The organism is Halorubrum trueperi (assembly GCF_042662525.1).
Taxonomy (GTDB): domain Archaea; phylum Halobacteriota; class Halobacteria; order Halobacteriales; family Haloferacaceae; genus Halorubrum; species Halorubrum trueperi.
Genome location: NZ_JBHSXI010000026.1, coordinates 1 through 55805, shown reverse-complemented (window position 1 = coordinate 55805; position 55805 = coordinate 1). Strand labels below are relative to the sequence as shown.

General features: G+C 57.4%; 60 protein-coding genes and 1 pseudogene (1 of these 61 running past the window's edge). 22 read left to right on the top strand and 39 right to left on the bottom strand.

The features are described 5' to 3' along the window. The 12 genes from ACFQEY_RS17870 to ACFQEY_RS17815 form a co-directional block, all read right to left on the bottom strand. Window positions 1-2279, bottom strand: partial view of a primase-like DNA-binding domain-containing protein gene (locus tag ACFQEY_RS17870; RefSeq protein WP_379771271.1) — the 5' portion only. 2059 nt of this gene lie to the left of the window's left edge; the window shows 2279 of its 4338 coding nt (coding positions 1-2279); it begins with the start codon at window positions 2277-2279; its stop codon lies beyond the left edge, outside the window. Continuing rightward, window positions 2245-4461 (bottom strand): VirB4 family type IV secretion system protein, encoded by a 2217-nt coding sequence (locus ACFQEY_RS17865; RefSeq protein ID WP_379771269.1) that lies wholly within the window; start codon window positions 4459-4461, stop codon window positions 2245-2247. Before ACFQEY_RS17865 ends, ACFQEY_RS17870 begins: the two co-directional genes overlap by 35 nt. After that, complete coding sequence (locus ACFQEY_RS17860; RefSeq protein WP_379771267.1) at window positions 4445-5566, bottom strand: hypothetical protein; 1122 nt, start codon at window positions 5564-5566, stop codon at window positions 4445-4447. The genes ACFQEY_RS17865 and ACFQEY_RS17860 overlap by 17 nt, the downstream gene beginning before the upstream one ends. Window positions 5567-5568: 2 nt before the next feature. Continuing rightward, window positions 5569-6684 carry a hypothetical protein gene (locus tag ACFQEY_RS17855; protein ID WP_379771265.1) on the bottom strand — a complete coding sequence of 372 codons (1116 nt, stop codon included), beginning with the start codon at window positions 6682-6684 and terminating at the stop codon, window positions 5569-5571. A gap of 2 nt (window positions 6685-6686) precedes the next feature. Further along, window positions 6687-7547 (bottom strand): hypothetical protein, encoded by an 861-nt coding sequence (locus tag ACFQEY_RS17850; RefSeq protein WP_379771262.1) that lies wholly within the window; start codon window positions 7545-7547, stop codon window positions 6687-6689. Then, the gene (locus tag ACFQEY_RS17845) at window positions 7544-9277 is read right to left on the bottom strand and encodes a DUF8186 domain-containing protein (RefSeq protein ID WP_379771260.1); all 1734 of its coding nucleotides are present in this window, start codon (window positions 9275-9277) and stop codon (window positions 7544-7546) included. The genes ACFQEY_RS17850 and ACFQEY_RS17845 overlap by 4 nt, the downstream gene beginning before the upstream one ends. Before the next feature lie 28 nt (window positions 9278-9305). Then, window positions 9306-9725 (bottom strand): hypothetical protein, encoded by a 420-nt coding sequence (locus ACFQEY_RS17840; protein WP_379771258.1) that lies wholly within the window; start codon window positions 9723-9725, stop codon window positions 9306-9308. Window positions 9726-9731: 6 nt separating this feature from the next. Then, a complete protein-coding gene (locus ACFQEY_RS17835; protein WP_379771255.1) occupies window positions 9732-10010 on the bottom strand; it encodes a hypothetical protein in 279 nt (92 codons plus the stop codon). A 208-nt stretch (window positions 10011-10218) separates the two neighbouring features. Further along, window positions 10219-10401, bottom strand: a complete 183-nt coding sequence (gene xseB, locus ACFQEY_RS17830) for an exodeoxyribonuclease VII small subunit (RefSeq protein WP_285254089.1) — start codon at window positions 10399-10401, stop codon at window positions 10219-10221. Window positions 10402-10403: 2 nt separating this feature from the next. Beyond that, window positions 10404-11447 carry an exodeoxyribonuclease VII large subunit gene (gene xseA, locus ACFQEY_RS17825; RefSeq protein WP_379771253.1) on the bottom strand — a complete coding sequence of 348 codons (1044 nt, stop codon included), beginning with the start codon at window positions 11445-11447 and terminating at the stop codon, window positions 10404-10406. Window positions 11448-11532: 85 nt separating this feature from the next. Then, window positions 11533-12093, bottom strand: a complete 561-nt coding sequence (locus ACFQEY_RS17820) for a TATA-box-binding protein (RefSeq protein ID WP_379771251.1) — start codon at window positions 12091-12093, stop codon at window positions 11533-11535. Window positions 12094-12164: 71 nt separating this feature from the next. Next, a complete protein-coding gene (locus ACFQEY_RS17815; RefSeq protein ID WP_004048632.1) occupies window positions 12165-12332 on the bottom strand; it encodes a DNA-binding protein in 168 nt (55 codons plus the stop codon). Window positions 12333-12466: 134 nt separating this feature from the next. On the opposite strand from ACFQEY_RS17815, the gene ACFQEY_RS17810 reads away from it, so the two are divergent. Further along, the gene (locus ACFQEY_RS17810) at window positions 12467-12763 is read left to right on the top strand and encodes a PadR family transcriptional regulator (protein ID WP_379771249.1); all 297 of its coding nucleotides are present in this window, start codon (window positions 12467-12469) and stop codon (window positions 12761-12763) included. A gap of 68 nt (window positions 12764-12831) precedes the next feature. Further along, window positions 12832-13719 carry a DUF8172 family protein gene (locus tag ACFQEY_RS17805; RefSeq protein ID WP_379771247.1) on the top strand — a complete coding sequence of 296 codons (888 nt, stop codon included), beginning with the start codon at window positions 12832-12834 and terminating at the stop codon, window positions 13717-13719. 320 nt (window positions 13720-14039) lie between these two features. Here ACFQEY_RS17805 and ACFQEY_RS17800 read toward each other — a convergent pair whose 3' ends face one another. The 5 genes from ACFQEY_RS17800 to ACFQEY_RS17780 all read right to left on the bottom strand — a co-directional run bounded on the left by ACFQEY_RS17800 (window position 14040) and on the right by ACFQEY_RS17780 (window position 17961). Beyond that, window positions 14040-16322 carry a copper-translocating P-type ATPase gene (locus ACFQEY_RS17800; protein ID WP_188980796.1) on the bottom strand — a complete coding sequence of 761 codons (2283 nt, stop codon included), beginning with the start codon at window positions 16320-16322 and terminating at the stop codon, window positions 14040-14042. 132 nt (window positions 16323-16454) lie between these two features. After that, complete coding sequence (locus tag ACFQEY_RS17795) at window positions 16455-16652, bottom strand: heavy-metal-associated domain-containing protein (protein ID WP_379771245.1); 198 nt, start codon at window positions 16650-16652, stop codon at window positions 16455-16457. A 146-nt stretch (window positions 16653-16798) separates the two neighbouring features. Continuing rightward, entirely contained in the window at window positions 16799-17194 is a 396-nt protein-coding gene (locus ACFQEY_RS17790; protein ID WP_092664124.1) for a hypothetical protein, read from the bottom strand. Between the two features lie 137 nt (window positions 17195-17331). Further along, on the bottom strand, window positions 17332-17607 hold the full coding sequence (locus ACFQEY_RS17785) for a DUF7521 family protein (protein ID WP_004515576.1): 276 nt from the start codon (window positions 17605-17607) through the stop codon (window positions 17332-17334). Between the two features lie 3 nt (window positions 17608-17610). Next, window positions 17611-17961 (bottom strand): ArsR/SmtB family transcription factor, encoded by a 351-nt coding sequence (locus ACFQEY_RS17780; RefSeq protein ID WP_188980764.1) that lies wholly within the window; start codon window positions 17959-17961, stop codon window positions 17611-17613. 114 nt (window positions 17962-18075) lie between these two features. Between ACFQEY_RS17780 and ACFQEY_RS17775 the strand changes: the two genes are divergently transcribed. Further along, the gene (locus tag ACFQEY_RS17775; protein ID WP_379771243.1) at window positions 18076-18636 is read left to right on the top strand and encodes a DoxX family protein; all 561 of its coding nucleotides are present in this window, start codon (window positions 18076-18078) and stop codon (window positions 18634-18636) included. A 30-nt stretch (window positions 18637-18666) separates the two neighbouring features. Beyond that, window positions 18667-19065 carry an SHOCT domain-containing protein gene (locus ACFQEY_RS17770; RefSeq protein WP_049986209.1) on the top strand — a complete coding sequence of 133 codons (399 nt, stop codon included), beginning with the start codon at window positions 18667-18669 and terminating at the stop codon, window positions 19063-19065. 11 nt (window positions 19066-19076) lie between these two features. Here the strand turns inward: ACFQEY_RS17770 and ACFQEY_RS17765 are convergent, their stop codons facing one another. Then, window positions 19077-19526: a universal stress protein gene (locus ACFQEY_RS17765; RefSeq protein ID WP_092817280.1), complete on the bottom strand. Its 450-nt coding sequence runs from the start codon at window positions 19524-19526 to the stop codon at window positions 19077-19079. Window positions 19527-19710: 184 nt separating this feature from the next. Between ACFQEY_RS17765 and ACFQEY_RS17760 the strand changes: the two genes are divergently transcribed. Then, window positions 19711-20211: a CBS domain-containing protein gene (locus ACFQEY_RS17760; RefSeq protein ID WP_379771240.1), complete on the top strand. Its 501-nt coding sequence runs from the start codon at window positions 19711-19713 to the stop codon at window positions 20209-20211. A 68-nt stretch (window positions 20212-20279) separates the two neighbouring features. Here ACFQEY_RS17760 and acnA read toward each other — a convergent pair whose 3' ends face one another. The 4 genes from acnA to ACFQEY_RS17745 all read right to left on the bottom strand — a co-directional run bounded on the left by acnA (window position 20280) and on the right by ACFQEY_RS17745 (window position 24084). Further along, on the bottom strand, window positions 20280-23063 hold the full coding sequence (acnA, locus tag ACFQEY_RS17755; protein ID WP_379771238.1) for an aconitate hydratase AcnA: 2784 nt from the start codon (window positions 23061-23063) through the stop codon (window positions 20280-20282). Between the two features lie 96 nt (window positions 23064-23159). After that, the gene (locus ACFQEY_RS18830) at window positions 23160-23435 is read right to left on the bottom strand and encodes a DUF7521 family protein (protein ID WP_434523278.1); all 276 of its coding nucleotides are present in this window, start codon (window positions 23433-23435) and stop codon (window positions 23160-23162) included. Beyond that, window positions 23432-23731, bottom strand: coding sequence for a DUF7521 family protein (locus tag ACFQEY_RS17750; protein WP_379771236.1), 300 nt, complete (start codon window positions 23729-23731; stop codon window positions 23432-23434). The genes ACFQEY_RS18830 and ACFQEY_RS17750 overlap by 4 nt, the downstream gene beginning before the upstream one ends. Window positions 23732-23733: 2 nt before the next feature. Continuing rightward, entirely contained in the window at window positions 23734-24084 is a 351-nt protein-coding gene (locus ACFQEY_RS17745) for an ArsR/SmtB family transcription factor (protein WP_379771234.1), read from the bottom strand. 130 nt (window positions 24085-24214) lie between these two features. On the opposite strand from ACFQEY_RS17745, the gene ACFQEY_RS17740 reads away from it, so the two are divergent. Then, window positions 24215-24883, top strand: a complete 669-nt coding sequence (locus ACFQEY_RS17740; RefSeq protein ID WP_379771233.1) for a cupredoxin domain-containing protein — start codon at window positions 24215-24217, stop codon at window positions 24881-24883. A 56-nt stretch (window positions 24884-24939) separates the two neighbouring features. Here the strand turns inward: ACFQEY_RS17740 and ACFQEY_RS17735 are convergent, their stop codons facing one another. Further along, entirely contained in the window at window positions 24940-25473 is a 534-nt protein-coding gene (locus ACFQEY_RS17735; protein WP_379771231.1) for a hypothetical protein, read from the bottom strand. 399 nt (window positions 25474-25872) lie between these two features. Between ACFQEY_RS17735 and ACFQEY_RS17730 the strand changes: the two genes are divergently transcribed. Beyond that, window positions 25873-26382 (top strand): S16 family serine protease, encoded by a 510-nt coding sequence (locus ACFQEY_RS17730; RefSeq protein WP_379771229.1) that lies wholly within the window; start codon window positions 25873-25875, stop codon window positions 26380-26382. A gap of 60 nt (window positions 26383-26442) precedes the next feature. Here ACFQEY_RS17730 and ACFQEY_RS17725 read toward each other — a convergent pair whose 3' ends face one another. Then, window positions 26443-26640, bottom strand: a complete 198-nt coding sequence (locus tag ACFQEY_RS17725) for a heavy-metal-associated domain-containing protein (RefSeq protein WP_080505595.1) — start codon at window positions 26638-26640, stop codon at window positions 26443-26445. Between the two features lie 134 nt (window positions 26641-26774). On the opposite strand from ACFQEY_RS17725, the gene ACFQEY_RS17720 reads away from it, so the two are divergent. From ACFQEY_RS17720 to ACFQEY_RS17695, 6 genes are all read left to right on the top strand, one after another. After that, entirely contained in the window at window positions 26775-27365 is a 591-nt protein-coding gene (locus ACFQEY_RS17720; protein WP_271904109.1) for an AsnC family transcriptional regulator, read from the top strand. Window positions 27366-27459: 94 nt separating this feature from the next. Continuing rightward, entirely contained in the window at window positions 27460-30066 is a 2607-nt protein-coding gene (locus ACFQEY_RS17715) for a heavy metal translocating P-type ATPase (RefSeq protein ID WP_379771226.1), read from the top strand. Between the two features lie 17 nt (window positions 30067-30083). Continuing rightward, a complete protein-coding gene (locus ACFQEY_RS17710; protein WP_128904675.1) occupies window positions 30084-30308 on the top strand; it encodes a DUF7123 family protein in 225 nt (74 codons plus the stop codon). Further along, window positions 30305-31306, top strand: a complete 1002-nt coding sequence (locus ACFQEY_RS17705; protein ID WP_379771224.1) for a DUF63 family protein — start codon at window positions 30305-30307, stop codon at window positions 31304-31306. The genes ACFQEY_RS17710 and ACFQEY_RS17705 overlap by 4 nt, the downstream gene beginning before the upstream one ends. Before the next feature lie 374 nt (window positions 31307-31680). Next, a complete protein-coding gene (locus ACFQEY_RS17700; protein ID WP_239638655.1) occupies window positions 31681-32052 on the top strand; it encodes a DUF411 domain-containing protein in 372 nt (123 codons plus the stop codon). Between the two features lie 807 nt (window positions 32053-32859). Beyond that, complete coding sequence (locus tag ACFQEY_RS17695; RefSeq protein WP_379771222.1) at window positions 32860-33816, top strand: hypothetical protein; 957 nt, start codon at window positions 32860-32862, stop codon at window positions 33814-33816. A gap of 209 nt (window positions 33817-34025) precedes the next feature. Here ACFQEY_RS17695 and ACFQEY_RS17690 read toward each other — a convergent pair whose 3' ends face one another. Then, window positions 34026-34847 (bottom strand): IS5 family transposase, encoded by an 822-nt coding sequence (locus tag ACFQEY_RS17690; RefSeq protein ID WP_379771219.1) that lies wholly within the window; start codon window positions 34845-34847, stop codon window positions 34026-34028. 378 nt (window positions 34848-35225) lie between these two features. On the opposite strand from ACFQEY_RS17690, the gene ACFQEY_RS17685 reads away from it, so the two are divergent. Genes ACFQEY_RS17685 through ACFQEY_RS17675 form a run of 3 tightly spaced genes read left to right on the top strand, consistent with a single transcriptional unit; the run spans window position 35226 to window position 37436 of the window. Continuing rightward, window positions 35226-35957: an ATP-binding cassette domain-containing protein gene (locus ACFQEY_RS17685; protein WP_379771217.1), complete on the top strand. Its 732-nt coding sequence runs from the start codon at window positions 35226-35228 to the stop codon at window positions 35955-35957. After that, a complete protein-coding gene (locus ACFQEY_RS17680; RefSeq protein ID WP_094529644.1) occupies window positions 35950-36687 on the top strand; it encodes an ABC transporter permease in 738 nt (245 codons plus the stop codon). The genes ACFQEY_RS17685 and ACFQEY_RS17680 overlap by 8 nt, the downstream gene beginning before the upstream one ends. After that, a complete protein-coding gene (locus tag ACFQEY_RS17675) occupies window positions 36684-37436 on the top strand; it encodes an ABC transporter permease (protein ID WP_049909288.1) in 753 nt (250 codons plus the stop codon). The genes ACFQEY_RS17680 and ACFQEY_RS17675 overlap by 4 nt, the downstream gene beginning before the upstream one ends. Window positions 37437-37571: 135 nt before the next feature. Here ACFQEY_RS17675 and ACFQEY_RS17670 read toward each other — a convergent pair whose 3' ends face one another. The 7 genes from ACFQEY_RS17670 to ACFQEY_RS17640 all read right to left on the bottom strand — a co-directional run bounded on the left by ACFQEY_RS17670 (window position 37572) and on the right by ACFQEY_RS17640 (window position 41757). After that, the gene (locus ACFQEY_RS17670; RefSeq protein ID WP_227262414.1) at window positions 37572-38420 is read right to left on the bottom strand and encodes a plastocyanin/azurin family copper-binding protein; all 849 of its coding nucleotides are present in this window, start codon (window positions 38418-38420) and stop codon (window positions 37572-37574) included. A 134-nt stretch (window positions 38421-38554) separates the two neighbouring features. Then, entirely contained in the window at window positions 38555-38908 is a 354-nt protein-coding gene (locus ACFQEY_RS17665; protein ID WP_049983674.1) for an SHOCT domain-containing protein, read from the bottom strand. A 6-nt stretch (window positions 38909-38914) separates the two neighbouring features. Beyond that, entirely contained in the window at window positions 38915-39331 is a 417-nt protein-coding gene (locus ACFQEY_RS17660) for a DUF302 domain-containing protein (RefSeq protein WP_004048654.1), read from the bottom strand. Between the two features lie 105 nt (window positions 39332-39436). Beyond that, window positions 39437-39784, bottom strand: a complete 348-nt coding sequence (locus tag ACFQEY_RS17655; RefSeq protein WP_049986201.1) for an SHOCT domain-containing protein — start codon at window positions 39782-39784, stop codon at window positions 39437-39439. Between the two features lie 63 nt (window positions 39785-39847). Next, a complete protein-coding gene (locus ACFQEY_RS17650) occupies window positions 39848-40165 on the bottom strand; it encodes a hypothetical protein (RefSeq protein WP_004048656.1) in 318 nt (105 codons plus the stop codon). A gap of 272 nt (window positions 40166-40437) precedes the next feature. Further along, the gene (locus tag ACFQEY_RS17645) at window positions 40438-41142 is read right to left on the bottom strand and encodes a DUF7546 family protein (RefSeq protein ID WP_123624180.1); all 705 of its coding nucleotides are present in this window, start codon (window positions 41140-41142) and stop codon (window positions 40438-40440) included. A 33-nt stretch (window positions 41143-41175) separates the two neighbouring features. Beyond that, complete coding sequence (locus ACFQEY_RS17640; RefSeq protein ID WP_004048657.1) at window positions 41176-41757, bottom strand: helix-turn-helix transcriptional regulator; 582 nt, start codon at window positions 41755-41757, stop codon at window positions 41176-41178. Window positions 41758-41964: 207 nt separating this feature from the next. Here ACFQEY_RS17640 and ACFQEY_RS17635 point away from each other — a divergent pair, with 207 nt between their 5' ends. Continuing rightward, the gene (locus ACFQEY_RS17635; RefSeq protein ID WP_379771213.1) at window positions 41965-43254 is read left to right on the top strand and encodes an IS701 family transposase; all 1290 of its coding nucleotides are present in this window, start codon (window positions 41965-41967) and stop codon (window positions 43252-43254) included. On the opposite strand, the gene ACFQEY_RS17630 is transcribed toward ACFQEY_RS17635, so the two are convergent. Beyond that, window positions 43255-44628: a permease gene (locus tag ACFQEY_RS17630; RefSeq protein WP_379771211.1), complete on the bottom strand. Its 1374-nt coding sequence runs from the start codon at window positions 44626-44628 to the stop codon at window positions 43255-43257. A 328-nt stretch (window positions 44629-44956) separates the two neighbouring features. On the opposite strand from ACFQEY_RS17630, the gene ACFQEY_RS17625 reads away from it, so the two are divergent. Then, entirely contained in the window at window positions 44957-46423 is a 1467-nt protein-coding gene (locus ACFQEY_RS17625) for an amidohydrolase family protein (protein WP_004594621.1), read from the top strand. A 29-nt stretch (window positions 46424-46452) separates the two neighbouring features. Here ACFQEY_RS17625 and ACFQEY_RS17620 read toward each other — a convergent pair whose 3' ends face one another. Next, window positions 46453-46977 (bottom strand): ArsR/SmtB family transcription factor, encoded by a 525-nt coding sequence (locus ACFQEY_RS17620; protein WP_004048660.1) that lies wholly within the window; start codon window positions 46975-46977, stop codon window positions 46453-46455. 201 nt (window positions 46978-47178) lie between these two features. Here ACFQEY_RS17620 and ACFQEY_RS17615 point away from each other — a divergent pair, with 201 nt between their 5' ends. From ACFQEY_RS17615 to ACFQEY_RS17605, 3 genes are read left to right on the top strand one after another with little or no spacing between them, the layout of a single operon-like run. After that, window positions 47179-47394, top strand: a complete 216-nt coding sequence (locus tag ACFQEY_RS17615; protein WP_004048661.1) for a heavy-metal-associated domain-containing protein — start codon at window positions 47179-47181, stop codon at window positions 47392-47394. A gap of 4 nt (window positions 47395-47398) precedes the next feature. Next, window positions 47399-49318, top strand: a complete 1920-nt coding sequence (locus ACFQEY_RS17610; protein WP_006186939.1) for a heavy metal translocating P-type ATPase — start codon at window positions 47399-47401, stop codon at window positions 49316-49318. Window positions 49319-49346: 28 nt separating this feature from the next. Further along, a complete protein-coding gene (locus ACFQEY_RS17605) occupies window positions 49347-50000 on the top strand; it encodes a hypothetical protein (protein ID WP_006186940.1) in 654 nt (217 codons plus the stop codon). A 35-nt stretch (window positions 50001-50035) separates the two neighbouring features. On the opposite strand, the pseudogene ACFQEY_RS17600 reads toward ACFQEY_RS17605, so the two are convergent. From ACFQEY_RS17600 to ACFQEY_RS17590, 3 genes and pseudogenes are all read right to left on the bottom strand, one after another. Beyond that, a pseudogene (locus tag ACFQEY_RS17600) lies at window positions 50036-50313 on the bottom strand (site-specific integrase); the annotation flags it as partial. 277 nt (window positions 50314-50590) lie between these two features. Continuing rightward, window positions 50591-51067, bottom strand: coding sequence for a DUF7970 domain-containing protein (locus ACFQEY_RS17595; protein WP_379771208.1), 477 nt, complete (start codon window positions 51065-51067; stop codon window positions 50591-50593). Further along, window positions 51060-51932, bottom strand: coding sequence for a ParA family protein (locus tag ACFQEY_RS17590; protein WP_004594451.1), 873 nt, complete (start codon window positions 51930-51932; stop codon window positions 51060-51062). The genes ACFQEY_RS17595 and ACFQEY_RS17590 overlap by 8 nt, the downstream gene beginning before the upstream one ends. Before the next feature lie 492 nt (window positions 51933-52424). Here ACFQEY_RS17590 and ACFQEY_RS17585 point away from each other — a divergent pair, with 492 nt between their 5' ends. Further along, the gene (locus ACFQEY_RS17585; RefSeq protein ID WP_379771206.1) at window positions 52425-53099 is read left to right on the top strand and encodes an RNA polymerase subunit sigma-70; all 675 of its coding nucleotides are present in this window, start codon (window positions 52425-52427) and stop codon (window positions 53097-53099) included. A 132-nt stretch (window positions 53100-53231) separates the two neighbouring features. On the opposite strand, the gene ACFQEY_RS17580 is transcribed toward ACFQEY_RS17585, so the two are convergent. Both ACFQEY_RS17580 and ACFQEY_RS17575 read right to left on the bottom strand, forming a co-directional pair. Continuing rightward, entirely contained in the window at window positions 53232-54347 is a 1116-nt protein-coding gene (locus ACFQEY_RS17580; protein ID WP_379771204.1) for a hypothetical protein, read from the bottom strand. Between the two features lie 3 nt (window positions 54348-54350). Then, window positions 54351-55448, bottom strand: coding sequence for a hypothetical protein (locus ACFQEY_RS17575; protein WP_379771202.1), 1098 nt, complete (start codon window positions 55446-55448; stop codon window positions 54351-54353). Window positions 55449-55805: the final 357 nt, after the last annotated feature.

The window sequence follows — 55805 nt, the reverse complement described above, 5'->3', positions numbered from 1 at the left end:
GCGGCGTCGTCGCGGAGGTCGCCGAGGTCGAAGAGGATGACCGTATCCTCGTCGAGGACATCCCGAAAGTCGAACTGGTTCTCGGTATTGTTGAAGATCTGCCGCAGGTGCGTATCCTGTGAGATGTAGGCGAGACGGTTTCCGACACCGCCCATCACGTTCGCGAAGGTGTTCGAATCTAACTGGAGTTGCCGTCGAATCGTCCGGGTGACTTCCTCGTCGCTCGACCGTGGGGCGTCGCCGATGTTCTCGTTCGGTGGCCCGGCCTCCCAGATCTGGTCGACGACGTGTTCGAGCTGTCGGTGGGCGAAGTAGTCCGTCGACGCTCGGTATAGCCCGTTCTCACGGCCGTATTCCTCGTCGAACAGTGCCTTGATGAGTGTCTTGATGAGAGTCGGGGCCACAGTCGCCCGCTCGTAGCGGTCGGTTCCCATCACGAGCTTCAAAATCTCTTCGTAGTGGTCGGCCTTCCGTTGGACGGCGTCTTCGCGGCGCCGTCCGCTCTCCATCGACGGTTCGAGATCGAAAAACGAGAACCCGGGGAGCACGTCCGGGATTGGGAAGTGGACGACGTTCTCTTCGAGGTCGGTCATTCCGAACCGACGTGCGTGAGCCCGCATGTAATTCTGGGCCATATCGTCGTTCTTCGGGATGATGAGGATCGTCGGACCCTCGGTGTTGTCGTACAGCGACAGCATATCGTTGATGAGGGCTTTCGATTTCCCAGAGCCGGTTGTTCCGAACCGGCCGTAATGAGTGGGCAGCAGTCCGGGTGGAATGTGTGTCGGCACGTCTTCGGCCTCGCCGGTGTCGTCGAGGGCATACCCGATTGCCATCCCGTCTCGGAACTCACTCATGAGGTCCTGATGCGGACGGGGCAACGGATTCCGACTCTGCTGTTCCGCACGCGTCCCACGTGCTCCCTCGACAGTAAGCTGTTCCGAGGAGGGGACGAGTACGAAGTGCGCGAGTTCTCGGCCGCTCAGGACGAATTCCGGTCGGGTCTTTCCACGGCCAGTCGTGATCTCACGATCCAAGAGCCGCTGCAGCGCCGCTCGTGCGTTCCGGTCTTTCGTGGCTGCCCGAAAGCCGCTGTCGCGTACCCGTTCGGCCGCAACCTCGTAGTACGGTCCGTCAAGCGGGTCGAATACCGGGACCAGTGATTGCATCCGCTCATCGAGATCATCGTGACCGTCACTACCGGATGGAATCCCGATGGCTCGAATGTTCGCGGTGAACGACCGCTTCGGATTTTTCGCCTCGATTGCCGCGACACGTTTTGCAACGGCGTCGCTCAGCTGGTTTCTGTCCCGGCTCTCCGACTGATCGTCGAGTTCGAAAAGGGAGCCAATAATTTCCTGAGCGAGTGTGTCTCGACCGTCGATGACGTCTTCTTTGCGAAGATCGGCATCGGACTGCCAGCTCTCGCGTCGTTGGAAGACGACTTGGAACGCTACTGGTGCTGTCGCCTCCATCAGATGGTCGACGAGCGACGCGAGCGCACCCCCTGGCTGATCGACGGCTGGGAGTTCTGCTTCGTCGTCGGCAGTAAATGGCGAGAGTGAAGTCATCCAGTCTTGCTTCCGAGTCGCAGACCCCTGCCACCGCACGCCGAGTGGGGAGACGGATTCGGTCGCTGGCCGGGCGAGTATCGTCCCCTCCGACGTTACCGTTGGTTTGGCAAGCGTCGTGAGTGGCTCATCCTCGGGAATCGCATCTGGTGGGGCGAGTTCGAGGGCAGTATCGCCGATCTCGATGATGTGGTCGGAAGACTGGTCACCGACCGTTCCTCCATCCGCGACTGATTCGGCGTCCCCTGGCCCCGATTGTTTGTTGTCGTCAGTGCCACGTTCGTATTGCTCGTCAGGGTCGAATTCGTACTGGAGGTCGCCCGCCTCATAGTGCTCGACGAATGTCTCGCGGTCGAATTCGACAGGCTGTACGAGTCGGGATGCGATGTCGACCTCAGTACGCTCGATGTCGAACGTCTCGGGATAGATCGACCGGAGCCGTTTCTCCAGGGTATCCAGATGGTCGTCGGCACCGTAGTAGAATTCGACGGGGTCATCTGCCCCCTCGCTGAGCGCGAGGAATTCGAAGCGTAGTGGTGTGTCGCTATGTAGCGGATTGAGTTTGTCAGCTAGCCCTGTCGAGTCCGTTGAGGTCAGTTTGTGGAGGCTCTCCAGTGCCTGCGGCAGACGCTCCGGATTGAGCCGTTCGGAGGTTGGCGTCACGCGAAGGTACTCACGCATCGTCGTCACCTCCCGTTTCGCCGCCATCAGTCTCTGTTGGCGTCCGCTCAGGTGTGTGTTGTCCGTTGTCGCTCGCTCGACTTTCAATATCGTCTTGGAACGCCTGCACGTCCGCGTCTACAGCATTCTCACCAGTCCCGGGGAGTGAGTCTCGCCGTTGCTCGGTTGGCTCGAAGTCGATGACCTGCTTCTCCTTGGGCATCGCTTTGACCTGGATCCCACGCCACTCGCCGTCGACGCCCACTAGGGCCTCGGAGAAGCCGGCGTCCTCGTTGCCAGGAACGGCGTCCTGAACGAACCGCATCTGCGCGTAGTTCAGCCCGAACTCGTCGGCCCACTCCTTGTCCATCCCATCGAGGCGGTGGAACTGTTTGACTGCACACTGGTCCAAGATCGCCTCGGATTCGGCGTGCTCGAAGAACTCGTCGACGGTCTGCGTGACCAGCCGAATCGAGAGGTCGTGGTGACGGTGGTGGCGGAACACCGTCTCGAGGAACGCCAGGCTCGCGGCGTCCTGCATGATGTAGCGCGCCTCGTCGATGTAGAACACGACCTCCTTCTCCGAGACTTTCGCCCGCTCGTACACCAGCGAGATCAGCAACTGCATCGTCAGCGCCGTGCTGCTGTCGACGCTGCCCTCCTGCTGGGCGAGGTCGAGGTAGATGACCTTCTCGTCCCGAATGTCGAAGTCGGACTCCTGACCGAGGTTGGCGTGGCGACCGTCGTCCTCGAAGGGGCGGAGCTGATCGAGCAGCCACGTCGCGTCCTCCTTGATCTTCCCTGCCTCTTCGTCGGATCGAACGACGAACTCCTCGGGGTCGTCGACCATGTCCTCGAAGACGTCCATCATGTCGCGGATGGTCGGGCTCGGATTGCTGTGCGTCGAGATGTCGTCGGTGATGCCGTTGCGCTGGTAGGCACGTTTGAGGGCGAGTTCGAGCGTGGTGCGCCGGTCTCCCAGTGAGATGCCCCGGAGCGCGAAGAAGTTCGTGAGGAAGCTCATCGCGTCGTCGAGCTTCTCGTTGAACGGGCTCGCGTCCTCGCCCATCGCCCGCTGGACGTGTTCGGGCGTCTCGCGGATCTCCAAGGGGTTCAGCCCGAGCGTCCCGCCGACGGTGATTCGCTTGGCGTCGAGCGCCTCTGAGACCCCCGCCCAGTTGTTCAACGGCTCGAGGATGATGCCGATACGGTCCTTGCTCTGCTCGATGGAGCGGATGAAGTTCTGCTTGGAACTGAACGACTTCCCGGAGCCGGTGTCGCCGACGGTGAACATCGCGTAGCCGTTGTCCCGCGCGAACGGGTCGATGACGACCGGGCTCTGGTTGTCCTTGTGAATCCCGAATTCGACGCCGCCTTCCTCGAGGATCGTCGCGTTGTGCGGCGAGGAGAGTAACGCGCCAACGGCGCCGCCGAGCGCGATCGACGTCCGCCCAAACTCGTTGTCACCGATGGGTGCGGCGGACTGGAGGGCAAGATCCTGCCGACAGATCGCCGTCTTCGGTGTGAGGTTCGCCGGGTCGTCACGGAGCGCGCTCTTGACCTTCTGGACGGCGTCGCGGAGGTCCTCCTTCTCGTCGGCCCGAACCGTGATGAACATCCCCTGGTCGAAGACGTTCGCACCGTTCTCGACGGCCTTGTACGTCGCTGCGGCCTCGTTGGCGCGTTCCTGTAGGTAGGCACTCCGGACGCTCTGTTCGAGGTCTGCATCCACCTGGAGGTCGTCAGCGATATCCTGCAGTTCGTTCCGGGCCCGCTCCTGGTTCTTCGGCGTGATGTGGGCCGTCAGGTCGAACTGCACGTCCGTCATCTCGAAGAGCTCGGAGAGGTAGCCGTCGTTGGGGTAGTCCGGATAGTCAGCGATGTACAGCGTCGTCGTCCACTGCTCGCCGACCCGTGCCGCGCGCGTCTCCCACTCGATCGCCGCCGGCGCCGTCACCGTCTTGTGTGACTCGGCGATGTCGTCGAGAAGTTGGCGTTCGGCCGCGCCCTGTTCGATGGTCTCCTCGTCGAGCAGGTCCGAGAACTCGACCTCTTCCTCGTCGTCTTCGGTGTACCAGTCCCAAAGGAGTTTCCCGCCGATACCGACCAGTACCCCGAGCAGGATGTAGAGGGCCGCCCCTTCAGCTGAGGTCGGATTCGTGAGCCACTCTGTGAGCTGGCCGACGGCTCCGCTGCCCGTCTGGAGGACGAGGTTACGCATCGTAGTCATCCTCCCGGCGCGAGTGGCCGATGATGGGTTGTTCGCGAACGACGCTCTCTGCGTCGTCGTACTCGTGTTCGCGGCCGTTCCAGAAGTCCATATTCAACACAAAGAGTTCGACCGTGCTGAGCCGCCGTGCGGACCAGCCCGACGCCTGCTGGATGAACTCCGACCGCACGTCGTTGACTCGGCTGTCCAGCTTCTCGAACATCTGGGCGCGGCGCTCGACGTCGGTGAGGTCCTCGCGGCGGGTCACGAACGGGTTGAACAGGAACCCGATGACGGGGAACTGCGTCAGCTTCTCGGCCGGTGTGCCCTCATCCCGGAAGCGGTCGTAGACCTCCAGCGGGGTGACCTCGACGCCGATGTAGTACCGCATCTGCTGGATGCCCCGTTCGCGCATCTCCTTCGGCCGCGTCTCCCGATACTCCTCGAGGAGTTCCCGGAAGATCGGGTTCTCTGTGACGTCCTCGTCGTTCAGGCGGTCTTCGATGTTCTCGGTGATCTGTTCGACCGGGAACGAGCGGGTCGTGGCGTGGAGTTTGAGCTTCGAGTCCAGTTCCTTGTTGGCGAACTCCTCGCCGGCGTCTTGGAGCTGTGCCCAGTCGTCGGACATCGCGAAGTCCATGTTGCCGGGGTCGACCTCGATGAACGCCTCCATCGTGCCGTCGGCGCGTTGGATTGCGCCAGCCCCCGGCCACGCCCGTTCGATGTTCGTGAGGTCCTGCGTCCGCTCGTCGGGCTTGAACGGTGTGTAGTTCGCGAGCCCGCCCTCGTTGCGCTCTGTCTCGTTGGTGCTACTGTCGGCCTCCTCCGGGGCACTGAATGTGATCTGGGGGCGCTTGATGTAGCGGTAGACGTCTTTCGTCCACGTCCACGCGTTGAGGTGGTCGGGCGAGACGTAGACAACCGCGACGCCAAACCCGAAGCCACCCGCGACGAACGGCAGGGCGAGTGATTCAACACCGGTGACCCCAGCGATGAACAGGCCGACGATCGGGAAGGCGATGAGGACGCCCACGTCACCCTCCTCGATGTTGAGGTAAGGGATGCGGCTCTCCTCACCGAGCTGGTCCATGATACGCCGTGCGGCTGCGTCTTTATCGATAGACATTGTTAGTGGATACCTCGGTCAAAGTCCATTCCACGGTCGTCACCCGCTGTCTCCGCTGTGGATCCACCGGGATCGTTTTCGGTCCGCCGGTACGATGGAGTACTACCTCCACCCTCTCCATGACCGCCCCGAGCAGCAGCTTTGTGTGCAACGGCATGGCCGGCGGCGGCTTTCGGCCCCCACCGAGCGGCGGTCGTCGCGACGCCGGCGCCGCCGACGTACGCACCGGCAGCCACGCCGCCGATGAGGGCCGCTCCCTTGGTTGCGCCACCGAGGACTTTCGCCGTCAGTGGGGTCGCGTATTTGAACGTCTTCCACGTGAGATAGAGTGCAATAAGAGGCAGTGACGCGGCAACTAGGTACTTCAGAAACGCACTATTTGGGGTGAGTGCCCCTTCCGAATACAGCAGATCGTATCCTTTGAACACGACTGCTGCTGGAAGGGGTAGAACCGCCAAAGGAACAAACCGCTTTGAGAATCCCATCGCGATGTCCGAGAGGACTGGGACATTACCATATGCGAGAGCAAACGCTATCGGCATTCCGTAAACATACACGTAAAGTAACACCTCACGAATGTAGTAGAGTGCCTCAAGTGCCCACATCGAGAGGCCGCCAACAATTGCAAACACGAATGCAAGCCCCGGATTGGTCAGAGACTCTTTGAGGAAATTCAGCATCGCATCACCCAGGGTTTCCAGACTCGGCATCAACGCGATGGTGAACCCGTCGACGATGTAGAGACCGAGAACACTGACCCAGTACCAGCTGATGATGAGAAACGCGCCAACCCACGCAGTCTTCTTTGTCCGTCTTGCTTCGTATGCACTTCCGATATTGAATATCCGAACTGTGTGTCGTCCTTGAACACACATCACCAGAAGGAGCAGCGAGATAAGCATAATCTCACCTCCGACCAATGCATCCTGAATTGCGGGCCAGGGTCCGTTTGTTGGCGCACCAAAGACAAATGCACCTTCCGTTTCGGGCGTTGGAGTCCCGAACATCTCCTCAGTGAGGGTTTCATAACCAGTGTTCAATCCCTCCATGAAGAGGGAGATCACCCAATCGACGACGTCTTTGAACCCCTCTAGGACAACATCAATCAGGTCTACCATGGTTAGTCCTCACTAATCGTGATCTCGCAATTATTGAACTCCTCTGACGCGGAGTAGTGGATGCTGTAAGTATTGGAAACTCGGTTAGTCCCTACTCGTGTTTCTAGAATGGCTTCGAAGCTCCCGGTTTGTTCTTTGCTCTCACACGAAGTCCCCTCACCTCGAACAAACGCAAACGGTGAACGGTAACTGTATAGTGTGAGCTGCTCTCCCGGTTCTATGACTACCTCGTCAACTTCTGCATCTTCTTCTGGATCGTATATGCCACTGACATCGTCGTTTTCATCATAGTTCGTCCCTTCCTCATCCGAGGGATATGGAACATCTCCAATGAACAGGAGCTGCGTGATCGCATCCGGGCCATCACCTTGGTTTTCAACAGATACGAAGGCCTCTTTTGAGATTTTGTCACTCGAGCTATCCCACATCTTTTCAGGCTGATTCTTCCCGATCCCCATATCCACGATGCTAAGATTTGGCTGAACGGAAAGAGCGGACTCCTGCACAGTCTCTTCACCCGCTAGTGCGAGAACGCGATACTCGCCTGGAGCGTACGACGTTCCAATTTCAAACGAAACCTGCTGTGCTCCTGTCACTACATCACGTTGACCGAACAGTTCTCCATTCGGTTGGATGAGGTTGACTTGGCTGACATCGGTGTCTTCCGAGAGTTCCACCACGAGCGTTGTCCCATCTACAGCAACACGCTGAAGTGGACCTTGGTCATTCTGAGGTGAAGACCCATTACTGGGTGTTCCGGAGTTACCATTTGTATTCATACACCCAGCAATGGTTGTGAGTGCGGCGCCGGCGACTGTTCGGAGGGCGGTTCGCCTACTGATGGGTGGGGTATCTCGTGTCATGAATTGCGTTGGAAGATGTCTGCTGGGCCGAGCATCCGCAGGAGGCGCTTTCCGGCGTAGAACATCACGAAGAACGGCAGGAGCTGCCAGCCAACTTCGAACACCAGCGCAAACCAGCCGTCGATCGTTCCAAGCGGATGCCACCGGGCCGTCGCGGAATCGCTCACGTACGCCGGGTCGTGCCCAAGCCACGAACCCGGATGGTACCGAGCCGTGTAGATGCCCGGGTCATCGATGGTTACAATCGCCACCCCCGAGGCGTTGGTTTCGACGCGCTGGTCCGCGACCGTGATGTACCCGTTCCGGGTAGTGCCGCCGATTGGATATTGACGGCTATTGTCGAGCGTGATCGGCGCACCGGTTTGATTGTCGCGAAGTTCGACTCTGAGCGTCGCTTGCGACTGGTTCTGCTTGATGACCCCGACAGTGAGATTGCTGCGGCGGAGCTGCCGATCAGAGCCCCTGTCTGGCTCAGCAATTGAGGCATTCACTCCGCGAACTATGCCCGCTACCTGAAGCGCCTCACGGTCGACGTTCTCGGCTCGAACGGCGAGGCCGTACGTCGTCGTATACGACTGGTTGACGATGTCGATGTTGATGTTCTCACCGATGGTGCCGACCGGTGATGGCCTGTCAGTCCCCCAGGTATCGATGAGTTCCGGCCCGTCTCGAACCGGTTCTGCACGCGGGCCGATACGCGAGGGATACGCGTGAACGGAGACCGGAATCGCGTCCGACTGAACAGTAGCACTATCCGTGCGATTCGACCGGACGAGCGTGTCCCAGTTGGTGTTTCGAGCCGTGTAGAACCGCCAGATGCCACGGACCCGTGTCTCACCGTCGTCCGTGAGCGTGTACCCCTGCCACGGCCGCGACTGGAAGATGGCTACGCCGGCGTCGCCGTTGGGATACTCGGCGAAGTAGGGGGACGCCGAGAGGTCGTAGATCTCGACGGCGATCGAATCGGAGACGTTCCGTGTTTCCGTCCGATAGGTGACGTCGACATCCGTTCGGTCACCAAGGTCGGTCCTGACAGTCTTTTTCAGCCGGACGCTAATCTCCGCTTCCAGCGTGAGATTCGCACTCCAGTCATCCTCGATTTGGTAGTCGAGGGCAGGCGTATGGGACCCGTCACGCTCGGCGATGGTCTCGCCGTCCTTCTTCAGCCGGACTTCTTCGATCTCGTGCTCCGTGAGCGACCACGAGATAGTCGTGTTGCCGGAGGAACTCCCGTTGGGCACACGAACGCGGTAATCAACAAATCCGCGCATCGTCCCATTCGGAGCGATGTAGAGTGGGGTTTCACCGGACTCGAGGTGGCCACGAGTAGAGGGCTGGACCGCGAAGATCGTTGCGTGAGCATCTTCGATGAAGACGCCATCCTCGAGGTCTGCGTGCGGCGGATGCAGGGACGTATCTGCCCCGCCGGCGTCGAGGTCCTCAAAGTCGTTCCGCGTCCACGTCGCCGCAGTCGCCGGCGGCTGTTTGAACGTGATATCCGTCCCGTTTGCTACTTGATGGACAGCGGAACGATCCTCGCCGTACCGCTGGCGGTACTCCTCTTGGCCGATATAGTTGTCTGCGTCGCGAGACCAGAGGGTCGCGGATTCGTTCTCGGAGAGCCCGTTCCCCTCCGTTCCCGGTCGCGGCGGGTCGGCTGCGACGATACCCGTGACTAGGCTCGTCACGAGCAAGCCGGCCATGAGCACGGAGAGCTCTTGGTGATTCATAGGGCTCGAAACGGGGACTGCGGGGAGATTACCAGGGGACGAGATCGACGCACGTCGCCAGCGGCAGGCCCATCATCGACCCGGCAACGGTGTATAGCGGGCCGAGGACGACGAGGACGACCGCGGACTTCATCGCGGAGCGCTTGTGCCGCTTGAGCCCCTTCTTCTGCTCGGGATTGAGGGTAAACATCTCGATGAGGGAGTCAGCCTGCCAGACGATGGCGAGCCCGACGATCCCCAGCGCGGTGGTCAGCTGGAAGAACCCCTCAATCATACTTGGGAGGTTGTCCGCGCTACAGACGGCGTTGTCCTGGGCGGCAACTGGTTCGACGGCAAACAGGCCAAGGAAGACGATTGTGAGTGCGGCCTGTCGGGGAATCCTGCCTGTTAGTAGTGACTCGGTGTCGGTGCGACGCTCAGCGTCGGAGGGAGTCTGATCCTGTGACATAGCGGATTAGTCGTCAGTGGCGTCTCCAGCCGGTGGCTGGGTCTGCTGCTCTTCGACGAGCGACTGGAGGTCGTCGAATCGGTTTGTGTCCTCGGCAATCTCTTCGAGCGTGTAGCCCTGCTCGCGGGCCCGTTCGAGGAGGTCGCGGAGTTCATCGGGGTCGACACCGCGGACTTCCATTTCCTCGCGGAGGGCGCGGCGATAGAGGGCGGAGGCGTTGATGTGGTCGTTCCACATCAGGTACAGATTATCGATGTCCTCGATGGTGACTGACCTCGTAATCATACATGTGGGTATGGGTATGCACCGGCTGAGTCCCGGTACATGTTGGCGCGGTAGCTGGATGATACCTAAATGCTTTCTGGCTATCAAGTGGTGTAATATTGTTGGATAAATTATAAGCGAATTACTGGTTCATGTCGTAGAAAAGGCTTAACCAACAAATTCGGGGGATGAGTTTGGTACTGTTGGTTAAGAATGAGCGACAGCTCGCTTACTCGAGCTCCACAACTTCTCCACTTCCCTCGTCAAGGATTTCTCGCACCTCAGACAAGAGCTCCTGACCTTCCTCATGGAGTGCTGTGCCTTCATCGAGGTCGCACTCGTCCGCGTCGAGTTGCTCAATAATCTCCTCGACGCGGCTCAGTCGGTCGTGGATTTCGGAATCTTTTGCCACGCTTAGGTCACCCCCAGCCAGAGCGCAGTGATGAGCAGCAACAGCACCAGAAGCACGGCAATAGCGGCCTTGTAGTAGACCGGCGGAAGACCCTCTGGTGCCGTCACCTCCTCGACAGCCTCTGCCAGTTCCGCCTCGTGTTCGTGCTCCTGCTCGAAGGTTTCGTACGCGGCGTCGAGTTGCTGTGCCAGCGGCTTGACCTCGCCCGCGAAGAACTCCTCGCGGGAATTCACGATATACTCGCCAGCGGCCGTCGGCGTGATCGTCGGGACATCCGCGACCTGATCGGCGATTAACCGGTCGTCAGTATGCCCAATCGCCGTGACGATCGGGGTGTTCGCGGTGAAGATAGCTTCCGCGACCCGCTCGGTGTTGAACGCCTGGAGGTTCGAATCACTCCCGCCGCCACGGCCGACGATGATCGCGTCGATGTCCTCCGAGCGGTCCAGATGGTGAATGCCGTTCGCGATGGACGTCGGCGCCTCCGATCCTTGGACGGTGGCGTCCTTCACCAGGATTTCGACGGTAGGGTCCTGTTCGTGGATCGCGTTCTGGATATCATACCGGGCATCGCCACGGAGGGACGTGACGACGCCGACCCGCTCTGGGAACGCCGGCGGGCGCTGTTTCTGCTCATCGTCGAACCAGCCACGCTCTTCGAGTTCGCTTCGTAGTCGCTCGACGGCAGCTGCCTGGTCGCCGTCGCCGACGACGATGACTTCCCACGGCTTGAGGTCGATTTTCCCGCCCTCTGTCCAGTAGTCGATATCGCCTTCGAGGATGACCTCGGTCCCGTCCTCGAGGTCGACATCCATGTTCCGATAGCGGTTCGCCCAGAGCATACAGGGAAGCTCGGCGTCGCCGTCGGTCAGCGTGAAATAGAGGGCGGTACTGTTCTGGTGGAGATCCGTGACCTCGCCAATACAGCGGACGCCGTTGAGGGCAGGCGTGTCCTGGACGACCGATGCAATTCGGTCGTTCAGCTCTTCGACTGAAAGAACATTTCCGGACAGGATATCATCTACCTCCCGTTCGGCATCAGCCATCGCACTAACTTAACACGGGGAGAGCAGATTCAAAAATGCACCCACTATTGCCAGTGTACCCTGCCAACTGTTCTGTGTCGTTGAATTACTCTAGTAACCCAAGGTCAGTGAGCCGGTTTTCGATCACTGTAAGCGCTTGCTCAGCATCGTCAAGCTGTTTTCCGCCCGTGATGACAAGCTTGCCACTCCCGAAGAGGAGTGCGACGACGTCCGGCTCGTCAAGTCGGTAGACGAGCCCCGGGAACTGCTCTGGTTCGTATTCAATGTGTTCGAGACCTAGGCCGATCGCAATTGCATTCAAATTGAGTGTGTGGTTGAGGTTTCCACTTGAGACAATATTCTGGATTTCGATATCTGGGGAGGTAGCGACATCGACACCCAATTCACGGAGTTCGTCGAAGACGTATTCCAACGCAGTCGTCACATCGTCGACGCTTTTTGCACCCGTACAGACGACTTTTCCCGAGCGGAAAATGAGCGCTGCGGCTTTGGGATCGTGCATCCGATACACGAGTCCAGGGAAGTTATCGGGATCGTAGTCGGTGGCTCCTAAATCCTCAGAAAGTGTTTCGAGATCGAGTTCTTGACCGATATCGGACGACGCAACCACATTCTCGACTTGAATTGATTCGGCTGTGACACTCATAGGAGTACTTTCCAGTCACAACCCCCTTAAAACAGGGAGTGACTTCGAGCGTCGGTGTGGTACCTTCCGAATTAGAGGTCGCGGGGCTGGACCGTCTTCCGGTCGTTGGCCTCGGCACGCTCTGCGGCGTCGTCGAGCAGTTCGGCGACCTCTTCGTTGAGGGCGTCGTAGAAATCTGCCGAGACGTTGTGGTCCGAAAGTGCGTCCTTCACGGCTGCTTTGACGATTAGGTCAGACATTCCATCGCGGACTTCTCTTGTCCACCATATAAAGGTTCGAAGTTCTCACGTAGTCTTCCTGGCCAGTCACGCCGAATTCGCCTTTGAGCACCAGAGAGAACATATGCCACCCCTCAAAAATAGGGAACAGACGGATGCACGATCTAACTGGGTTCCAGCGAGATATCTTGTATGTGATCGCCGGGCACGAGGAACCACACGGGCTCGCAGTAAAGGCCGAACTCGACGACTACTACGAACAAGAGATCAATCATGGGCGGCTCTATCCAAACCTCGACGACCTCGTCGGCAAAGGCCTCCTGGAGAAAGGTGAACTCGACAAACGGACGAACGTGTACACGGTCACACAACGCGGAGTGCGGGAGATCGAGGCGCGACGTGAGTGGGAAAGCCAGTATTTAGAGGACGTGAACGCACCCACTACGTCGTAGAACCAGGCGAGTAGAACTCAATATAAAAGCGGGACTGCTTTACCCACTTCCCACGAATACGCATTGAGATGGCTCGGCTCGTCTTCTATCATCACCCACAGGCCGAGAATTTCTCACTCAAATATAGCTCGGCATCGGTAGCAGAGATCCGGTCTCAGCGAGAGCAATCCGACGAGTCGACAAAGCTCATCGGGTACCCCTTCGAAGCTCCGGTCTATGTGCTCTATGAAGGCGATTCAGAGATCGAATCAGCTCAAGATATTGACTTCGATCAGGAATGGCTGAGCGACCGTATTCGTGACCTCCCCCGTGCTGGGCAGGTTGTCGCATTCCGATTAGTGGAGTTGCTCGAAGCCGCGGTCGATGTTCGAGATGAGGATGAGTTCCGGCTCTACAAGGAGTTCGAACCGCAAAAGATCCAGCAGGCACTCGATCACGTCTCCTGGGGAGCACCGCTTCCGACCGTCGCTGGAGAGGTGATGTCGAATTTGATCCTCCGACATTCCCTCCCGAATGCGAATCATCGAACTGGCATCGCGATGCTGCAGTTCTGTATTGAGAGTGTGGACCCGGATTTTGAGATGCCACGAACGCACGTCGACGACGATTCCTGGCGAGAGTGGGTCGATCCCTATATCGTCGATTCCAAGCGGCTCATTACTGTCCGCCGAAACAACCTCCGTTTCAAGCAACTCGAAGAGCTGGACGTCGACCTCGTCGAACGGAAAGATGGGATCCAAATCCGATTAGCCGAGTTCGAGCTGGATATGCACTGGCGAGAAGCCCTCTCAGAGTATGCTGGGCAGCACGAATCTCACTGTACGGACTTCGCGCAGGCAGTTCTCGAACGAGCAGGACGGGACGATCTACTTGACCGTCAAGGACCAACGAAACAAGAGTTCATCACGTATCTGGAGGACGGACTGGTCGAACGGGACTTCAGAGAAATGTTCTGATCAGTCGCGAAGCTCGGCGACCGACTGTCCGACCTCGCGAACGTGTTCACTCCGCTCGAGGTCGAGTTCCTCGGCGAGGTAGTCAACCGTCTCTTCGAGGCTCATGTTGGAAAGAAGTCCGTCTAACGGTATAAACCTAGTGCTGGCGCAGCAATGTAGCCCATCAGACGAGCGTCTGTGTATACCGAACTATGCACCCTTCGGGAAAACTGTGGAACCGGTGACCGCGTAGCGATACCCACCGAAATCACGCAGTGTCGCCATTTGCTGTCCATTAACCGAACTCAATTGGAAGAAGCTCCGAAGCGATCGGGAGCGTTTCAGTCTGCAGGTTGTGCGTCAGTCGCTGGTGTCCCGCTTGGAAGCTCGGGGATGGACAGGTCCACGCGGCGGAGCAGCTGAGCGTTGATGGCAACGATGACTGTACTCAACGACATCAGGAGCGCACCCACAGCGGGCGACAGCAGAATCCCGATCGGTGCCAAGACGCCCGCTGCGAGCGGAATCGCGAACACGTTGTAGCCGGCCGCCCAGACGATGTTCTCCTGCATCTTCCGGTAGCTCGCCTTACTGAGTTTCACGAGCCGAACGACGTCCATCGGGTTGTTCTGGACGAGGATGACGTCGGCCGACTGGACGGCGACGTCGGTGCCGCTCCCGATCGCGATACCGACGTCGGCCCGGGTCAGCGCCGGCGCGTCGTTCACACCGTCGCCGACCATCCCCACGAGCTTGCCCTGGTCCTGGAGTTCCTGGACTTTCTCGTCCTTGTCTTCGGGGAGGACTTCCGCGAACACCGTGTCGATGCCCAGTTCGTCGGCGACGGCGTTGGCGACGTCCTGGGAGTCCCCTGTCAGCATCGCCACCTCGATACCCAGATCGTGGAGCGCGTCGACGACGCGGAAACTCTCCTCGCGGATCACGTCGGCCATCGCGAAGGCGGCGATTAGCTCTCCGTCACGAACGAGATACACCACTGTCTGGGCGTTCTGTCCGGCCTCGTCAGCGAAGCGCTGGAGATGGTCGGGGATCTCGCTATCGAGCTGGGTCAACAGGTTCGGTCCACCGACGTACACCTCTTTTCCGTCGACGTTCGCACGGACGCCCCGGCCTTTGATCGCCTCGAAGTCGGTCGCGTCAGGTGCGGTGAGGTCCTGCTCGTCGGCGGCCTCGCGGATGGCTCGCGCGATCATGTGTTCGGAGTCGCTTTCGACGGCTGCTGCTAGCGCGAGAGCGTCGTCCTCTTCCACGCCCTCGACGGTCGCCATGTCGACGACGCCGTGTTCGCCTTCGGTGAGCGTCCCCGTCTTGTCGAAGATGATGGCGTCCAGGTTCCGCGCCTCCTCCATCGCGATACGGTCCCGGACCAGCATCCCGTTGCGAGCCGCCAATGACGTGTTGATTGCGACCACTAGGGGGATGGCGAGCCCGAGTGCGTGCGGGCAGGCGATGACGAGCACTGTGACGACGCGCTCGATGACCGTTGCGTCGAATGAGACCGCGAGCGTCCACGCGATTGCTGTCACGACTGCCGCCGCGAGGGCGACGTAGAACAGCCAGCCTGCCGCTCTGTCGGCCAGTACCTGTGTCTTGGATTTGCTCTGCTGGGCTTCCTCGACGAGGCGCATGATTCCCGCGAGCGTCGTCTCCTCGCCCGTCGCACCGACGCGCACGCGAAGACTCCCGTCGCCGTTGATGGTCCCGCCGATGACCTCGTCGCCGGGGTCTTTCGAGACCGGTTTTGACTCGCCCGTGATCATGGACTCGTTGACGTCGGAGTCTCCCTCTTCGACGACGCCGTCAGCAGGGACACTCGCACCCGGCCGGACGAGTACGAGGTCGCCCTCGGAGAGCTCGCTCACTGGGACTTCCTCGGTGTCGCCGCCGTCGGTGATCCGCTCGGCGGTGTCCGGCATCAGCTTCGCCAGTTCGTCCACCGCGCTCGAGGCCCGTCGCACCGACCGCATCTCGATCCAGTGCCCCAGGAGCATGATGTCGATCAGGGTGACAAGCTCCCAGAAGAACGCCGACTGTGTGGGGAAGACCACGCTCGCGAGACTATAGACGAATGCGACGGTGATCGCCATCGAGATCAGCGTCATCATCCCCGGCGACCGGTCTTTCAGCTCCGGGACCGCCATCTGGAGGAACGGCACCCCACCGTATGCAAAGACGATGACCGCGAAGACGGGATTGATCCACTCGCTGCCCGGGAACGCTGGGACGGAGAACCCGAGCCACTCCTGTAACATTTCGCTGTACAGGAGGACGGGGATCGACAGGAGCGTCGAGACGAAGAAGCGCCGGCGGAACATCTGCTCGTGGCCCTCGTGCATCCCGCCATGACCCTCACCGTGCCCCTCGTGAGTGCTGTGGTCGTGTCCTTCGCCCTCGTGTCCAGCGTGCTCGTGCTGCTCGTCGAGCACCGTCTCACTCTCCGCAGCAGGGTGTGCCTCTTCTTCCAGTAGGTCCTGTTCTACCCGCTGCTCGTCCGACTCGGCGTCCGATTCATCCTGCTCGCCGTGTTCGTGCTGGTGACTGCTGTCGTCCTGCTGGTGTTCCCCTCCAGGGGGATTCTCATTTGTATCTTTGTGGTCGTCCATTGCCCATATTCTCTGTAGAGGTGGATCCGCCGGCCCCCTGAATCTTTCCCACTGAAACTGTACAGCAGGACCAGCGTAGCGAAGCTTCAAAGACAACGGTTGGCCGTTGTCTCGGAGTGGTCCGCGCGATTCTCAGGCGTAAGCGGTGTACCCGGCGTCTTCGACGGCCTCCACGAGAGTTGTGACATTTGCCTCACCATCGACGCTTGCCTGTTCTCTCTCCCTGTCGACGGTCACGTCAGTCACGCCGGATACCTCTTCGAGGGCCTCTTCGACCGTCTGCTCACAGTGACCGCACGTCATGCCTTCCACGATGATCGTCGTCGTCATACAGGGATACACACGGCCTCCTCTCTTTAGCGGATTTCCCCTTCGAACATACTGATATCGTGGGGCTCAAACTTTAGATTCAAAGTGATACCTGCGGCCGTAACGAACTAGACATCGGATGCGCCAGGTGTCAATAGCGAGAAGGCTCAAGTATCGTTGTGACGCTCCCTGTACGTCTTCGCCGCTAAAAAGACATAGAGTGCGCCGATAGCCCGAATGCCCAAGCGGAATCGCTCGTTCCATTCTATCGACTCTGGACGCTCGTACAGGAACGCGGTGGCAAATCTCTGATACAGGTCGGGAAATAAGAGGACTATCGCGCCGAACACGCCGGTAAGATTCATCAGCAACGCGTATGCTCGCCCGTTAAAGAGTGAAAGCGCAGCTATCAGAACACCCTCCGACCGGACTGCTGGACGTATCCACCCTCTCACTGTTCCCTCGTCTGGATTCGAAATCGCGAGTTTCTCGAAGAGCTCGACGATTTCGTCCGGGAACAGCGCTGAGATAGCGCCGAGGACACCGACGATTGTTCGAATCATACGATATGGTACGACCGATATGGATATAACTCCCACTGCGACGCTACACTATCGAGAACGAGGGGAGTCCGAACAGTAGCGGCTTCGAACCGGGCACGACGCGCAGAGGCCGCTTGTCGAATGGGCGTCCTGAATCCTTATGGATTCGGGGCATACAGGGCGTAGAGGATAGACAGCATCCCGGCTGCGGTGACGAGTGCTGCGACGAATCCTGCTTCGAAGATCGACACCTGGAGGAGTTCGAAGAGGACGCCTTCAAGGAGGCCGCCAAGCCCGACCAATGCGAAGCCGGCGGCGACGTACAGGAGTAACTGCGTGTGATGTCGTTGGTACCCGCGATAGGCCTGATATGCGATGACCAGTGCTAACGCGGTCGTGAACAGTTTGCCGATGACGAATAGCGTGTGTTCCATAAGTCAGTCTCCCCGCATCTCCTCGAAGATGGTCGTAATCCGGTCGGCGGGGTCCGCCCGGACATCGATCTGGACATCGAAGCCCTCTGCCTGGAGGAGGACTTCAATACGTTCGAGACGAGCCTCGTACTCGCTGTAGTGCCGTCCTCCGGGGTCGACGTGCGTATACTCTTCGAGGAGGCCCTGCTCGACGAGGCGGGTGACACGGCGCGAGACGGTCGGGCGTGACATGTCACATTCCTCGCTGAGTTCCTTCGCAGACAGTCGGTCGGTCTTCGTCGCCACGAGGATGTCGCGAGCGTACTCGTCGTCGAGTGTAGCGAAGATTTCCGACGGGTCGGACTCCTCGGTCACACGTCTCTACTCGCGACAGGAGCGTAATATAGCCCGCCGATTTTCTGACTCAGAACGCCGGCTCGCCGTTATATCGTCTCTGCCTCCGTACTGATAGTTGAAGGTGCAATAACTATGTCCACACTCGACTCCGGCATGAATCAGCTCGAGAGCAGAGTCGGCGGTCTGACCGTCGGCGGGAAAGTTCACAGTCTCAGTGCGTGGTTCGTGCTCGCGCTCCGTCTCATGATGGGCTACGCGTTCGCGTACTCCGGGTTCACGAAGATCACCGGCGAGTTCGCCGCGGGCGGTTACCTCACGAACGTCGCGGCGACGAACGGCAACCCGCTCGCGGGGATGTTCGCGTGGATGGGGAGTACGCCGTGGTTCGTCGAGTTCGCGAACGTGGCCGTCCCGTGGGGCGAGCTGTTCATCGGCCTCGGCCTGCTCGTCGGCGCGTTCGTCCGCCTCGCGGCGTTCTTCGGCGCGCTCATGATGCTCATGTTCTACTTCGGCAACTGGGACATGGGCCACGGGTTCATCAACGGGGACTTCGCGTACATGCTCGTGTTCCTCGCGGTCGCCGCGTTCGCTGCGGGCCGCATCCTGGGCCTCGACCAGTACATCGAACAGTACGAGATCGGCGGCGAAGCGCTCGTTGAGCGCTACCCTGCCCTCGAATACATCCTCGGCTAACCACGCCGAACTCTCTTCAGGAGTACAATAATGCAAAATCCAATTCAAGCACGCGGGATTCGTTCTCTGGGACTCATCGTCATCGGAGCACTGACGCTAGCCGTCATCATTGGAATGACTCTGACGCACGCTGCTGTTCCAGATACAGTGATGTGGGACTGGCATGACGGGATGTGGAATGATGGTCACATGGCCGGGTGGGGAATATGGAGCTGGGGGATGATGTTGATCGGTTTGCTGTGGATGGCACTTCTGATCGCCCTTCCCGTCTACATCGTCTACTGGCTGACAACGCGGTCGCCATCGGACGGCCCCACCGAGGATAGCGCACTCGCTGTCCTCCAGGAACGGTACGCTCGCGGCGAAATCGACGACGAGGAGTTCGAACGCCGGCGCGCCCGACTCACGCCTGACGGCGGCCGTTACTGACTGTTCTTCCCCTATTCGTCGACTTCCGTCTTCACGACGGTCGCTGGGCGGGTCGTCAATCGAAGGACGCGGTCGGTCACGCTTCCGAGCAAGGCCCGGTATTCTTCCGGCCGGTGTTTCGTTCCAAGTACAAGTAGATCCATATCTTCGGCATCAGCATACCGTACAATCGTCTCAGCCGGTCGGCCGTGCTCAATTGCTTTGACAACATTGACACCGACCTCCTTCGCTTTATATTGGATGTCTGCGATTGTTTCCGTTCCAAGTTCTTCGAGGCCATGTTCTGGGCCTTCGGCTTCATCAACGTACTCGTCACCGCTGTATGCTGTTACGACGTCCTCATCGACTACATACAGAACATGGAGATCGGCATTATGGGCCTCTGCTAGCGCGATAGCATGGGATTCAGCTTCCTCAGAAGCGACTGTCCCGTCAGTCGAGAGCAAAACCGTATCGTACATTTATCTTTACTTATTGAGACTAGATTATAAAAGCCAGCGCTCTTGGATAGTGGCGTAGCTGGTAACACTTTTTGTAACTTCACAAAGTTTGGAGATTGTCGTCTCTCAGGGTTGAAGAGTGGAGGATTTCTATGACGACCAGCTGATGCTAAGCTATTTCCTGTTATGAGTCGTACTGATTAGCATGGGTACCAGACCAACTGACCTCCGGATGGACATTGGTCGTATTTCTGATGAGTCGGTCGCCCGTGTCACGCCTGACGCCACGGTTGCCGAGATCGCTCACACGATGATCTCCCAATCGCGGTGTGCCAGGTACGTGGTCGTCGAAGAATCCGATCAGATCTCTGGTATCATCACCGATCGAGACCTGATTGCTAACCTGCTCACCGAGGAAAGCGAGTTAAGTGTGCTCACAGCCGAGACGAGTGGAGACGACGTACGAGCTGCTGACGTGATGACGCGTGACCCACTTACTGTGCCAGCAGATGCTGAGATTCCAAAAGTCCTGAGACAAATGAACGAAGCGGGTGCTCGACACGTCCCGGTTGTTGAAGACGGGAGCGTTATCGGGATGATCACTCTGGACGATTTAATTACGCATGTTGCTGGTGAGAGCGCACACGTTTCAGCTCAGATGGATAACGTAGCGGGCATCATCCGAACAGAGTCTACGCACGATTGAAACGCTAATTTGGACTCAAAGTTATTCGTGTTGCTTGTGCTTCCAGAAATAGAGTCAGTTGAGAGAGATTATTGCGTGAGGAGCCGTCTAAGGACGTAGTGGAGGATGCCGCCGTGTTCGATATAGGTCACGGCGGCCGGCGTGCCGACCTGTGCTGTGACCGGGAACTCGACAGTCGACCCGTCCGCACGCTCGGCGATAACGGCCAGTTCGTCCATCACGTCGAGCCCGTCATCGAGGCCGTGGATCGTGAAGATCTCCGACCCATCCAGACCGAGAGATTCCCACGAGTCGCCATCATCGAACTGCAGGGGGAGCACACCCATGCCGACGAGGTTGTCGCGGTAGATGCGCTCGTAACTCTCGGCGATGGTTGCGCGAACACCGAGTAGGTCCGTTCCTTTCGCCGCCCAGTCCCGGCTGGAGCCGGTACCGAACTCTTCGCCCGCCATCACGACGAGCGGGACTCCCTCCTCGCGGTAGCGCTGGCTGGCTTCGAACACGGTCGTCTGCTCGTCGGTTGGGTGGTGGATCGTATAGCCACCCTCGACATCGTCGAGCATCTCGTTCTCGATGCGGACATTGGCGAACGTTCCCCGCATCATCACCTCGTGGTTGCCCCGACGTGCGCCGTAGGTGTTGAACTCGTGTGGCTCGACACCGTGATCGAGCAGCCACTGACCTGCGGGGAGGTCGGGACCGAACGGGCCGGCTGGACTGATGTGGTCGGTCGTAACGGTATCGCCGAGCGTCAGTAGACAGCGTGCGTCCTCGATATCGGCGACGCCGGGTTTCTCTACCGGGAAGTCCTTGAAGAACGGCGGTTCACGGATGTATGTCGAGTCCTCATCCCACTCGTAGACGTCACCCGTGGGCGCGTCGAGAGCAGCCCATCGCTCATCGCCCTCGAACACGGAGGCGTACTTCTCCTCGAACATCTCCGGAGAGACGTTCTCGTGGATTGCGGCCTGCACGTCCGCTGCGTCCGGCCAGATGTCCGCCAGATAGACTGGGTTACCCTCATCGTCAGTGCCCAGCGGCTCGTGTTCGAGATCGATGTCCATCCGCCCTGCGAGCCCGTAGGCGACGACGAGCGGCGGGCTCGCGAGGTAGTTCGCGCGGATCTTCGGGTGGATACGCGCCTCGAAGTTCCGGTTCCCGGAGAGAACGCTCGTCGTCCAGAGGTCGTGGTCGTCGATTGCCTGCTCGATGGGATCGGGAAGCGGCCCAGCGTTACCGATACAGGTGGTACAGCCGTAGCCGACGACGGCGTACCCGAGCTCTTCGAGATACGGAAGCAGCCCCGATTCTTCGAGATACTGCGTGACGACACGGCTACCCGGTGCGAGACTCGTCTTGACGTACGGCGGGACGTCTAGGCCTTTCTCGACGGCGTTCTGGGCGAGCAGTCCAGCAGCGATCATCACCGACGGGTTCGACGTGTTCGTACAGCTCGTGATGGCGCTGACGAGGACGTCTCCGTGTCCGATTTCGACCGTCTCACCGTCGAGGTCGACCTCAACGTGTTTGGTTAACGGATGCAGTTCGGCTTCAGGTTCGACCTGAACGCCACCGTCGGTCTCCGCACCAGCTGCGCCACCCTCACCGAGCCACCGCTGTAGGGCGTCCTCGTCGACGTCACCGAGGTCGTCTTCGAACTCTCCGTGGAGAAGTTTTCGGAAGCTCTGTTTCACGTCCCCCATCGGAATCCGGTCCTGTGGCCGCTTGTGTCCGGCCAGACTCGGTTCGACAGTCGAGAGGTCGAATTCGACGACCTCAGTATATTCTGGTTCCTGTTCTCCGAACAGCCCTTGCGCTTCGAGGTACTCGCGGACGAGATCGATGTGGTCGGGATCACGCCCGGTGAGTTCGAGATACTCGAGCGTCTGGTCGTCGACCGGGAACATACTGATCGTCGAACCCTGTTCGGGCGCCATATTGGCGATCGTGGCCCGGTCGGGGACTGTGAGGTTCTCCACACCAGGACCGAAGAATTCCACGAACCGGTCGACGACGCCGACCTCGCGGAGTCGTTCGGTGATGTGGAGCACGAGATCCGTAGCCGTCGCGCCCTCGGGTAATTCGCCTTCGAGACGGACGCCGACGACCTCGGGGAGTTTCATCGTGACCGGTTGACCGAGCATCGCCGCTTCCGCTTCGATGCCGCCGACGCCCCAACCGACCACACCGATGCCACCGATCATCGGGGTGTGGCTGTCCGTGCCGACGAGCGTGTCCGGCAGGAGCCAGTTCTCGCCGTCTTGCTCGCGGGCGTGGACGACCCGACCCAGATGTTCGAGATTCACCTGGTGGACGATACCGGTCCCCGGCGGGACGACGTTGAAGTTCTCGAAGGCGTTCTGCGCCCACTTGATCGCGCGATACCGTTCGGCGTTTCGCTCGTACTCCAGTTCGACGTTCTTCTCGTAGGCGTCCTCGGAGTCGAAGTAGTCGACTTGGACGCTGTGGTCGATCACGAGATCAATAGGAATCTCCGGTTCGACCAGGGTGGGATCTCGGTCTTTGCGGTCGACCTCGGATCGAAGGGCCGCCAGGTCGACGACTGCGGGTACACCGGTGAGATCCTGTAGGACGACTCGTGATGGAGAGAACGGAACCTCTGCGTCCGGTACGTCTGGCTTCCAGCCAGCAGCATTCCTGACATCTGACGCGGTGATAGTTTTGCCGTCGACGTTTCGGAGCACCGATTCGAGGAGGATACGGATACTCACCGGAAGCGTGTCGAGTTCACAGAGTCCATGTTCTTCGAGTGCTCGAAGGTCAGCCATCTTGTACGTCGTCCCGTCGACGTCAAGTTCGCGGACGGCATCGAACGGGAGTGTGTCAGTCATAGTATCTAAATGTGTGCTCGGGAGCGATATTAATCTCCCTTCGAATCCATTCCAATGGGAATCGGGATCCTGAATACTGTGACGGCATTTCGGAACTCACCGAATGAAAGACCAGAGGAGGACGGCAAACCCACACGCCAACGCAGCGGATTCGGCAACATGTACCTGCGTGAGCGTTAATGCTGTGAGCTGGTAGAGAAAACCTTCTATGAGGACACCGAGCGTCATGAACCCGAAGCCGATCGTTGCGTCACGTAGGTATCGAGTCCGTTCCTGACGATACGCGCGAAAGCTGATCGCTGTCGTCGCAATACCCAAGAAGAGGAGAAAGACACGGACTCCAATTAGCGTGACTTCCCATCCAGTAGTCACGATTCCTCGCCCCCCTGTGTCGGCTGGGACATTTGTCCGTGTAGCGAATAAAGGATAATGAGCATACCTACCGCGACAAGTGTAGTCTGAATGGTCCCAGCAACGAAGATGGACAACCCAACGACGTCGAAAAGAATGCCTTCGATTACGGACCCGACGCTGATGAATAGGAATCCGATAGCGACGTACAGCATTGGTTCGCTACCGTAGACTCTGTATCCACGATACGCTTGATACGTTATCGACAGCCCTAGTCCGACTGCGATGAGCTTTGCAATGACGAGTGCGGTGTGCATGGTTAGGTGTCTCGGATGTCGGTCCAAATACGCGAGAACCGCTGCGCGGCGTCCTCACGAACGTCCATCTTGATGTCGATCGTTCCATCTTCGATATCGACATCGATGTGGTCAACGTTTGCTTCGTACACGCTATGATGGCTCCCATCAGTCTCAATCTGTGTTTGTTCGACGAGCAGGTCATTAGCGACCATATCTTCGACCCGGCGGTAAATCGTTGAGAGGGCAACGTCGCATTCCTCACTCAGCTCCTTCGCTGAGAGGGGGTCCCGGCTCGTCGCGGCCAGAATCTGACGAACCCGCTCCTCCCCGAGGAGGTCTAATAACTCGTCAGCGCGATGATCCGTGGACACAGCTGTTCCTCGCAATACAAATTAATGCCCTACCGAAACGTAAGTAACGACCAGTTTTGCGTCGCACGCAAAACAGCTCACCCGTCTATTTTCCCCCCCTCGTATTCTCACCTGTGAGGTGACCTACCCTATGACAACCAATTCAGGACTCACCCGGCGGCGAGTGCTCCAGTTGACTGGTGGTACAGCTGTCATTGGACTCGCAGGATGTACGGGATCGGAATCAGACGGCAGTGATAGTGGGGCCGAAAGCACTGCGACATCTACCGAAGACGGAGGCGAGTCGGGGCATGACGAAGGAGAGAACAGTAGCGAAGGAGAATCGGGGCATGACGACGAGGGAGGTCACGATGAAGCCGTCGGGGAACCGAGCGATACAGCTGAGGTGGCGATGGTCACCGAAGACGGAGGATATCACTTCGAACCGCACGTCGTCCGCGTCAATGTCGGTGGGACGGTAACGTGGACTAACGAGAGCGGCAGTCACTCCGCGACGGCCTACCATCCAGACAACGACCAACCCCAGCTCGTTCCCGATGGTGCTACATCATGGGATAGTGGTCTCCGCTCGGAGGAAGGAGCGACGTTCGACCACACCTTCGAGACCGAGGGTGTCTACCACTACTACTGTACGCCCCACGAGACGGTCGGTATGCTCGGGAGCGTCATCGTCGGCGACCCCGATCCACATGAACAGATCGCGCTCGAAGAACCCCCCGAGGAGAAACCGGATACTGTCCGAGAGAAGCTCACCGAACTGAACGGGATGGTCTCAAGTGCACTTGGCGATGACCACTAACTGCTGACGTACGCTCCCGGCATCTTTTCTATCGCTGCCGGACGCGGTTTAAGGAGTCATACCAGTAGGTTATACATAGCGTGTGCTATTGCGAGAATGAGATACCCTCCCAGAAGGAAAAGAAGAGTTCTTCGAGGCAGTGATGGCAGGCCAATCGTGTCGGATCCGTGAATACGCTCACCGAGGGCATACACAAACCGACCGGCTACCAATGCGAATGGAAGATGCACGAGTAGTATCGGGACAACCATCGCATCGAATCTGGCGGTGGCTTCAAGCCGGGACAAGTATTCGAGTTTGAAGATTAGTTCCAGCCCCCCAACAGTGATCCCGGATGCGGCGGTCGCCAAGATCCCCTCCGTTTTCGAGAGTAGCTGGCTTCGCCAGTAACTCCAGAAGTAGAAGACTACGATCAACGGAAGCAGTCGGACGAACGCTTCCTCGATAAAACCGACAAGAAGCATTCCGATGCGAGAGGTCGTAGCCGGTAGGAGTACAAGCTCAACCTGATACGCGATCCAGACACCGACACCTGTCACTACAGCACTGATCGCCACAAGTGCGAAGAGAGAGCGGTACCTGGTGGACACGGCTGACTAATTGGGGATGCGTCAAGATAGTCGTGTGGAATCTAACACGGGAATACTCGTTTTTGCGCCGAATTTCTGACCGACACCATTCTTATATATTCACAAGCGTTACCTAGTGACATAGTACCATCACTACCCACGAAACACTCCCAGAGTATGCCACCTACCGAACGAGAGACAACGTCCGCATCCACGTCTGACTCAAGTGACGACATCGTCTCTCGCATCGAGCGAGACCTCCTTTCGCGGAGAGAATTTCTTGCTGGACTGGGTCTCGGATCGATAGGCGGTGCCGGTGGAGCAGTCGCTCTCACGCGGTCAGATACCGATTTCCAGTCACTAGCGACACTGGCAGGCGGGGCGGCCTCTCTCCCGGACACACAGTTCCATCTTCCGGCAGTGGACGCAGCTAACTCAGGTCTCATTATCGCGACCAATTTCGAGTTTTCTGATGGCAACGGTGAGCTGTTTGTCAATCTGAACGGTATCGAGATCCGCCACGACCTCCAGCGTGCACTGGATGAGGCGAGACAAACCGCTACCCGTCTTACTGGTCGTTCACTTGGAGATACGGCTACGCACGTATCATTCGTCTCACCTGAGACGGGCACTCTTACACTCCGTGGAAAAAGCTGGGAAGCCGGCCTTACGGTTGCTTTTATTGCCAGTCTTCGCCAGCAGTCGCTGTCGTCTGAGACCCTCATCACTGGAATCGTTGCCGACGATGGCAAGCTGCTCCCGGTTGGCGGAATCAAAGCAAAGGCCCGGAGTGCCCGGGCGTTCGGAGCGACCGAATTGCTTGTTCCCAGCGATCCCGATTCAGATGTAGCTATCGAGGGATTACGCGTGACACCCGTTGAATCGATCTCAGACGCACTTAGCCACTTGGCACAAACTCAACGTTCGTAGCAGTGAAGGCGAGATACGCTACGATGGGGCGTCGCTCGCCTTCTATCGTTACGTGATAGCTTACGTAGAGGCGTCGTACCCGGCGTCTTCGACCACAGTCACGAGGTCATCTGATTCAGCTGTTCCTTCGACTGTCGCGGATTCCGAGTCCCGATCCGCAGTCGCCGATGTGACTCCGTCGACTTCTTTGAGTGCTTCCTCTACAGTTTGCTCACAGTGTTCACAGGTCATTCCTTCGACCGAGATGGTCTGACTCATATCCATACATGATTAGGGCCCCCTATTCTATGTGCTTTTCTGCTTGGAACCCAAAGTTATTCCGAGTTCAAAACCGCACTCTCAAAGGTCTATTTTGAGAAAAAATAATGTATCCTGCGGTGCGACGCTGTTGTATGCGCAACCTAGACGAAACAGATCTGGAGATTCTCTCGTTACTGGCCGAAAACGCCCGTCGTCCATTCAGCGCCATCGGCGAAGAAGTTGATCTGTCCGGGCCAGCTGTTTCCGATCGAGTCCAACGATTACAGGAAGCAGATGTTATTAACAACTTCACGATTGATGTAAACCGGGCGCACCTTCGGGCCGGTGTTCCAGTATTCATTCAAACAGAAATCGAACCGGGATCGCTCGAAGAGGCCCGTACGCGAGTCCGGGAATCGGACGGCATCGAACACGTCTTCACGACCTCAGAAGGCGATCTCTGGTTCTATGCCCGCGTTGAGGCACAGAACGTCCGTCAGTGGGTAGACAGCCTGTTTGATGGGCTTGGGATATCTGGATATTCAGTCACCTTGATCGACGAAGCTGAATGGACGCCTTCGATCGACGGCGTCGAATTTGCTCTCACCTGCACTGAATGTAACAATACCGTCGACAATGAAGGTGAGACGAAGCGCATCGATGGCGAGATCTATCACTTCTGTTGTCCATCTTGTCTCGCACGGTTTGAAGACCGCTATCAGCGGCTCGAAGAGGGTGTATAGAACGGTCTTTGGATTCCAAATTTTCTTGGTGTCGATAACCACCTTCTCGAAACAGTAAACCGCCTAAACATAGACCCCGTATAGTAAGATGAACATGACAAGCCGAACAACCCATCTCGATATTACGGGGATGTCCTGTGCCAACTGTTCGGGAACGATCCAGGACACCCTCGAATCCCTTGACGGGGTATCGAAGGCGGATGCGAACTTCGCCACCGACGAGGGATCCGTAACCTACGATCCCGATGAGGTATCACTCCAGGAAATCTATGAGGCGATCGACGAGGCAGGCTACGGCGCAATCACGGAGACGGTCTCTATTGCTATCTCCGATATGACGTGTGCCAATTGCGCCGAGACCAACGAAACCGCTCTCGAGAATACACCGGGTGTCGTCACCGCCGAAGTCAACTACGCGACTGACGAAGCGCAGGTCACCTACAATCCGGCAGAGGTGTCTCTCAATACACTGTATGATGCTATTGAGGACGCTGGCTACTCGCCCGTCCGCGAAGATGGTGATGACGACGAGTCGGGTCAAGACGCACGAGATGCCGCACGACAGGCTGAGACCCAAAAGCAACTCAGACTGACCCTCTTTGGGGCAGTGTTGTCGGCTCCGTTGCTCTTCTTCCTCATCGACAAGTTTCTGCTCGGTGGCGCGATCGTCCCTGATGCCGTCTTCGGCGTTGAAATCGGGTGGCTCGAGTTCCTCCTCGCCACACCGGTGCAGGCGATCCTCGGCTGGCCGTTCTATAAGAACTCGTACAAGGCGATCGTGAAAAACGGCCGCGCCAATATGGACGTGCTAATCGCAATCGGTTCAACAACCGCCTATCTCTACTCCGTGGCAGTCCTGTCTGAACTCATTGCAGGTGGGCTCTACTTCGACACGGCAGCGCTCATCCTCGTGTTCATTACGCTCGGCAACTACCTCGAAGCTCGGTCGAAGGGGCAAGCGGGCGAGGCCCTCCGGAAGCTCCTCGAAATGGAAGCCGAAACGGCGACCATTATCCGCGAGGACGGCAGTGAAGAAGAAGTTCCGCTCGAAGAGGTCACAACGGGTGACCGGATGAAAATCCGTCCGGGTGAGAAAGTTCCCACAGACGGCGTCGTTGTCGACGGTCAGTCCGCCGTCGACGAGTCGATGGTCACTGGTGAATCCGTCCCTGTAGAGAAGGAAGAGGGCGATGAGGTCGTCGGCTCGACGATTAACGAGAACGGCGTCCTTGTCGTGGAGGCGACAAAGGTCGGAGAAGATACGGCTCTTCAACAGATCGTTCAGACTGTCAAGGAGGCGCAGTCGCGCCAGCCCGACATCCAGAACCTCGCGGACCGTATCTCCGCGTACTTCGTGCCTGCGGTCATCGCGAACGCTCTCCTCTGGGGCATTGTTTGGTTCCTGTTCCCGGAGGTACTGGCTGGCTTCGTCGACTGGCTCCCGCTGTGGGGTCAGGTCGCTGGCGGCCCGGCCCCGGTCGGTGGGACCGTTTCCGTCTTCGAGTTCGCGATTATTGTCTTCGCGTCCTCGATCCTCATCGCCTGTCCCTGTGCGCTGGGGCTGGCGACGCCCGCAGCCACGATGGTCGGGACGACGATTGGTGCCCAGAACGGCGTCCTGTTCAAGGGCGGTGACATCCTCGAACGCGCAAAAGACGTCGACACGGTCGTCTTCGACAAGACGGGCACCCTCACGGAGGGTGAAATGGAATTGACCGATGTGGTCGTCTTCGATAGCGATGGAAATGCAGTGACTGACGGTGGCGAGCCGACGCCAGATGGTGGACAGATCAGCACTCGTGAGCGCCTCTCCGAGGACGACGTGCTGCGGCTGGCGGCGATAGCAGAAAGCGGAAGCGAACACCCGCTCGCGCGGGCAATCGTCGACGGGGCTGAAGAACGCGGGCTGGACGTGACTGAGCCCGACGACTTCGAGAACGTTCCTGGTCACGGGATCAAAGCGGTTGTTGGTGACAACGAGGTACTGGTCGGCAACCGCAAGTTGCTGCGAGACAACGACATCGACCCGTCACCCGCCGAGGAGACGATGGAACGCCTCGAAAACGAGGGGAAGACGGCGATGCTTGTCGCTTCCGAGGGCAAACTGGTTGGTGTAGTGGCTGACGCCGACACAATCAAAGAGAGCTCCAAGCAGGCCGTTACAGCCCTCCAAGAGCGGGGCGTCGACGTAATGATGATTACGGGCGACAACGAGCGAACTGCTCGTGCGGTCGCCAAACAGGTGGGTATCGACCCGGAGAATGTCCGAGCAGGGGTCCTTCCCGAAGACAAGTCTAACGCGGTCGACAGTATTCAAGACGAGGGCCGTCAGGCGATGATGGTCGGAGACGGCGTTAACGACGCCCCCGCGCTCGCGGTCGCGCACGTGGGGACAGCCATCGGCTCCGGCACGGACGTGGCCATCGAGGCTGCAGACCTTACGCTGATGCGCGACGACCCGCTCGACGTGGTGAAGGCGATCCGAATCTCGGACGCGACACTCCAGAAGATCAAGCAGAACCTCGTGTGGGCGCTCGGATACAATACCGCGATGATTCCCCTCGCGTCGCTCGGGCTGCTCCAGCCGGTGCTCGCTGCAGCAGCAATGGCGTTCTCGTCGGTGTCGGTGCTGACGAACAGCCTGTTGTTCCGGCGGTACACCCCCGATCACGACTACAAGCTCTTCGGGTTCCTTCGCTAACCGTCGCCTCTATCTCAATGTCGAATATTTCCCGCCAAACGGTTCGGAGGTACCTCGTCGAGACAGCCAGTAGCGAACCGACGTACCTCCGGGCTCACGAGATCGCCGGTGATCTTGACGGCTCTCCGAAGGCTGTCGCGCAATACCTCAGCCAACTTCAGGACGACCTCTCACTCGTCTCACTCGAACAGTGGGGGCGCTCTAAGAGCACGACGTGGCGCTTGGAGGTGAACGAGTCGTGAGTACTGTCACGCGACGCGTCGAAACCGCCCTTCCGGAAACAGGCTCACGCGAGTGGTGGGCGCTGTACCTACTTGCTCCGCCCGTCCTCATCGGTGCGGGAATCCTTGCGTTCCCGGGCCTCGTCTTCGACCAGTTCATTTGGCAGTACCTCTGGGGACCAGTCGTCGCTGACGCTGCCAGTGAGCCAGTCATGCATGAGGGGATTCGTGCTGTTCGGGGCTACAACGCGGTGAACACCGTAACCTACCTCGCGGCGGTCGTGTACAGCCTCCCCGGACTACGAGTGTATCTCGATCAACTCGACGTCACGTTTGACGCACGACTGGCCTACGGGTTCGCCCCGATCATTATCGCCGGCGGAGCGATGCGCGCCCTCGAGGACATCGGCCTACTCGGGGACTACGCGGTGTGGTTCATCACGCCGTCAATCTACTTTGTCGTTACCGCTGTCACCGTCCTCGCGCTCGGCATCGGCGCACTTGCGCGTGATCGGAATACCGGTTCCATTCCGTCAACGGTCGGGCTTATCGGGTCGGTGTGGGCTGTCGGTGCTGTCGGGTGGGTGCTTTGGTACGGCCTCTCGATGTCGACCCCGCTCCGTCTGTGGGTTCCTGTCGCAACGACGGGGATTGCTCTCGGGGCGACCGCGCTCTACTACTGGGGAGCGAGTTTCGTCAATGTCACACACCTTCGACACCCGCTGATTCTGCTGGCCGTCTTTGGCCAGCTGTGGGACGCTGCACAGAACCTCATCGGTGTGACGTTTCTCGGCTACTCCCCCAAGCTGGTCGTCACGAATCTCGTATACCAGGCGACTGGATTTGCCGGATCGACGTTCGTGCTGAAACTCGTCGTGACTGTCGGCATCGTGTGGTATCTCGCTGATGCGAAAGAGGAGATGAACCACACATGGTGGTGGCTTATGACGTTCTTCATCGGAGCGATCGGGCTCCCGATGGGCGTTCGCGGGTCACTTCGGATGCTACTGGGGGCCTAACAACGGCCTCGGCGATGTACCGCGCTTTCTGTTAAGAATCGAAACCGGCCGAACGGTATCTGGGATGGTGGATTGAGGCGTTCACCGCGCGTAGCCTTGCTGGATCACTCCCGTTTCGAAAGAAAACAGAGTGGAGTGTGGGACCGGCGTGTCCTAGAATAGACAATCCTACCGAAGGCGACTGTGATCACATTCCGGGTTATTAGTAACAGGGGTAAAGCGTATGGGAACTACTGTTGTATCGTCTAATAATGCCGCAACCGTGGAATCGTCGTCGGGTGCTTCAACATAGTGGTACAATCGGAATACTAGGTCTTACAGGCTGTCTAGGTGGCTCAAGCACGAACTCATGGGATATTGATGACCCAGTAGCAGTGGCATCAGCACAACAATTTAACTCACCAGGATGTAGCTGTTGCGAGCAGTATGCATCATATCTTCGTGAGAATATCACTGGTGACCTCTCAGAGACCGTACCGGATGATATCCAAGCAGTAAAGCAGGAATATGGGATCCCCGAAGACCTCCAGAGCTGTCACACACTCGTCCTCACAGATTACGTCGTAGAAGGACACGTCCCGGTCGAAGTAATCGCCCGGCTTCTCGATGAAAACCCACCGATAGATGGAGTTGCACTCCCTGGTATGCCATCTGGGACACCGGGGATGGGTGGAGAGAAAGATGGCTCGTTAAGCATATACGCTATTGACGGCGATAAAGCCGGAGCTGAGTACACTGAGGTATAGATTCAGAGATACAGTAGATCTGGCTCTGTTGAAATCCTCAGTAAGTGATATATTCTCACCCAGTCGCGGTCAGTACAGGGAAAACACTTACCGGAGCTGTGGGAGAATTTAGTCATGAATCGTCGGCAGCTTCTTCGTGGTGCTGTGGGTGGGGGAATCTGGCTTCTGGCGGGTTGTTCCTCTACTGGCAGTGAGGGATATGCGACGATACAAGACCTCAGTTTCGTAAACACGGGGTCTACTACGGTGCCAGTAGAGTTACGGATAGAGCGGACTGATACGGATGAAGTAGTTCATACGGAGACTCGTGAGCTGACGGTAGACCCGGAATGGGTTATCATCGAGTGTGTGTGGCCAGATGTACCGTTAACAGTCATGGCCCGTCATGAAGATGGAGAGTGGAATAGCTTCAATACAGAGGACCGAGACGGCTGTGTCGGTGTCATAGCTGCAGTACACGACCAGAGAACATCATTTTACGCGCATAACGCTGAGTGTCCAATTGATAACGCGAGATGCCACACTGATTAGTCCGCAGTTTTCATCGACCGGCTGTTTCAGGCGAGAATATGTCTGAATAATAGGATTTCAACAGAGCTACAAATTCATAATAACATCTTTCGGGTCTATCCTGATCTGGTAACCGGACGGTGTCGTTTTGTCTACCGGGGGCTGATACGCGGCAGATCGGTGGCTGGCGCTTTCGATATTCATAAATGAATCTACGGCTCTATTGGCGCGCTACGCACCAAAAACAGATGTTTAAGCCTCCCAAAGGTATTTTTGATACAACATCTTTTTTCAAGTATGGATCGAAGGGCATCGATCGCCGTCGTTGGCAACGGTTTAGTCCTTGCCCTCGCTGGGTGTATCCAGTTTGAGGAAACTCCCAACCCGCGCTCTAACGGTGATCCGGGGGTGGAACCAATAGCGAGTTTGGAGATGATTCCGGTGACGGACAAAGAGATCGCCCGAAGGCTCACGTACTCGCTCGATGAGCCACAACGGAAATTCGCGGCGGAGGTCATCGAAAATGGTTCGAAGACAGTCCGAGGAACGGACGAACCATTCCCACCCGATAGACGGTTCGTCTACGATGATACACTGTATGAATTCACAGCTGAGGTCATTGACTCCCAGCCTGCGGTAGTCTTTCGGATCACTCTTGAAGAGGTGGATGACACGGACGCTGAGACGATCGCATACGATGACCTCCCACCCGTTGACAAACAGGCCCTCGAAGAGTACGGGTGGGACGACCCGGACGTGTTCGAAGTCGGAGGAGCTCCGTTTGTCTACTTGGAAGACGAAGTCTCAGATTCCATGTTGGTTCCGGAGCCTGATTACCCCGTAATCGTGTGGGAGTCCGGCATTCAGGGCCGGTTTATTATCGAAAGTCAGTCTGAAACAGCGATGAACAAGTATACGTATCGTGCTCACACGGTTCACGAATCTGCGAGCGAATACGGGGGAGAGATTCGACGCGAACACGAATTCCAGCTTTCAAGCCTCCCGGAAGCTCAAGAGCGCATCGTGTCCGAGGCGATCTCGGATGAACATGGGTACAAAATATTGCCAGATGAATCGATTCCAGATACTTTTAATGAACTTGTAAAATACTTTTCAGACGAGGAGAAATTCAGACCAGAAGATACTGGATCCGAAACGACAATCTCTGGTCTATATTTTGTCGAATACGACGGAACGAACCACTGGACCGAGTTACACGTAGAGGACGACAGGAGTGAAGATTCGAAATCGTGAACCGAGGTTGGATTGAACCAAGAATTTGACTTGTTTTACAGAAAGTCTCGTAGCGCTCTCAAAATGGACTGTCTCCGAAAACCAATCATCTTCGAGGCTCTGTTGAAATTCCCTTCTTCACAGAGGTACTTGCCTGAAACACCCGGTTGATAAGACAATTCAATTGAGTCTGTGGCGGTGTTGGTAATTGTACACCCTGTATAGACCGCTCAGAGCGACCGGTCGAGATTATGAACGAGACAGGCGATGGCGAGTTCACGGAACTGTTTCCACCATCGTCGTGATCGGACGAATGCACCGTACTTCCGCTTGAGCGTAGAGTTGACGGTCTCGGATTGACTCCGCTGTCCGTAGAGTTCAGCATCTAAGCGCGCGTTCCATGCCTTATGAATTGGTGTGAACTCACGGTGCTTGATCAGAGGGCGAGCCTCGTATTCATGGGCGAGTCGCCTGATTTTCTGGTCGTCGTAGCCTTTGTCACCGAGCAGAACATCAATTTCCTCGGGATTGCGCTTAATCAAAGAGGGCGCGATCTGGCTGTCGTGTTTTCGTGTCGTGGTCACATGTAGGTCGATGACTGCGTTCACCTTCGCATCGACCAACAGCGTCACTTTGAGCTGCTGAATCGTGAGTTCGGCGCGTTTCGTGTAATGTTTCGAGGCGTGACTGCGGTCGAACCCTGACGCATCAACTCCAACGACGCCACTCGTCGGAAGGAGCGCCGTTGAGAGACCCAGTATGACACGCCACACAGCCATATCAAGCCGATTGAACGCCTTACAGAGCGTTGAAGGTGTAGGAAGTTCAGCTAATCCAAGAGCGCGACGGATACGTGGCATCTCGATCAGTTCGTCAAGAAGGCCACGATAAGTCGTGTTTTTCCGAACTTTGAGACATAGCAGAACAACGTGCTGCGGGAGTGTATAGCGGTGTTTAGAGAATTTCGAGGAGTATCGAGAAACGGCTCGGCGGGCCAGATGGATCGCCTTCTCAGTAAACCGGAGAATCTGCGACTTCGGGAGGGCCTTCATCTCGTCGAATTACAGGCCGAACATGTAACTCTCTGAGGATTTCAACAGAGCCGTAGATCTGCAACTGATGTTCAGACGGCTTCTCTATGGGTTCGGATACACCTTCGCGCGTCTCATCTTTTTCAACGCGAAACTTCAACAGCTGTCTTGAAGCGGGTTTGTATCGCGTTCTGGCTTGTTGGTGATCCAATTCAGAAGCTTTCCCGTGTAAACTGTGAAACAGCTTATAGGAGACAGTATTCAGAAAATCAAGAGGTATCTAACACGTTGAGTCCAGCGTCAGCTCTGTATGCAATCTCTGATTATTCACGGGGTTGCTACTGATAGTTTAGATTTGAAACAGTAATCGCAGTAAATGAGGAGCGTGTGTATTCATCTATGGAAGCGCCCACAACCTCCACGACAGAGGCTACCACCAGCGAGGTACTCGTCCGTGCTGATGAGATTGAAAAAACGTACGGGTCAAACCTCCCATTTACACGATCGGTTCCCGTCCTCACCGGTGCCTATCTGGAAATCCGAGCAGGAGAAATCGTCGGAATCGTCGGGGGGAACGGTTCGGGGAAATCCACGCTTATGAACATCCTCGTCGGCGTCCTCAAGCAGGATTCCGGAGCAGTTGAACGAACAGGGACGGTTGGCTGGTGTCCACAAGAACCACTGCTTTACGACCGCCTGACGGTCACAGAGACGTTCCGCCTGTTCGGTTCCGGATACGGAATGACCGCCGAAGAAATCGACGAGGCCAAACGCCGATTCGCATCGAAACTCGATTTCGAGCAGTACCTTGACTATCGAATCGACCAACTCAGCGGTGGAAACCGACAAAAAATCAATCTCAGTATCGCCCTAATGTATGATCCGGACGTCCTCATGCTAGACGAGCCCTACACCGGGTTCGACTGGGAGACATATCTCACCTTCTGGGACCTCGCCGACGAACTTGCTGCCGACGGAACAGCTGTCGTAATGATTTCACACTTGATCGAGGAGCAGAGCCGTCTCGACCGTATCTACGAGGTTCGTGATGGACACGTCTACGACGTGACTGAGCGGGAAAGTGAGACCGAAGCGACGACCGGTGAACGGAGGAGAAAGGCCGATGAATAGAATTCAAACGGGGATCCGGACGAACGTCTCCACCTTCCTCAGGACCCCCCTGAATGTCGTCTTAGCACTCCTCCTTCCGGTTGTCGTTATCGAAGGCTGGGGACAAGCGATGGCGGGGTTGCCAACTATGCCGACAGTTGAGGCGATTCCGATCGATCTGGGTCGCCTCCTCGGAGCGATATTCGGTGTCGCCATCATCGCCGGCCTGATGGGACTCGCCCAGATGATTAGTGCGCGTGCAGCCGATCGACGACTCGTTCAGACAGGCTATCCACCCCGAACACTGCTTGCGACTCGATTAGCGACGCTCGGAGGGGTCACGGTCGTCGTGGCTGCCGTGAACTACGGCGTGCTCTGGCTGACGATTTCACCGGAAGCCCCTGTCCTGACGTTCGTATTCCTCGTCCTCGCCGGCCTCGTCTATGCGTTTCTTGGCGCACTCGTCGGGGCGCTCCTTCCGCGACTGTTCGAAGGCTCGCTCGTCGTGGTGTTCCTCGCGATGATGGACGCGTTCCTCAGTGGCGACAGCCCGCTGGCTGCTGACATTCCTGAGTTCGTGGAATACTTCCCGCTCTATCATCCGAAGGAACTCCTTCAGGAGGCGATGTTCCAAGGTACATATACGACGGGCGACCTCGGCTTCGTTGCCGGATACCTGCTCGTCTTGCTCGTGCTCGTCACCGTAGTGTTCGGAGTGACGATGCGCACCAGTGGTGGGTGGTCCGCATGAACCGTACGACAACGGCGTTCTCGATCGGCATCAAAGAACAGGCGCGTAACTACGTCCTCGTCGCTCTACTGGTCGTCCTACCGGTCTCGTTCATCACGTTGGCGTTCGCAGTCACCCAGGACGTCGAGATGCCGGTTCGGACGCTCGTCGACGGTGAGACGGCGACGGTCATGCGGGGGATGCCTGAGGTCCACGGCGTGATCATGACGCCGATTACGAGTGCTCTCATCGCCGGACTCGCCGGGTTGTTCCTGATGCGAGAAGCCAAAGACACGGACGGTCGTCTGGCAGTCGCTGGCTATCGTGCATGGCAGGTAATCGCTGCCCGGTTTGGGGTTCTCGCAGCAATTACTCTCATCGTCACCGGTGTCTCAGTTGGTGTGATGCTCGTCGATTTCCAGCCCGAGTATCTCTGGTGGTTCGTCGCAGCGATGCTCGTCGTCTCGGTCACGTATGGTCTCATCGGGATGCTCGTCGGGGCCGTCTTCAACCGCCTAGCCGGGATGTGGCTGATGCTGATTCTCCCGATGCTCGATATCGGACTGTTTCAGGATCCGCTGTTTATTCAATCTGAACCTGATTGGTGGATGAAACTCTTTCCGGGCTATTGGCCAGTCCGTGTAATGGTCGATACCGGACTCACAACCGACGTAGATACGGCTCTCTCGTTGGTGTGGGCTACTGGATATCTTCTCCTCGTAGCCGTGCTCGCAATTGGTGTTTACTACCGAGCCACACAGGCGAGTTGATCACAAGAGAAATCAGTCATAAATGGAACAAAACAAGTCACGGGATCGTTCTGAAATCAAAGGTATCGGTGAGGGCGGTATTCTCTAATCCCCGAATCACTTGACCCCGGTGAGTTCACCCTCTCACGGTGGCAATCAGTTGGAGATGTCCTCATCAGTAGCATCTAATCGCTCACGGCGACGTCTATACTCCTCCTCGTCAATTTCGCCCCTGGCATAGCGGTTCTGGAGCGTTTTTCTGGCTGAGTCGTCGGTAGTCGATTGAGGAGATTTTTGGTTTCCAAGCCAGTAGAGCCCGCCACCGAGAACGCCCAGCATTCCGAGTACGCCACCAACAGCTGGTAGCCCTCCAACTCCACCTCCGTTGCGGCCACTCATCATTCCAGAACCACCTCGTCCCATCATTCCACCACCAGTATTCCCGCTTCCATCGCTGCTTGAGCCGTAGGCGACTGTACCCTGGTCAACAATCGCCTCACTCGATGGGACCTCTCCATCCGGGATTGAATCCTCCTCTGCCGGTCCGCCAGGACTGCCAACTACGATCCGTCCGACCATCCCAATCGACTTGTGCGGGATGCAGTAGTAATCATACGTCCCTGGCGTTTCGAACGTATATTCGAAGCTCCCGTCTGAGATCGTCCCACTATCGAAGGCGGAAGCGCCCTCCGGAATACGATCTGCGTACGCCGTAGCGGAATGTGCCCCCGCTGCGAGTTCAAATTGAACGGTTGTCCCGGGATCAACACGTAGGCCGATTGGGTCGAAGTAATTGTTTCCCATCTCCACGATGGGCGTCTCCTGTGCGTTCGCTGACTGAGCAAAGCCGGTGCTGGCGACTGCGCTGGCACCGACAATGCCTAAGAATTGACGTCGGCTGTGATGTGTCATGTTGTCTGGATCATTCTTCGGTGGGTAGCTACGCGCGATACTGGTGCGAAGACTTCGGACGTGACTCACTCCGAACTTGTCGTTTGTTCCCATTACTACTCATAACCATATGCTGAATCGAGCACACCATTTCGATGTAACGGAACGATGCTGCCGAACGGTTGGTTTCGATACCCTCGAGTCGATCCGCAGGTGTTCAAACGGGTGAAACGCGGTTTGGGTAGTGGTCACTCTGATTGTTCGAGCTTTTCTCGTCGGGCTTCGAACTCTTCGTCCGTGAGATCGCCACGAGCGTACGCCAGACGTAACTCTTCCATCGCGGGATTATGAGACGTCTGTGTCTCGCTCATCCGCCGGAAGATGAGATATCCACCGCCCAGAAGCGCAAGGAGGAAGATGACCGGGACGAGCATCCCGATGAGGGGCCACCAACCACCTGTGGTACCGTACTGGCCCATCATTCCTCCGTATCCCATCATCCCACCGAACCCCATACCCATTGTGAGCAAGGGAAGGAGGATGAACGCTCCGAGGACGATGAGCAGTATCGTCGTCGTATCCAGTTGATCCGATGATGCCATCAGAGATCAGGCCTCCGATGCGGATCCGAACTCGTCAGTTACGGCTGCCAGTACGCGGTCGAATCGTTCGCTGACCTCGGTCGCGACGGAGTCAAGCGCGTCGTTATCAGCGATCCCGACTAACTGTTCCGGGTCGACCGCACTCACCACGATGACGCCGTCATCGTTCTCGTAGACGATGACGTTACAGGGCAAGAGCGCACCGAGTTCAGTTTCTACACTCAACCCTTCGTATGCCAGCGGAGGATTGCACGCACCGAGGATGCGATACTGGCGGAACTCCTCACCGAGTTTCTCCTTGAGCGTCGCCTGAATGTCGATGTCACAGAGAACACCGAATCCCTCGTCTTTGAGCGCGGCATTCGTTGCGTCGACGACATCGTCGAACTCTCCATCAATCTTGGTTTGTATTGTGTAACTCATGTAATACTGTATCCTGTTTACGCACTTAAGCGTTCGGTCCCGTCGCCCCAACTGGCAGACGAGAATTTTTTCTCGACGATGCTCCTTCTATTTCGGTCATGGGCACTACTCGAGTTGCTTTCGTCGACGTTCGAACTCTTCATCGGAGAGTTCACCGCGAGCGTAACGCTCACGAAGAACCGAAAGCGGCCGACTATCACTCCTCTCAGAATCTCTGTTGAGGAGTGAGTAGACGAGATAGAGCGGGACGACGATTAGGAGCCCCATCCAAAGGAAGCTCCAGAGGCCCATTCCACCGCTGAAGACCCCCCAACCGCCGCTACCCATCATACCGCCGCCGTAGCCTCCACCACCGTGAGCCGCTGCGGTGCCCGTTGCTACAATCAACAGCGGAACCGCTAGTATTGCGATTCGACGAGTCGTCCGCCCGAGAGTGTTGGTGTAGTGTGTCATTGTGATCGTTGAGTCAGTAAGTCGAATATCTATCGTGTCAGACGAGGATCCGAACAGGGATCGTTAGCAGCCGTACCCCTGTCCGTTCATCCCCGTCGCGGTGTGATTGTCGTCCGCCATATCTTGGGCCATCTCGTCGACGGTCACGCCCATGTGCGCTTCCATCTCGTCAACGGCATTCGGGCCCATGTAGTCGGTCATGTGACCTTCCATCCAGGCCGCCCAGTCTGCTGCACTACCATCGGCTGGCGTCCCTTCAGCTGCCGTCTCGTTCCCCTGGATCGGTTCGTCACCGTGTGCGCTAACTACCGGGGCGGCAAACGCGAGTCCGACAATCGCGAGCACCACGAGCAGCCATCGTCCGAGGTTTCGGTTGGTCATTGTTTTTCGCCTCAAGTAGTCATACGGTGGGTTCGGAGTTATCTTCGTGGGAGTGAACTCAAACAGGAGAGCGTTCAAGAACGTCTATAACGCCATCTAAACGTTTTCTACTGACGGGATCGTTCATACCTGCCGAATTCGAAAGGATCAGAGGAATGGTGAGAGCAAAGGGGATCCGTCGAGACTGTTCACCTCATTGCGGCGATCCAGACAATAACCACGGTTCAGGCGGCGAGGGAGGCTCGGGTATTGCTGACCACGAACGAGATGGATCAGTTCCCTCGGAACTGGTGATACTGCCTCGTGAGTGCCTGACGATGGTAGAGGATTCCAATTGTCATGAGGAACAGAACGGTCGCAATTTCGTAGCCATACGCACCAAGCAATAACATCGTTGAAGAACCACTCAGTCCGCCTGCAAGTAGTACGGCAAACAACGGGCTAACGCAGGCAGGGCACGCCACAATCCCGACTATTCCTCCGACTGCCGACTGCGAGAAATCAAGCAATGCATCATAGACGAGATACGCCAGCGCGAACAGGCCAACCGCTTGGTAAGGAATGAGCGAGACCGTGATCAGGTCACCTGTATAGACGAAGACCGGACTCCATCCCAAAGATCGACCCCACGTTATTCCGAAGCCGCTTGGTCCAGTGAGCTGCCCGAAATGAGAGGTGCTCGGTCCAAGTAATCCTGAAAAATAAAACATCACGATGAGATATAGAGCAACGACAAGTGCGGCACCAATACGATACACTCGACGTTTCGTTACAGGTCGAGTGTGCCAGATCACCCAGACTGAGGCGGTGAACCAAATAAATGGAAGGACGAAATGGGTCCACCGGCTCCCCATATCTCCTGTGAAATATGCGTACACCAACCCGGCGATCAACTGTGCGGCGAGGAGGAGATTGAGCCACGTGCTTGACTTGAGAACCCGGCTAATGCGATCAGTTTCGAGTGTTGCTTGTGACATGATGGGTAGTGTTAGTATGAATTTCTACGTCTGTTAGTTCTGCAGGTCATCACTCGGATACACGCGGTAGGTTCGACCCTGTCGTTCCCGATACAGCAGCCCGCGCTCCTCGAGTGAACTCACGGTCTGGCTCACTTTACTCTTTGAGAACTCAGATCGATCCCGAAGTTCGATCTGCGTGATTCCAGGCGAGTTCAGGACGGGTTCAAGGACGCGTCGTTCATCATCCGGTAAGAGATCGAGAACGCGCGCTTGCGGATCCGATTCAGGATTGATAGGCGTCGCCGGCGAGGCGTCATCGTCTATCGATGTAGGCGTTGCCTCCGATACCTGATCGGGGTCGATGTGATCCGCTGAGTCGGTTGTCGAATCGATGAGATTCCCTCGAACCACGTAATAGATGCCACCGATACTGCCTGCGACCAGAAGGGTTCCAACCACGTACCAGAGAGGATCTGGACCGTGAATCGCCCCCATAGACGAGTCCATCATCGGCCCCATCGACTGCTCGATAGCGCGACGCTGTTGATAGGCCCGCCAACTGAGTAGTCCGCCAGCCAAGAGGACGAACCCAAGGAGCACACCAACGACGGTATCCGCTGGACGTTGGTTCATATGACATCCCCTTGTTTCGATATCTGACTGCTCATACAATCAATTTTGGCGCGACAGGTGTGACAATTGCGGATTGAAGGTGCGATGATGAAGTGCTTCACAGCGGATGAACCACAGTACATCTATCAGTGATCGTGATCGTGGTTTGTTATCTGCGGGCCTTGACTTCGTGAATTTATAAAGAGCAGAACCAACCTTCGTCCGGGTATGGAGGCAACACCGATTGCCGATGTGCTCTCATGTACGGACTTCGTTGATGAGTTCAACTCGCTCTCGTACCATCAACGATGGCACGTCAAAACCTACACCACTGGACTGGTCGGCTCCAGCAACAAAACCATCGAAGGGATTGCGAACCGTGTCCTCCCAGCCAAGGACGAACGCACCCTGAACAACTTCCTGAACGACTACGACTGGGACGAACGCCGACTCAACCAAGAGCGCATCGACCTCCTGCAAGACCACGACGATACACGCATGTCCAAGAAGGGTGTCGTCGCGCTCGACGACACCCTCAACGACAAATCCGGCAAGCATATTCCCGGGACCGACTGGTTCTACGATCACAACGAAGGCCACACCGTCTGGAGTCAGAACCTCGTCTTCAGCCTCTACGCCGACCAGAAAACCTCCTACCCCCTCGATTTCCGCCTCGTTGACAAAGACGGTCCCTCAAAGATCGACCTGGCCAAGCAACTCATCGACCAGGCGGAGGCCGCCGGTGTGCCGGCGGCCACCTACGTCTACGATGCCTGGTTCTCCAGTAAAGAGGTCAACGAACACGTCGAGTCCTACGACAAGGATTGGATCACGCTACTCCCGGTCAACCGGAAGATCAAGTACGACGGTGAGTGGCTCAGCGTCGACGAGCTCTACGAGCGCGTCGAACTGGTCGAACGCACCGTTGACGATGAGACCTACCGGATTTGGACCCAAAAGCGACTGATCAAATCGCTCGACGCCGAAAAGAAAGTCCTCCTCGTCGAACCCGTCGAGGAGGACGACGATGAGATTGACGAGGAAGACGAAGAGGCGGCTGATGAGGAAGACACAGCAGAGACGAGCACTGACGATGAAGAGAGTGAAGAGGAAGATGACGGAGACGAAGACGAGGACGATGAGCCGGAGTTCCGGTGTCTGGTCACGAACAAGATCGACGCACCGGCAGCGCATCTGATACGGTTGTACACGCGGAGATGGCGTATCGAGACGTTCTTCAGGGATTCACGACAGGATCTCGGTCTGGGCGACTGCGAGGTGCGCAACGAACGAGGTGCCAAACGCCATTGGCACCTCGTGATGCTCGCCTACAGCCTGCTCCGGCTTGGGATTTCACATAGTGCCCTTGGAAGAGCGATCTCAACTGCGTCATCAATCCGTGGTGACCTCAAACACGCGCTGAAAGAATCCATCTACGACCTCTTCCACTGGGCTGTATCCAACGCAGAGGGTGGGCTAGAGAATCTCATGCAAGAGGTCGAAGGGGTGTTTATATAGTCACGAAGTCAAGTGCGGGCTTTGATCAGCAAATTCCGTGGGCTCTTCCTCGAATGCCCGCTTACAGGTCTTCGAGCAAAAATAGTACGTCATCCCATCATTGGACGCACTCGGCCCCTCATCGTCGGTCCGCATGCCACACACCGGATCACGATACTGACCTGGTGCGCCGATTCCACGTCGGTAGACATACAGGAGGAACCCGGAGAGCGCGAAGGCGATAATATTGAGGTAGAACGTGTAGTTGAGCTCGAAGTACGTCTGTTCGGTCGCCGTCTCGCCACCGGCCAGATCTGGTACGATGCCGAGGGCGTCGAACAGCAACTCCATGAGGAAGCCAGTGAACGCCATCGTCACGAAGAAGACGCCAAGGATGTACAGCATGATCTTCCAGCCGTAGTACTTCCGGTAGACGTTCAGCACGGGCACGGTGATGAGGTCGGCGTAGACGAACGCGATGATCCCGGCGAAGCTGACGCCACCGCCCCACAGCGCGACGGCGAACGGGACGTTGCCCATACTGCCGACGAAACTGAGCACGGCGATGATGACGCCCATGACGGCGTTCTCGGCAGTCACGAGCAGGCCGTCGCCCTGAATGAACAGCGTGTTCCACACCCACTGCGGGACGAAGACGATGACGAACCCAGAAATAAGGAAGCCGGCGACGATGTCTTTCCAGATCATCGACCACTCCTTGCGGTACTGATTCCCGACCTTGTACCAGCCACCCCACGACAGCAACTCGTCACGCCACCCGCCGCTACTCGACGTCTCCTGGCGATAGGTCTCCATACAGCCCTCCGAGCAGAATTTGAGCGTCTCACCGCCGTCGGTCGTGAGCGTGTACTCGTCTTTCCCCTCCATCCCGCAGGTGGGATCTTCCGTGACGCCCGCCTGGCGGTCGCGCTCGTTGAGCTTCTCGCGGACTTCGTTAAACAGGTTTTCGGGAAGCGTGAGGTGGACGATGGCGGCCATGACGGCGATGAGAATCAGGCCGCCGAGCAGTTCCGCGACGAGGAACTCCCAGCCAAGCAGGATGAGAATCATCAGCCCTAGTTCGACGATGAGGTTCGTCGACGCGAACATGAACGCGAGGAAGTTCACCGCGTGCGCCCCCTTCTTGAACAGGCCCTTCCCGATGGCGACGGCGCCGAAACTACAGCCACTGCTTGCTGCTCCGAACACAGTCGCCTTGGTAAGTCCAGTTAGATCGCCCTCACCCAGCACCTGTGCCATCCGCTCCTTCGAGACGTAGACCTGGACGAGACTCGTAATCGTGAGGCCCATGATGATCGCCCACGCCGCCGTCCAGAGAAATCCGACACCGATACGAAGGGATTCAAGAACTCCGTCGATTATCGTCGCCTGCATAGGTGTATCATTGTAGGGATCATCTATTGCGGTTTTGGTTAGAATATACTGCCTATGAGGGTATCAGTACTATGGCATCGTAACCGTCGGCCATAGATGATCTATCGTGAAGAGGGGAAAACATTGCAAACCTCCACAAGCTCCACGGAATCCGACTTCAGATTCAAAAGGGGAATCTGATTAAATCACGCCGACGTATTAGAGGCTAATGGGACCAGTAGAGACCGATGATATCCCAAATGAGGGGAACACCACCTGGAAGAACAGCCTTCGCCGGCCTGCTCGGTTGTCCAGTACGGTAACTGTCACATCCACTTCCTAATTTACGATGGCTGTCGATCTGGCAATCCATGATGCACTCGTTCTCACAGCCGACGAGCGGAACCGCCTGTACGAGCGCGGCACAGTATGCATCACCGATGGCTGTATCGAAGAAGTCCGACCATCACGTGCAGGAGACGGAGAATTAGAAGCATCCACCGTTATCGACGGGAACGGGAAACTGGTGATGCCGGGGTTGGTGAACGCCCACACGCACCTGGAGATGACACCGCTCATCGGTGCGTTTAGCGAACTCGAGCTGACGGAGATGCTTGGGAGTGGGACGGCCTTGTTTAACAGATTAGGGAACGGCGAATTCGAGTACCTCGTCGAGGCAGGCGTCGAGCTCGCAGCGCTCAATTTCCTCTTGGGCGGTGTCACGACCGTGAACTCGATGGACGCACGGCCTGCCGCAGGTGCGGAGACGTTCGGGGAAGCAGGGCTCCGCGGATTTTTCGGCCCGGCGATCTCGGACCTCTTCTGGGACCAACCAGTCGATCAGCAGTTCGCCCGTGCTCGCGAGTTCGTCGAAACGTACCACGACACGTACGACGGCCGAATCAGGGCGACGATCTGCCCGCACGACGACTGGTCGTGTACCCGGCAGCTGTGGGAACGGACCGCATCCCTCGCCGCAGAGTATCCGGACCTGCTCGTCCACACGCACTTGCTCGAACTCGAGGAGAGTAACACGATGGCACGAGCGAACGGTGGCGAGGACTCGGTAGGATTGCTCGACGACGTTGGACTCCTGGACGACCGACTGGTCGCTGCTCACTTCCGCCTCGGCGACGAAGAGGACATCCAGCGAACCGCCGAGGCGGACGCGGCTGTTGCGCACTGCCCGTCCGTCTTCTGTTACTGGAATCCGGACGGGGAGACGCAGTGGACGCCCGTTCCCGAGCTTCGAGCCGCCGGCGTCGACGTCGGAGTAGGGATTGACGACCACTACTGGCACGACTCGTACAGCATGTTCGGTGAAGCGCGGCAAGCTCGGCTGGCGGCAAATCTCAAGCGTTCAGCCGGGCAGTTCGACTCGATGGAACTGATACGAATGCTCACTATCGAGGGCGCACGCGCGCTGGGGATGGGCGACGAGATCGGCAGTATCGAAGCGGGAAAGCGCGCGGATATTATCCTCCTCGACGTCGACAAACCGAAGTTCACGCCACTGACCAACGTTCCCGCACACGTCGTGAACAACGCGGTCCCGGCCGACGTCGAGACAGTGATCGTTGACGGCGACGTCGTCCTCCGGAATGGTGTGCCCGAGACAATGGACTCGGACGACGTGCGACAGCGAGTAAATCAGGCTGTCGAACGCTTCATGGACGAGACAGGCTGGGAGTTAGACATTGGTGGTAGTGAACCGCCGACCAGCATCGAGACTGTACGGGACCTCCCAAAGCGTGGCCCTGCGCGACTCCTGACTCGCCTCGCGATGCAATCCGCGCGTGATCGGTTCTCCTTCTAAGACCCTGCCAGCGTAGGGGTGGTTCCCCCTCAGGAATTTCTGTGGGCGCGAACGAACGCACGTCGCAGGACGGTCAGAAGAACGTACGTCTCGTACTTCTGGGTCTGGCAGTGCTCGCAGGGCTGCATATCCTCGACGATCTCCTCAATAGCGTCGTCGTACTCGTCGGTGAGCGTAGTGAGCGCGTCCGTGATCTGGGGCTGGGCAGCGTCGATCATCTCCTCGACGGCGGCGTCGGCCGAATCTGGTAGTGAGTACGAGAGGACGATCGTGTTCGCGTGGTAGTACTTCGTCGTCCCACCACGCCCCTCCTCGAAGCGAACGACGTCGACGAGGCCCGCATCCCGGAGCTCGTTGATGTGATGGCGGACCGTGTTCTCCGTCCGGTCGATGCCGCGATCGTCGAGGCGTTCGTGGACCTCGGTCGCAGTTAGGGCTTCCTCGGACAGAATGTCGAGGACCATCGCCCGCATTGGCTCGTCGATGGCGTCCGAAATCCGAGTGTCTCGCACCGCGATGTCGTCGAGACGGTGGTCGGTATCGGAATCACTCATACGAGAACTGAGCGCGAGCACGCGGGAAAAGGTAGCGGGGCAGGAGTCGGGTAGGTGTCTGTCGAGGTATCCAGTACAGGATGGACCCGCGATAGCGAAAGCCCTAGACGACCCGTTTGACTGTTCCAACGACCCGTATCCGAATTCAAACATATCATCTAAAAAATACTTATTGAGGTACGGGCACTATCTCAAACTGTAATGAGCGACACAACCCAATTCCGCGTCCTCGACTTCGACTGCCCGACCTGCGCGAGTACCGTCGAACGCGCCCTGTCGAACGTCGACGGCGTCCAGCACGTCGAAGTCCACTACGCGACCGGCCGCGTCGAGATCGAGTACGACGACAGCGTCACTGACCCCGACGCCTTCGCAGAGACCATCGAAAACCAGGGGTACACTCCCCAGCCCGCCTAACACTATGAACAAACAATCGATCACGCAGTACTACCGGAACCACCGGAAGGCCATCGTCACGGCGACGAGCGGCCTGCTGTACGGCGGTGGCTGGAGTCTCGGCTACCTCACGAGTTTCGAGATGGCAAGCGCCGCCATCCTCGTCCTCGCGACGGTCGTGGGTGGCTACGACATCGCCAAGACCGCTTACCACGAGGTCACCAACCGGACGCTCGGCATCAAGACGCTGGTGACGCTGGCCGCCATCGGTGCTATCGTCATCGGGGAGTACTGGGAAGCCGCCGCCGTCGTCTTCCTGTTCAGCCTTGGCAGCTACCTCGAAGGCCGGACGATGCGGAAGACCCGGACGGCACTTCAGGAGCTACTGGAGATGACGCCCGACACGGCGACCGTCCGTCGCGACGGGACACTCCAAGAGGTCTCCGCCCGCGATGTCGAAGAGGGCGAAGTCGTCGTCGTAAAGCCGGGCGGGAAGATCCCGGTCGACGGAACCGTCGTCGACGGCGAGAGCGCAGTCAACCAGGCGCCGGTCACCGGCGAGAGCGCGCCCGTCCACAAGGCCGACAGCGACGAGGTGTACGCCGGGACGGTCAACCAGGAGGGCGCGCTAGAAATCCGGACGACGGGAGCGGGATCGGATACGACTCTCGAACGGATCATCCGTCGCGTCGAGGAGGCCCAGGAGGCTCAGTCGCCCACGGAGAGTCTCATCGACCGGTTCGCGAAGTACTACACGCCGGCCGTCATTGCCCTGGCTATCGGCGCGTACGCGGTCACGCAGAACGCGATCCTGTCGCTGACGCTGCTGGTCATCGGCTGTCCGGGCGCGCTGGTCATCGGGCCACCGGTCAGCATCGTCTCGGCCATCGGTAACGCCGCCCGGTCGGGCGTGCTGATGAAGGGCGGCGAACACCTCGAACGCGCCGGCAAGATCGATCTCGTCGCCTTCGACAAGACGGGGACGCTCACGAAGGGCGAGACCACCGTCTCCGACATCGAGGGGTTCGGCGTCGCCGCCGCCGACGTCCTCTCGCTCGCAGCGACCGCCGAGAAGAAGAGCGAACACCACCTCGCGGACGCCATCGTCGACATGGCCCGCGAACGCCAGACGGCTGCGACGGACGGTGGAGCGACGGTCGCCCAAGCGGACGATACGGACGTGGGGCGCAGGTCGGTCCCCGATCCCGACGACTTCGACGTGGTCGCCGGCAAGGGCGTCATCGCCCATGCCGATGGCCAGGAAGTCGTCGTCGGCAACCGCGCGCTGCTGGACGACCGCGACGTCGATGTCCCCGATCGGGTCGCCGACTACGTCCGCGAGCGTGAGGGGCGCGGCGAGACAGTCGTCCACGTCGTTCGGGACGGGGACATCATCGGCGCGATTGCGATGCGGGACGAGCTCCGGGAGGCCGCTCCTGGGGTCGTCGCGGCGCTCCAAGACGCTGGCATCGAGACGGTGATGCTCACCGGCGACAACGATCGGACGGCCGCTGCCGTTGCCGAGGAGGTCGGTATCGACGAGTACCGTGCCGAACTCCTCCCCGAGGACAAGCAGTCCGTCATCGAGGGCTACCAGGCCGACGGCCACGTCGTCGCGATGGTCGGCGACGGCATCAACGACGCGCCATCGCTGGCCACTGCCGATGTCGGCATCGCGATGGGTGCTGCGGGAACGGACACCGCTATCGAAACGGCTGACATGGCGTTGATGGCCGACGACCTCGAACGCATCCCGTACGCGGTCAAACTCAGCAAGGCGACGCGCTGGAACGTCCTCGAGAACGTCGGGATCGCGGTGCTGACCGTGACCGTCCTCCTCGCGGGCGTGCTCACCAGCTACGTCACCCTCGCGTCGGGAATGCTGGTCCACGAGGCCAGCGTCCTCCTCGTCATCCTCAACGGGATGCGACTGCTCCGCTACTGACCACGAGACACGATCACAACCACAACTCATGACATCGAATTCGACTGCGACTGACACGACCCAGACGAGAACCAATTGGCAGGTCGACTACGACGTCGAGCCGATCGAAATCCGCGACCCCGTCGCGGAGGCCCTCGACGTCCTCGAACCGGGCGAGCCGTTCGTCATCGCTTATAGAGACGCGGTGAAAGAGGCAGGACACTCCTGTCCGACTGCCTCGGGCGCCTACCGGATCGTCCAGCTCGGGCTCGACGCCCTGTATCCCGACGACTATCCAGTCCGGAGCGAAATCGAGGTCCAGACGGCCGGCCCGCAGGAGGATGCTGCGTACGGCGTGATGAGCCGTATCATCTCGTACGTGACTGGCGCGACCGGCGATGACGGATTCAGCGGGCTCGCCGGCGGCTATGGCGGCCGCCGCGACCTCCTGTGCTTCGACGGGTTCGACCCGGACACGGCGGACCCGACGTTCCGGTTCCGGCGAACCGACACGGACGAGACCGTCGAAGTGGCCTACCACGTCAGCGACGTTCCTAGCGGTGGACCCGCAATCGGGAACCTCCAGAGGATTCTCGACGGATCGGCAAGCGACCAGCAACGGGAGGCCTTCGCTGACGCTTGGCACCGCCGCGTGCAGGCTGTTCTCAGAGACGCCACCCTATTCTCCGTCGAAGGGGTATGAACGCGGCGGTGTACCCCTCACACTCGTAATGAGAGTTACCGCGATATACTGTTGGGCTCCTTGGGTACCTTGGTAGCGCCATCACCTAACTCGCCGACATCGATATGAGAGTACCCCACGCAAACCATCCCCTCAGAGTTGTCCAAGTATCGAGCTACAACCGCCAACCCAAATACTCAAACAAGAATCTCGCCCATCCCGCGTCAACTGCCATATGGAGCAAGGTAATCGTGTTTCCAATGGTCGATATCGATCTCCACAGTCTCTGAAGTCGTTGGAGAACCGACCGTGACCCATCAGTCATAATCTGCGGCAACGTCTACGGACACATCTATGCCGTTGTATGAGTCGTCGGAGCGCCCTGTCGGTGCCGCCGATATTGACGGGGTACAAGAGGTCAACTATGATTTATTTCCAGTTCATTTCGAACTGATTCGAAGGCACGCATCAAATCTATCCTCCGAGGTTGTGGTTCGGACCCGGTTCCGAGAATAATCGCGAGACTGCAAGCAGATGGCTTGCTACACAATCTGCATAATGTACAATGCGCACGAAATCTGAATGATGAGGGAAATCACCCAAATCTAATGTTAGTCGTTCGTAGCTTGCTCACTCAGCATCTCCACAACTTCCTGAACACGTTCCTCATCGGCTTCGATACCACGCTCCCGGAGGATCTGGAGGGCGACCTCGTCACCGTGGTCCGCAATTACCCGGAGACACGCATCTTGAAACTCTCTTCCTTCAAATTCGGGAACATCAAACATAGAGCACGCAGCAGTTACCGATGATCGTATCCGGGTGACGCCATCCCACGTGTCCTCCCGGACATAGAAGCCGTGCATATCGGTCTCATCAAAGGAGAAGGCCGGTCCACCGGTGGATTCGTCCACATCCTGCTCAGGAATGGACTCAGTCTCCGACTCTGTGTCCTCAGTAGTTATCTCTTCATCCGGTTGCGGTTCATCTTGGGTGTCAGTACGTTCGTCGTCATCCGATTCAGCTCCTTCCTCCGTTTGTTTGAGCTGTTCAGCGACGTCCCCGAAACGGTCGTCCTCATTAGGCATGGCTGTGTTCCTCCACGAGATCCGCTAAGTGGTCGAAATTCGGGATCTGGTCGCAATCTTCGTCGAACTCCGACACCGGCATTCCTTGCTTGAAGGCGCGGGAAATTGCGGTCCGTTCGCGAATCCCTGGCTTCGGAATACTATCGATGGTGCGTCCCGAATCATCGAGGGCATCGAAGATCTCCGGGTCCACACGAGCGTACTCGGGGACGAATGAACCGAACTCCCGGTTGAGATTTTCAACGAGAGTCCGATGCTCGTTGCGTTGTCCCATTGTTTCGCGAATCATATTCGGAGTGACTGCGAGGATATCCAACCCGATATTCTGCCGGATTGGGGAGATCTGGCGTTCAATCATCTTATTGAGGCCGTTGATCGAGCCAGCACGCGGGATTAGCGGGATTATGACACGCTGGACGGCGATGAGGGCGTTGTCGGAGAGTTTCCCACGGCCGCCTGCGGCATCAATTATCACGTAGTCGTATCCGTTTTGAATGAGCGGATCGACGACGTTCCGTCGAAGCTTCACGTCTGCGAACCGTTCGTCCTTCAGCCTCGTCTCGACGTTCTCGAGCTCGTTACTCGACGGGAGTAGGTGAACGCCGAAGTCCGTCTCGATAAGCAGGTCTTCGGGGTCCTCACCATCGATAAGGGCGTCACCGAGGTTCGCATCTCGGTCGTACGCATCGTCGTATCCCAACTGGGTCGTCATGTGCCCGTCTTTATCCAGATCCAATAGTACCGTCTCATGGCCACGAGCAGCGAGTCGATCAGCGATGTTGAGCGCGATCGTGGATTTCCCTACCCCTCCCTTGAGCAACGAGACAGCTGCTCCGGGGAGCCCTTCAAACTCGTCAGCACTCATAGCTCAGCACTCCCGTGAGAAGCAGATTTTGTACATTTCGTAGGTAATGTACATTGGGTAGATGTTAAAGGTTGCGCGAGTTTTGTCGATAATGTAAGTTTCGCACTAGTCATACGCGGTCAGTGAAGCTCGTCCATCTTAATTCTGTGTCAGACAGATTGCGCACGCCATCTACACAATCTACATTTTGTACATTATGTAGATTGTTGGCACAATCTCAATTGCCATAATCACTGTCGACCCTACACAATCTACATAATTTAGATTATCAGCATTTCATACGCATTCATCGCAATATTTGCTACCCACACGAACCAATTGAAGAAGCCCAATTTGCATTATCTACATTATCCACATTATACAGATTGGCTAGGAGATCTACATTCTTCAGTCATTCAATGGGAGAGTCCTGAGTGATAGAACTCAGACAGAGCCGTTCTACCGTCCTCTAGTAAGAATTTTAACTGTTACCGGATTATTGGTAACCACCAGATGTATGAGGTGCTCGACGACACCGCGGCGCAGGTCATCCTCACCATCGAGAGTGGTGACTCCATCTGCCGTGTCGCCCAACACCTCCACACGCCCTACGAGACAGTGAGACAGGCCGTCAATCGGCTGGAAGACGCAGGCTACGTTTCATATGACGACGGCCTCACTGTCGTCGACGAGCGCGTACGCGACGCAGCTCTCGAGCTCGTCGCTGCCAGCGCCGGCGTCAGTCCACCCTCCATCGAGGAAACATACGTCGTCCCACAGTTCGGTGACTGGCCGTTCGCGTTCACGCGGATCGACGCCGTCTACGCGTGGACTCAAGGCGGCTACCAAGTTGGTCGCGATCCCGACGACTATCCGCTGTTCCTCGCTGTTCGTGAGCAAGACATCGATGCCTGTGAGGCGTTTTTCGAGTCATTCGACCTCCCCACTGTATTCGAGCGACAGTCCCGAGACGATCTGGACGGATCGCTGCAGATTGTCCTCGAACCACGCCCCTCACTCGACATCGAACACGTCGAGGGGTACCCGGTGGACCCGAGAGACGAGACGATCGAGTACATGCGCGAGAACTACGCCCAGTTCCAGTCAGCGCTAGCCATGCTCGACCGGATGTACGAGGACCTCGACCTCGGTATCCGGTATCGAGAGACGGAACGGGCGCAGACATGAGCTTCCACGACCGGAGTGACACAATTATCGAACTGCTCGAAGACCTCACTAAGAAAGGTGATCGAGTACCAGAAGTAGCTCACGGCGCAGCAGCGGATGATATTCAATCTGCTGGGGGTAGTTCTACGAGTCCTACTCCACTTTGATCTCTGGGAGATCCACACCGAATTCGTTGAGTTGCTTCTGCCTGCCCAACTCAGCAGCAATTCGCTCTTCACAACCTTCCCGAAGGTCATCCTTCATGTCCTCAATTCGCCAATTAACCCACTTATCCTCGAGAATCTGTTCCAAGTCGTCCTTGGCTGTATAGTTCGATACCACCTTCAAGTCAGCACGTTCGTCGTCCCACTCAGAGAGGAAATTAATGCGTTTACCCGCCTCAATCAGATTATCCACAATAGCTGCCACACGCTCCTCAGAGTAGTTCAGTGAACTGCTCGAGACGTACGATTCGATACCTGTACGGTCAACACAAGGATGTCTGCCTTCAACTCGACGTGCCTGTACCACGACTCGTAGTTGATCGACGATAATCGCGGTAGGTAAAACATCTGTCTGCCCAAAACTTGTGGTAACTCGGTCTAGCTCCCCATTTAACGCTGACACATCGTGCGTGTGTCGGCGGTCTAGTTCCTGAAGCATCGCATCCGGCTCGTCAGCCTCTAAGTTGTCCGGAAACGACGTCGGGCGAGCTTGACGAATCCACAGCTCGTCGTGGTGGGCGTCCACGACCCAAGTAATGAACTCGGCCCCCTCCTCGATGATGGCCTTCGCGATTTTATCGCCATGGTTGACGTACGTTGAAACTACGAACTCCATATGGTCGATCTCGCTTCCCAAGTACTCCTCCTCGAGGTGCTCTTTGTGGTTTTCCGCAATCTGCTTGCGCTCTTTAAGCTGATTCACCACAGTGTCAGCGCTCGCTGGGACCGAGGACTTGGCCTCACCAAAAATTACCTTCCCATCCAGGTTCCACAACAGGAAATCGAAGTTCGGAACGCCGAGCTCCTCCAGCGGTTCGGCGGTGAAGAACTTGTAGCCAGCCGGTCGCCCCTGTACGAACGGGAAGATGGAGTAGCTGATTAGTTTTCGGTGTTGGCTTTGAACATTTATTTCCTCACGCAGGTTTTCGCTCTTGGACTGCTCAGGGAACCCTTCGAGTTTATGCTCAACACACTTGCCATACAGCCCACGATACTTCGTTTCTTGACCCTTAGACACCGATTCAGGAGGGTCAACGTTCGTCATGGGTTAGGCTGCTGACTGAGATTCGTATAGCCGCATTTCGGCGCCACCATCTAACAATTGTATCACGGCCAGATAGAACTCGACAAGAGACGGGAACGAGCAGTCGTGTTTCGGCACGATACGCATTGAATCCTCAGTCGCACTCACATTGAATAAGGAGCCCCGATTCTCGTCAGTAACTTGGGCAGAGAAGTCGAGCGACCCAGCCTGCTTGGTGACATCGGTAAAGCTAAAATTCAGATCATCACTGTTCTTTGTGCCCTTGATGAAATTCTCGGCCTGCATCAACGACACCTCCTGATCAAAATCTATCTCACCAGAACTCACCTCCGGCACCTGTACTTTCAAGTTTCCCGGCACCACCTCCCGCTTCTCGAACTTAATTTGATTCGCCACATCCAGCAACTCAAGCACGTTCACCACGACCTCGCTCAGCAGGTCAAACAGGATGTTGAAGCTCTCTTTGTTGACGGTTTCGAGCGTGAACTTGCCGGATGTGTCGATTCTGATTGAGACGTTCTCGTGCTCGTATTGAATCCGAGTCGGGACAACACCATACTCGTCACGGAATTCATCGAGTCGATCTCGACCATCAGCACCTTTGTATTCGATTTCCCGATCAACGTCCGGTCGCGTTCGAGCGTCAGCAAGACTTGGCACTCGCTTCGATTTAAACTCGGAAATCCGCATATCGTCGTAGGTACTGAGGACGATCTCGTTCATCGTCTGGAAGTCCCCTGTCATAATTGGCATCGGCGATAAACAATCACTGTGCTCCGATACTGGACGGAGTGCCTGCCGAATCGCTTCCTCGGTTTCGGCAGTTAACACCATCTGAAGGTCATCTTTGTACTGCCCAACGTAGAATTTCGCAGGCTGCTCCGCGCCCTTTCGATTCCTGTATTCTCCAACAAACTTCGTGATACCGCCAAGTTCCTCAGTCTCGTAGTGTTCGTCGAGGTAGTTACTCCAGCCGTCGTCAGAGAGGTAGAGGAAGGATTTGATGCGTTGGCCGTGGTACCCTTCGAGGACAGACTCTGGCGAGTCGAAAATCACCCGACAGAACTCCTTGAGAGTGTAGTGTCCTTCTGGGATGTGCATTTGGGTACCTCGGAAACGTGGCTTATGGATTGTCGTACACCAGACCGTATATTAGTTCCCCATCCGTATCGAAAGTGAAAATCAGACGTTTAATTCTTCTATACCCTCTCAAATTAGAAGAGATACGATAGATTGAGCTGATGGGGGGTATTCGGACTCTATCGGGACTTCGATTCAACTGGCCACCTGTAAAACATCGATCCGGCCGTCCTGGAGGTGTCGTTGCGTTTCCCAGGCTCACTTGTGTGAGCTTGCCAGCGCTGTCAACACGTTCAGAGATATTTCTCATGTGAGCGTGTCATAGAAAGCGTCACGTACGAAGCAGCAGGGTGCGAAAAGTGTGTCCAACACCAGCGC

Excerpts from the sequence above, each read along its gene's own strand:
- ACFQEY_RS17760 (WP_379771240.1), top strand. The coding sequence starts at position 19,711 with ATGGGTACCAGACCAACTGACCTCCGGATGGACATTGGTCGTATTTCT.
- ACFQEY_RS17685 (WP_379771217.1), top strand. The coding sequence starts at position 35,226 with ATGGAAGCGCCCACAACCTCCACGACAGAGGCTACCACCAGCGAGGTA.
- ACFQEY_RS17585 (WP_379771206.1), top strand. The coding sequence starts at position 52,425 with ATGTATGAGGTGCTCGACGACACCGCGGCGCAGGTCATCCTCACCATC.
- ACFQEY_RS17680 (WP_094529644.1), top strand. The coding sequence starts at position 35,950 with ATGAATAGAATTCAAACGGGGATCCGGACGAACGTCTCCACCTTCCTC.
- ACFQEY_RS17620 (WP_004048660.1), bottom strand. The coding sequence starts at position 46,977 with ATGAGTGATTCCGATACCGACCACCGTCTCGACGACATCGCGGTGCGA.
- ACFQEY_RS17800 (WP_188980796.1), bottom strand. The coding sequence starts at position 16,322 with ATGGACGACCACAAAGATACAAATGAGAATCCCCCTGGAGGGGAACAC.
- ACFQEY_RS17860 (WP_379771267.1), bottom strand. The coding sequence starts at position 5,566 with ATGTCTATCGATAAAGACGCAGCCGCACGGCGTATCATGGACCAGCTC.
- ACFQEY_RS17715 (WP_379771226.1), top strand. The coding sequence starts at position 27,460 with ATGACAAGCCGAACAACCCATCTCGATATTACGGGGATGTCCTGTGCC.
- ACFQEY_RS17750 (WP_379771236.1), bottom strand. The coding sequence starts at position 23,731 with ATGCACACCGCACTCGTCATTGCAAAGCTCATCGCAGTCGGACTAGGG.
- ACFQEY_RS17630 (WP_379771211.1), bottom strand. The coding sequence starts at position 44,628 with ATGCAGGCGACGATAATCGACGGAGTTCTTGAATCCCTTCGTATCGGT.
- ACFQEY_RS17795 (WP_379771245.1), bottom strand. The coding sequence starts at position 16,652 with ATGACGACGACGATCATCGTGGAAGGCATGACGTGCGGTCACTGTGAG.
- ACFQEY_RS17820 (WP_379771251.1), bottom strand. The coding sequence starts at position 12,093 with ATGAGTGTCACAGCCGAATCAATTCAAGTCGAGAATGTGGTTGCGTCG.
- ACFQEY_RS17710 (WP_128904675.1), top strand. The coding sequence starts at position 30,084 with ATGTCGAATATTTCCCGCCAAACGGTTCGGAGGTACCTCGTCGAGACA.
- ACFQEY_RS17605 (WP_006186940.1), top strand. The coding sequence starts at position 49,347 with ATGACATCGAATTCGACTGCGACTGACACGACCCAGACGAGAACCAAT.
- ACFQEY_RS17655 (WP_049986201.1), bottom strand. The coding sequence starts at position 39,784 with ATGACACACTACACCAACACTCTCGGGCGGACGACTCGTCGAATCGCA.
- ACFQEY_RS17805 (WP_379771247.1), top strand. The coding sequence starts at position 12,832 with ATGGCTCGGCTCGTCTTCTATCATCACCCACAGGCCGAGAATTTCTCA.
- ACFQEY_RS17670 (WP_227262414.1), bottom strand. The coding sequence starts at position 38,420 with ATGGGAACAAACGACAAGTTCGGAGTGAGTCACGTCCGAAGTCTTCGC.
- ACFQEY_RS17690 (WP_379771219.1), bottom strand. The coding sequence starts at position 34,847 with ATGAAGGCCCTCCCGAAGTCGCAGATTCTCCGGTTTACTGAGAAGGCG.
- ACFQEY_RS17815 (WP_004048632.1), bottom strand. The coding sequence starts at position 12,332 with ATGTCTGACCTAATCGTCAAAGCAGCCGTGAAGGACGCACTTTCGGAC.
- ACFQEY_RS17850 (WP_379771262.1), bottom strand. The coding sequence starts at position 7,547 with ATGACACGAGATACCCCACCCATCAGTAGGCGAACCGCCCTCCGAACA.
- ACFQEY_RS17765 (WP_092817280.1), bottom strand. The coding sequence starts at position 19,526 with ATGTACGATACGGTTTTGCTCTCGACTGACGGGACAGTCGCTTCTGAG.
- ACFQEY_RS17645 (WP_123624180.1), bottom strand. The coding sequence starts at position 41,142 with ATGTCACAAGCAACACTCGAAACTGATCGCATTAGCCGGGTTCTCAAG.
- xseA (WP_379771253.1), bottom strand. The coding sequence starts at position 11,447 with ATGGCTGATGCCGAACGGGAGGTAGATGATATCCTGTCCGGAAATGTT.
- ACFQEY_RS17675 (WP_049909288.1), top strand. The coding sequence starts at position 36,684 with ATGAACCGTACGACAACGGCGTTCTCGATCGGCATCAAAGAACAGGCG.
- ACFQEY_RS17615 (WP_004048661.1), top strand. The coding sequence starts at position 47,179 with ATGAGCGACACAACCCAATTCCGCGTCCTCGACTTCGACTGCCCGACC.
- ACFQEY_RS17835 (WP_379771255.1), bottom strand. The coding sequence starts at position 10,010 with ATGATTACGAGGTCAGTCACCATCGAGGACATCGATAATCTGTACCTG.
- ACFQEY_RS17840 (WP_379771258.1), bottom strand. The coding sequence starts at position 9,725 with ATGTCACAGGATCAGACTCCCTCCGACGCTGAGCGTCGCACCGACACC.
- ACFQEY_RS17785 (WP_004515576.1), bottom strand. The coding sequence starts at position 17,607 with ATGGAACACACGCTATTCGTCATCGGCAAACTGTTCACGACCGCGTTA.
- ACFQEY_RS17635 (WP_379771213.1), top strand. The coding sequence starts at position 41,965 with ATGGAGGCAACACCGATTGCCGATGTGCTCTCATGTACGGACTTCGTT.
- ACFQEY_RS17580 (WP_379771204.1), bottom strand. The coding sequence starts at position 54,347 with ATGACGAACGTTGACCCTCCTGAATCGGTGTCTAAGGGTCAAGAAACG.
- ACFQEY_RS17595 (WP_379771208.1), bottom strand. The coding sequence starts at position 51,067 with ATGCCTAATGAGGACGACCGTTTCGGGGACGTCGCTGAACAGCTCAAA.
- ACFQEY_RS17695 (WP_379771222.1), top strand. The coding sequence starts at position 32,860 with ATGGATCGAAGGGCATCGATCGCCGTCGTTGGCAACGGTTTAGTCCTT.
- ACFQEY_RS17720 (WP_271904109.1), top strand. The coding sequence starts at position 26,775 with ATGCGCAACCTAGACGAAACAGATCTGGAGATTCTCTCGTTACTGGCC.
- ACFQEY_RS17650 (WP_004048656.1), bottom strand. The coding sequence starts at position 40,165 with ATGACCAACCGAAACCTCGGACGATGGCTGCTCGTGGTGCTCGCGATT.
- ACFQEY_RS17725 (WP_080505595.1), bottom strand. The coding sequence starts at position 26,640 with ATGAGTCAGACCATCTCGGTCGAAGGAATGACCTGTGAACACTGTGAG.
- ACFQEY_RS17845 (WP_379771260.1), bottom strand. The coding sequence starts at position 9,277 with ATGAATCACCAAGAGCTCTCCGTGCTCATGGCCGGCTTGCTCGTGACG.
- ACFQEY_RS17740 (WP_379771233.1), top strand. The coding sequence starts at position 24,215 with ATGACAACCAATTCAGGACTCACCCGGCGGCGAGTGCTCCAGTTGACT.
- acnA (WP_379771238.1), bottom strand. The coding sequence starts at position 23,063 with ATGACTGACACACTCCCGTTCGATGCCGTCCGCGAACTTGACGTCGAC.
- ACFQEY_RS17665 (WP_049983674.1), bottom strand. The coding sequence starts at position 38,908 with ATGGCATCATCGGATCAACTGGATACGACGACGATACTGCTCATCGTC.
- ACFQEY_RS17790 (WP_092664124.1), bottom strand. The coding sequence starts at position 17,194 with ATGATTCGAACAATCGTCGGTGTCCTCGGCGCTATCTCAGCGCTGTTC.
- ACFQEY_RS17625 (WP_004594621.1), top strand. The coding sequence starts at position 44,957 with ATGGCTGTCGATCTGGCAATCCATGATGCACTCGTTCTCACAGCCGAC.
- ACFQEY_RS17610 (WP_006186939.1), top strand. The coding sequence starts at position 47,399 with ATGAACAAACAATCGATCACGCAGTACTACCGGAACCACCGGAAGGCC.
- ACFQEY_RS17590 (WP_004594451.1), bottom strand. The coding sequence starts at position 51,932 with ATGAGTGCTGACGAGTTTGAAGGGCTCCCCGGAGCAGCTGTCTCGTTG.
- ACFQEY_RS17865 (WP_379771269.1), bottom strand. The coding sequence starts at position 4,461 with ATGACTACGATGCGTAACCTCGTCCTCCAGACGGGCAGCGGAGCCGTC.
- ACFQEY_RS17770 (WP_049986209.1), top strand. The coding sequence starts at position 18,667 with ATGCAAAATCCAATTCAAGCACGCGGGATTCGTTCTCTGGGACTCATC.
- ACFQEY_RS17575 (WP_379771202.1), bottom strand. The coding sequence starts at position 55,448 with ATGCACATCCCAGAAGGACACTACACTCTCAAGGAGTTCTGTCGGGTG.
- ACFQEY_RS17810 (WP_379771249.1), top strand. The coding sequence starts at position 12,467 with ATGCACGATCTAACTGGGTTCCAGCGAGATATCTTGTATGTGATCGCC.
- ACFQEY_RS17660 (WP_004048654.1), bottom strand. The coding sequence starts at position 39,331 with ATGAGTTACACAATACAAACCAAGATTGATGGAGAGTTCGACGATGTC.
- ACFQEY_RS17640 (WP_004048657.1), bottom strand. The coding sequence starts at position 41,757 with ATGAACCAACGTCCAGCGGATACCGTCGTTGGTGTGCTCCTTGGGTTC.
- ACFQEY_RS17855 (WP_379771265.1), bottom strand. The coding sequence starts at position 6,684 with ATGGTAGACCTGATTGATGTTGTCCTAGAGGGGTTCAAAGACGTCGTC.
- ACFQEY_RS17775 (WP_379771243.1), top strand. The coding sequence starts at position 18,076 with ATGTCCACACTCGACTCCGGCATGAATCAGCTCGAGAGCAGAGTCGGC.